Raw genomic sequence first — 55,109 nt, 5'->3', positions numbered from 1 at the left:
AATCTCCCCCTGGATCGTGATCTGATCCGGCTGAACCTGAAAGCCGCTGTAGTCGGTTCCGTCATATGCGACGACGCATTTGAGCCGCCTCATGTACGCCACCACCCTACCGCAAGAATCAGCAATACCGCAGCCACCGCGATCATGCTGTCACGCCAGGAAAAACGCAGCTTGTTCAGACGCGTTCTGCCTACCCCGCCACGGTATCCCCGCGCCTCCATCGCCAATGCGAGTTCCTCGGCACGCCGAAACGCGCTGACAAACAGCGGAATCGCGATCGGTATCAGATTTTTCGCTCTGCGCACCAGATTCCCGCTGGTAAAATCGGCACCTCTTGCTGTCTGAGCCTTGATGATCTTGTCCGTCTCCTCCATCAGCGTCGGGATGAAGCGCAAGGCGATTGACATCATCAATGCGATCTCATGGACAGGAACACCGATGCGGCCAAAAGGTCCGAGCAAACGCTCCAGGCCTTCTGTCAAATCCATCGGCGAGGTCGTCAACGTCAGCAAAGAGCTAAAAAGAATAAGAAGACCGAGACGTATGGAGATAAAGATGGCTTGCCGTAACCCTTGCTCCTCAATGGTGAAGCTGCCTAGCTGATAGTAGACGGTTCCGCCTTTGGTTATGAAAATATGGAGTACGACGGTAAAGAGGATCAAGAACCAGACCGGCTTCAGGCTTTTCAGGATATAGGTAAGAGAGAGCCGGGAAAGGAGAATGGAAAAAGTCGTAAAAACAATGAGGATCGAATACGTAATCGTATTGTTCGCCAAAAATACCAACGTGGCAAATACGATGATAAAAAGCAGTTTGCTCCGCGGATCTGCACGATGGAGAAACGATTGTCCCGGCACATATTGACCGATAGCGATATTCTGCAGCATGCCCTAGCACTCCTTCGGCACGGACAGTCGTTTCAACACATGAGCGATCAGCTCCTCTTCCCGATACAGGGTAGCGGGGAGGCGAGCTGTGTCCGGCAGCAATTGATTGATCCGAGAGATGAAGGAAACGGTTTGCGGCACGTCGAGAGACAATTGCCGGAGCCTGTCGGCCTGCTGGAAAACTTCCTCGGGCCTGCCTTGCATAACCACTTCTCCCCCTGCCAGTACAAGCATGAGATCCGCATAACGCGCTGCTTCCTCCATACTATGGGTTACCAGCAAGGTCGTCAGGTTCTGTTCTCGGTGAATCCGGTGAATCCCTTCGAGAATTGCCTTGCGCCCCGCGGGATCGAGACCCGCCGTAGGCTCATCCAAGACAAGCACTTTGGGTTGCATCGCCAGTACGCCTGCGATCGCAACGCGCCGCATCTGCCCGCCGCTCAGTTGAAAAGGAGATCTGTCCTTGATCCCCTCGTAGTCCAATCCGACGAGCTCCAACGCTTCTCGCGCCCGAGACTCCGCCATGCTTTGCGGCAGCTCGAAGTTGAGGGGACCAAAGCATACATCTTTGGCGACTGTCTCCTCAAACAGTTGATGCTCTGGATACTGGAATACGAGCCCGATATCCTTTCGTTTGGCAGGGGGAATGCGTTTCGTCGGAGTGATGACAACATCTCCAATCGTGATCTCTCCAGAGGTCGGAGAGAGCAGCCCATTGAGATGCTGGATCAACGTAGACTTCCCCGAACCGGTTTGGCCGATAATCCCAACGAAAGCACCAGAAGGTATTTCCAGCGATATATTTTTCAAAGCAAGCCGTTCAAATGGCGTTCCTTTGCCATACAAATGGCTTACCTGGTCAAAAGTAATCTGCATAGGTGCTCCACCAGCTCCTCTTGATGCAGTCCAAACGGGAGATCATACCCTTTCGCCACCAGTTCATGGTGCACACGTACCGCAAAAGGCACATCCAAGCCGACCTCCTGCAGCCGCTCTACCTGTGAAAAAACTTCGCCAGGCTGCCCGTCCATGAGCACCTCTCCGCGATTCATCACGATCACTCTGTCTGAATCAACCGCTTCTTCAGGAAAATGCGTGATATTGACGATGGTAATGCCTTCTTCCCGATTCAGTCTTTTCGCCAAGTGCATGACTTCCTGACGGCCCTGAGGGTCTAGCATGGCCGTAGCTTCGTCCAATATGATGACGGAAGGGCGCATCGCCATGATGCCGGCAATCGCTACACGCTGCTTTTGTCCGCCTGACAATCGATAGGGCTGGGCCAGCGCATAGTTTTCCATTCCGACAGAGTGCAGTGCCTCATCAATGCGCTTGCGCATCTCTTGAGGATCTACCCCCATATTTTCAAGGCCAAAGGCAACGTCATCCTCAACAGTTGCCCCGACTATCTGATTGTCCGGGTTTTGGAAAACCATCCCTACATGGCGGCGAATCTCCCAAATCATTTCTCCGTTCCTGGTATCTGCACCACTGACCAGAATCGTGCCGTTTTCGGGGAGAAGCAACGCGTTCATCAACTTTGCGAGAGTCGACTTTCCAGAACCGTTATGCCCTACAATAGATACAAACGATCCCTTGGAAATCGTCAAATCGACTCCCTTCAATACCTCTACCCGTTGACCTTCCTCTCCATCATAGGAAAAAGTGACATTGCGAATCGTCAGCAGGTTCTCGTTCATGGGTCAGTCACATCCCTCAACCTCATCAATCCTGGCAAGAAAGAAAAAAGAGTTGAAGCAGAGTCCAGCCTATGACCAGATCTGCCCCCACCCTTTTCGCGGTAGTTTACCAGGTCAGAGATAGAATCCCGTGCCCTTGGTCAAACGACCAGTTTACCATCTATTACACCAGCTCGATGAATGCCATAGGAGCTGCATCCCCACGACGAGGACCGGTTTTCAGGATACGAGTGTATCCACCGTTGCGCTCTTTGAAACGAGGCGCGATTTCATCAAACAGTTTTTGTACAGCATCGCGACCTTCAGCGTTCGCTACTTCTTTGCGTACAAAAGCAGCTACTTGACGACGAGCATGCAGATCTCCACGCTTCGCCAGCGTAATCATTTGCTCAGCGATTGGGCGCAGTTCTTTTGCCTTCATCTCGGTCGTTTCAATGCGCTCGTGAATGATCAGGTCCGTTACCAAGTCGCGGAACAACGCTTTACGCGCCGCACTGCGACGACCCAATTTACGGTATGCCATGTTCTTAACCTCCCTTATCACGCTGACTATGCCACGCAGATACATTGAAGCATCCACGCAGGCAAAACCAGATCTGTAGTTCCCTTAAAGGGCCCGAAGAACAAATGGTGGCCTTGGGTTCGACTCCCTAGTCGTCGCTGCGCAAAGACAAACCGAGCTCAGCCAGTTTTTCTTGCACTTCTTCCAGGGATTTGCGACCCAGATTGCGCACTTTCATCATATCTTCTTCGGTTTTCTGCGTCAGCTCTTGCACGGTGTTAATCCCTGCACGCTTCAGGCAGTTGTAGGAACGAACGGAAAGATCCAGCTCTTCGATGGTCATCTCCAAGACTTTTTCTTTCTTGTCCTCTTCCTTCTCAACCATGATTTCAGCATCTTTCGCTTCATCTGTCAGACCGACAAACAAGTTCAGATGCTCTGTCATGATTTTGGCGCCAAGACTTACGGCTTCTTCCGGACTGATGCTGCCGTTTGCCCATACCTCAAGCGTCAACTTATCATAGTTCGTCATTTGCCCGACACGGGTATTTTCGACTTGATAGTTCACACGTTTGATTGGCGTGTAGATGGAATCAATCGGAATCACGCCAATAGGCAAATCCTCCGACTTGTTTCCATCTGCTTGAACATATCCACGACCACGGCCTGCTGTCATACGAATGTGTAGTCGTCCGCCATTCGCCAACGTAGCAATATGAAGATCAGGGTTCAAGATCTCCACATCGCTGTCAGCACGGATATCTCCCGCCTTGACGATGCCCTCGCCTTCCGCATCGATTTCGATGATTTTTTCTTCATCGGAATGGATCTTCAGAGCGAGGCCTTTGATATTCAGGATGATCTCGGTCACATCTTCAACGACGCCTTCAACAGTCGAGAATTCGTGCAGAACACCATCAATTTGCACGGTACGAACTGCCGCACCTGGCAACGAAGAGAGGAGAATCCGTCTCAGAGAGTTGCCAAGAGTAGTTCCATAACCGCGCTCAAGAGGTTCCACTACGAATTTTCCGTACGAGTTGTCGTCGCTTACTTCCACAACCTCGATTTTTGGTTTTTCTATTTCTATCATTAAACAAACCCTCCTTCAAAACGTCGAAATTCTTGGGTGGGCCGCATACGTGCCCACTCAGGAATTTCCCCGGCGGTTTACCGTTTGCGTGCATGACGAGCAAATAAATCAGAATTTACCATTCTAGTATGGACATGTTCTGAACGATATAAACCAGTTACACGCGGCGACGTTTTGGTGGACGGCAACCGTTGTGCGGAATCGGTGTCACGTCTTTGATCATATTCACTTCGAGACCGGCAGCTTGCAGGGAACGGATCGCTGCTTCACGACCAGCACCTGGGCCTTTTACCGATACTTCCAGAGAGCGCATGCCATGCTCCATCGCTACGCGTGCTGCCGCTTCAGCAGCCATTTGCGCTGCAAATGGAGTGCTTTTGCGAGAGCCTTTGAAGCCGAGGGAACCAGCGCTGGACCAAGAGATTGCGTTACCATGTGGGTCAGTGATCGTAACGATGGTGTTGTTGAAAGTAGAGCGGATATGCGCTACGCCAACTTCAACATTTTTACGGTCGCGACGACGGGTACGTGTAGCTGCTTGTTTTCTTTTCGCCATGTCAGTTTACCCTCCTTTACTTCTTCTTGTTCGCTACTGTACGACGAGGACCTTTGCGCGTACGAGCATTGGTTTTGGAACGTTGGCCGCGAACAGGGAGTCCACGACGGTGACGGATACCACGGAAGCAACCGATTTCCATCAAACGTTTGATGTTCAGGGAGATCTCACGACGGAGATCGCCTTCCACCTTCACGGTTTTATCGATGTACTCACGCAGTTTGGCTACCTCGTCTTCTGTCAGATCACGGACGCGAGTGTTTACATCTACGCCAGTGGCAGCCAGAATTTTTTGAGACGTGGGGCGGCCAATACCAAAGATGTAGGTAAGAGCGACTTCCACGCGTTTTTCGCGGGGCAAGTCAACGCCAGCAATACGTGCCATGTGTAAAAAGCACCTCCTTGTTTACCCTTGTTTTTGCTTATGCTTAGGATTTTCACAAATAACCATAACGTTGCCTTTACGACGGATAACCTTGCATTTCTCGCAGATCGGTTTAACCGAAGGTCTCACTTTCATGGTTCTTGCCTCCCTTTTCTAGGGGTTTCACTTATTATTTATAGCGGTACGTAATACGTCCGCGGGTTAAGTCGTACGGCGACAGTTCAACAGTTACCTTATCCCCAGGCAGGATACGAATAAAGTGCATGCGAATCTTGCCAGAGACATGAGCAAGGATCTTGTGTCCATTCTCTAATTCTACCCGAAACATTGCGTTGGGCAAAGGTTCAATAACTGTTCCTTCCACCTCAATAACATCGTCTTTTGCCATAGTAAACTCTCCTTTCTTCTGCGCTTCAGTCGGACCATGAGTTTTGCGAAATGATCACACAACGAACTTATCGTCGACACGTTGGACGACAATCTCGGAGAAAACCGAAACCCTCGTTTACGTTCGTGTAAAAATCTCATAGCCATCTTCCGTAATCGCGATGGTGTGTTCAAAATGAGCACATGTTTTCCGATCCACTGTTACTACCGTCCAATTGTCCTCCAATGTGCGGACATAACGTTCGCCGGCATTTACCATTGGCTCAATTGCCAACACCATGCCTGGTTTCAACTGTGGACCCCGATTAGGAGGGCCGTAGTTGGGAACCTGCGGATCCTCGTGCAAGTTTTGCCCAATCCCATGCCCCACATACTCGCGAACGAGTGTGAAGCCGGCAGCTTCTGCATGAATCTGAATGGCATGTGAGATATCGGAGAGTCTGCCTCCTGGCTTCGCTTGCTCAAGTCCCTTGAACAACGATTCCTCCGTTACTCGCAGCAACTTCTGATTCTCTGAGGAAATCGTGCCGACCGGATACGTCCAAGCGGAGTCTCCATGAAAGCCTTGAAATTGGGCACCAATATCGAGGCTGATGATGTCTCCCTCTTGTAACGTCCGATTTCCTGGGATTCCGTGTACGAGTTCTTCATTGACTGAAGTACAGATACTTCCTGGAAAGCCACCGTAGCCTTTAAACGAGGGTATTGCTCCCATGCTTCTGATAAAGGTCTCGGCTATTTCGTCCAGTTGCTTCGTCGTGACACCAGGCTTGATTGCCTTGGCCAGTTCTTGATGGGTGAGTGCTACGATCCGACCAGCTTCGCGCATAACCTCAAGTTCTGCTTTCGACTTTAGGATGATCATTCGATTACCCTCGCAACAAAGACTTGATCTGTGCAAACACGACCTGGATATCTTGTTCTCCATCGATATTTCTCAGGAGTTCCTGTTTGGTGTAGTAGTCGATAAGCGGCTGAGTTTGAGCGATGTTGACGTCGAGTCGTTGTGCAACCACTTCCGGCTTGTCGTCATCACGCTGGTACAGCTTGCCGCCATCCTTGTCACACACGCCTGCCTCTTTTGGAGGATTGAACAGTGTGTGGTAGCTAGCACCACATACAGGGCAGATCCAGCGACCTGTCAAACGTTCAATCAGGGATTCCCGACGAACATTGATGTTGATCACGTGATCGATTTCGCGTCCCAACTCCCCGAGGGTAGCGGTCAGCGCTTCAGCCTGAGGAACGGTGCGCGGGAATCCATCCAATAGAAAGCCCTTTTTGCAGTCGTCCATCGAGACTCTTTCCCGCACGATCCCGATTACGACTTCATCGGGAACCAGCAGCCCTTTATCCATATAAGACTTGGCCTCGAGTCCGAGCGGCGTCTCATTTTTGACCGCAGCTCGGAACATGTCGCCAGTCGAAATGTGCGGGATGTCAAACTCTTTAACGATACGTTCTGCCTGTGTCCCTTTACCGGCACCAGGCAGCCCCATCAGAATTATATTCACGTCCATTCCCTCCGTCCCATAAAGAAAAGCTTACAGAGGCTTTTCCGAAAAAAACCAAGACATTACTTGATGAACCCTTGATAGTGGCGCTTGATCATTTGGCTTTCAATCTGCTTCATCGTATCGAGAGAAACCCCGATTACGATCAAGAGAGAAGTTCCGCCAATATAGATCGACGTCGGCAAATTGGCCAACTTGCTAAAGAAAAACGGCAAGATGGCGATCGCCATCAGGAACAATGCGCCAGCCAGAGTCAGACGGTTCAACGTACGTGTAATGTACACCTCGGTGTTTTTACCAGGACGAATACCAGGGATGTAACCGCCATTCTTCCTCATATTTTCCGCCATTTGCACAGGGTTGATCTGTACAAAGGTGTAAAAATACGTGAAACCGATGATCAGGATAGCGTACAACGCCATTCCGATTGGTTCATTCACTTGGAAGTTATGGTAGATCCAGTTGGCAAAGCCAGTACCGGAGGCATCTACCCAGAACTGAGCGATTGTCGATGGGAACATCACGAGCGAAACAGCGAAGATGACTGGAATAACACCAGCAGAGTTGATTTTCAATGGAATATGCGTGGATTGACCACCGTACATTTTCCGACCAACAACACGCTTGGCATATTGCACAGGAATCTTACGAACACCTTGCTGCATGAAGATAACCCCGACAATAAGGGCGAGAATCACCAAGACGATGATTACGACCTTTACGATACTGAAGAAAAGATTTTGAGACGGATCTGCGAATTGTGTTGCATAGATCGTACCCATTCCGGTTGGAATATGAGCCACGATACCAGCCACGATCAGGATCGAAATCCCGTTCCCAATCCCTTTCTCGGTTATCTGTTCTCCCATCCACATCATGAATGCCGTACCAGCAGTCAAGGTCAATGCAATGAGTGCATAGCTGCCAACCGATGTATCATTAAGCAATCCAGGAGCCATATTGTTGAAGCCGATTGTCATCCCGACGGATTGAATCAGCCCCAAAATAATGGTGGAGTAGCGTGTCACCGTAGCGATTTTGCGACGGCCCACTTCTCCTTCGCGCGCCCATTGCGTAAGCTTGGGCACTACGTCCATAGAAAGAAGCTGCATGATAATGGATGCTGTGATGTAAGGCATAATCCCCATTGCAAAAATCGAGAAGTTTTGCAAAGCCCCACCAGAGAAGGTGTTCAACAATCCCAACAGTTGGTTGGTGTTTTGCTGAAACAACTCGACGTTTACATTAGGAACAGGGATAAAGGTCCCGATCCGAAAGACTACCAGCATCATAAGTGTAAACAGGATCTTACGACGCAGGTCGCCAATTTTAAAAATGTTAGTCAAGGACGCTAACATTAGATCACCTCGGTTGTTCCACCGACTTGAGCGATCTTCTCAGCAGCTGCGCCAGAGAACTTGTGAGCTTTTACGGTCAGCTTCACAGTCAGTTCGCCGTTAGCAAGAACCTTCACACCATCGCGGAGTGCGCTGATAACACCTGTTGCCAGCAACAGTTCTGGTGTTACTACAGTGCCTTCCTCAAAACGGTTCAGCGCATCCAAGCTTACAATCGAGAACTCTTTACGATTGATGTTGTTGAAACCGCGCTTAGGCAGACGACGGAACAAAGGGTTTTGTCCACCCTCAAAACCGAGGCGAACGCCGCCACCGGAACGGGAATTTTGACCTTTGTGACCTTTACCAGCAGTTTTACCAGTACCGCTACCGATACCGCGACCGACGCGTTTGCGAGTGTGACGAGATCCTTCTGCAGGTTGCAGTTCGTGCAATTTCATACGTTGCACCTCCTAACTGATTGAAATGCTTTTTACGCTTCTACTTCTTTCACTTCAACCAAGTGCTTCACTTTGAAAACCATACCGCGGATCGCAGCGTTATCTTCTTTCACCACGGACGAATTGATTTTGCGAAGACCCAGTGCTTTAACCGTATCTTTTTGATCGACAGTGCGACCGATCAGGCTGCGTTTGAGGGTGATTTGCAATTTTGCCATGTTCATTCCCTCCTTATTAACCCAACAACTCGTCAACAGTCTTACCGCGCAGTTTCGCGACATCTTCCGCTGTTTTCAGACGGCCGAGGCCTTCCAGCGTAGCGTTGACCATGTTGATAGGATTGTTGGAACCAAGAGACTTACTCAGGATATCACCTACACCAGCCAGTTCGAGAACCGCACGAACAGGGCCGCCCGCGATAACACCAGTACCTGGTGCCGCAGGTTTCAGGAGTACCTTACCGGAACCGAAACGGCAGAGAACTTCGTGAGGAAGAGTTGTTCCTCTCATCGGTACGCGGATCAATTTTTTCTTCGCGTCGTCAATCGCTTTGCGAATCGCGTCTGGTACTTCTTGAGCTTTCCCCATACCGGCACCAACGTGTCCGTTACGGTCACCCACAACAACCAGGGCGCTGAAGCTCATGCGACGTCCACCTTTAACCGTCTTAGCTACGCGGTTAACGGCGACTACTTTTTCTTCGAGCTCTAATTTGCTAGGGTCGATACGCATTCCTTACCCTCCTTGTTGTTAGAATTGCAGACCAGCTTCACGAGCTGCTTCTGCCAGTGCTTTAATACGTCCATGATAGATGTAACCACCACGGTCAAAAATCACTTCAGTCGCACCTTTTTCTTGTGCACGCTTAGCGATCAGTGTGCCAACAGCCGTAGCAGCTTCCACATTAGCCCCGTTTTTCAGGCCAAGCTCTTTATCCAAAGAAGATGCAGATGCCAAAGTTACGCCAGTTGCATCGTCAATCAGTTGAGCATAGATGTGTTTCGAAGAACGGAATACGTTCAGACGAGGGCGGATAGCAGAACCAATTACCCGTTTGCGAATACGCAGGTGACGTTTTTTCCGTGCTTTGTTTTTATCAGCTTTCGTAAACATTAAGCGGCCTCCTTTCTCATGAAACTACGCGGCTTACTTACCTTTTTTACCTTCTTTACGACGAACCACTTCATCGCTGTACTTGATCCCTTTGCCTTTGTATGGCTCAGGTTTGCGAAGTGCGCGGATTTCAGCGGCGATTTGTCCAACGCGCTCTTTATTGATCCCTTTAACCACCAGTGTGGTTTGGTTAGGAACATCGATCTCAATACCTGCTTCAGGTGTCACTTCTACTGGATGGGAGAATCCGAGAGAAAGTGTGATGCCATTGCCGCTTTTCGCAGCACGGTAACCTACACCAACCAATTCCAAGGTACGAGTGAAGCCTTCCGAAACGCCTGTTACCATGTTGGCAACCAGCGCACGAGTTGTACCGTGCAGGGAGCGGTGAAGTTTGTTGTCGCTAGGACGCTCAACGATTACTTCGTTTTCAGCAATGTTGATTTTGATATCTGGGTGAAAGCTACGAACGAGTTGACCCTTAGGGCCCTTTACCGTCAGCTCAGTTCCGTTCAGAGTGAGGGTAACGCCTGCAGGTACCACGATCGGTTTTCTACCGACACGAGACATGTGGTGCACCTCCTGTGCTTTTACAATCTATGAATTACCAAACGTATGCGAGTACTTCTCCGCCAACGTGTGCTTGACGAGCTTGCTTGTCAGTCATAACGCCAGTGGAAGTAGAGATGATCGCGCAACCAAGTCCGCCCAGAACCTTAGGCACTTCTGTGTTCTTTGCATATACACGAAGGCCAGGCTTGGAGATGCGTTTCAGACCTGTGATGACGCGCTCGTTGTTTTGACCGTACTTCAGGAAAACGCGGATAATCCCTTGCTTGTTGTCTTCGACAAACTCAGCATCGCGGATGAAGCCTTCTTCTTTCAGAATGCGCGCGATTTCCTTCTTGATTTGAGACGCCGGGATCTCCACTTTCTCGTGGCGAACCATGTTGGCGTTACGAATGCGTGTCAACATATCTGCAATTGGATCAGTCATTACCATGAGAGAAAACCTCCTTCCCGTTTCAAATTACCAGCTTGCTTTTTTCACGCCTGGAATTTGACCTTTATAAGCAAGTTCACGGAAGCAAATACGGCAGAGTTTGAATTTGCGCAATACGGAGTGAGGACGTCCGCAACGCTCGCAACGAGTGTACGCGCGAACAGCAAACTTCGGCTGACGCTGTTGCTTGATGATCATTGATTTCTTTGCCACATTCTTCCCTCCTTACGAGTGGGTTTATTTACGGAATGGCATACCCATTTGAGTCAAAAGCTCACGAGCTTCCTCATCCGTTTTTGCGGAAGTGACAATTACGATGTCCATACCGCGTACTTTATCAATTTTATCGTACTCGATCTCAGGGAAGATCAGTTGTTCCTTCAGACCAAGTGTGTAGTTACCGCGACCATCGAACGCCTTGGAAGAAATTCCGCGGAAGTCACGAACACGCGGCAGAGAAACGTTCATCAACTTGTCGAGGAAGTGGTACATACGCTCGCCGCGCAGGGTTACCTTTGCACCGATCGGCATACCTTCACGCAATTTGAAACCAGCGATGGATTTCTTTGCGCGAGTTACTACAGGTTTTTGACCAGAGATAATGGACAGGTCTTCCACTGCAGTATCCAAGGCTTTAGCGTTAGCAACAGCTTCGCCAACACCCATGTTGATGATGATTTTCTCTACTTTTGGTACTTGCATGATGGAAGTGTAGTTAAACTTGCTCATCAGAGCAGGTACGATTTCCTTCGCATACTTTTCTTTCAATCTTACTGCCATCTAGAACGTCCTCCTTTCCGACCTGACTACTTGTCGATTACTTCGCCAGATTTTTTCGCATACCGAACTTTCTTGCCGTTATCCAATACTTTGTAACCGATGCGAGTTGCTGTGCCGGACTTCGGATCGATCAAAGATACGTTGGAAACGTGAATCGGTGCTTCTTGAGTAACAATGCCGCCTTGCGGATTTGCTTGAGACGGACGGCTGTGTTTTTTCACGAGGTTGATACCTTCAACCAGAACGCGATCTTTCTTAGGAAAGGCAGCGAGAACGCGACCTTTTTTCCCTTTGTCCTTGCCCGCATTTACGATAACAGTGTCGCCTTTTTTAACGTGCATCGCTTGGTGCACCTCCTATCGAACAAACTACCTGGTTATAAACGTTCAATTAGATAACCTCTGGAGCAAGAGAGATGATCTTCATGAAATCCTTGTCGCGGAGCTCACGAGCCACAGGTCCAAAGATACGGGTACCACGAGGGGATTGATCTTCTTTGATGACAACTGCTGCATTTTCATCAAAACGGATGTAAGAACCGTCTGGACGGCGAACGCCACTCACTGTACGTACTACAACCGCTTTAACTACTTGACCTTTCTTGACAACGCCGCCGGGTGTAGCGGATTTAACGGAGCATACAATAACATCACCGATGTTCGCCGTTTTGCGACCGGAACCACCCAGTACCTTGATGCACATGAGTTCCTTTGCACCGGAGTTGTCAGCAACAGCCAATCTCGTCTGAGTTTGGATCATTTACTGTTCCTCCTTTCGGAATTGATATCCGAAAATCTAACTTATACGATTACTGCCTCTTCGACGATACGTACCAAGCGGAAACGCTTGTCTTTGGACAATGGACGGGTTTCCATCAATTCCACGATGTCGCCCACTTTTGCCGTGTTGTTTTCGTCGTGAGCCTTGAACTTTTTGGAGTATTTCACACGCTTGCCGTACAAAGTATGCTTCTTGTAAGTTTCAACAAGAACCACGATGGTTTTATCCATTTTGTCGGAAACGACGCGACCTACAACGGAACGACGCATATTGCGATCTGCGGTCATCGTTCAAACCTCCTTCCTCAAATTAGCCGATTCCCAATTCTCTCTGGCGCAGGATGGTTTTCGCACGTGCAATATCCTTGCGCACTTGTTTGATGCGAGACGTGGTTTCGAGTTGACCCGTAGCCAACTGGAAACGAAGGTTGAACAACTCTTCTTTCAAAGAAGCGACGTTTTGTTCGATCTCGGCAGTGGTCAAATTACGGAACTCATTAGCCTTCATGTGCGTCACCACCCACTTCTTCACGCTTCACGAATTTGCACTTGATTGGCAGTTTGTGCATAGCCAGGCGCATAGCTTCGCGAGCGACTTCTTCAGGTACGCCAGCAAGTTCAAACATGATCTTGCCTGGTTTCACTACCGCTACCCATTTCTCAGGAGAACCTTTACCGGAACCCATCCGTACTTCGAGCGGTTTTTGTGTTACTGGTTTATCTGGGAAGATTTTGATCCATACTTTACCGCCACGCTTGATATAACGTGTCATCGCGATACGGGCAGCCTCGATTTGACGGTTGGTTACCCAGGATGGTTCTACTGCTTGCAATCCGTATTCACCGAACGCAATTGTGGTACCACCTTTTGCGTTACCGGCCATTTTTCCACGGTGTTGTTTACGGTGTTTCACGCGTCTTGGCGTCAACATGATTACTTGCCTCCTTCCTCAGTAGCGACGTTCTTTCTCGCTGGAAGGACTTCTCCACGGTAGATCCACACTTTTACACCGATGCGACCATAAGTGGTATGTGCTTCTGCAGTACCGTAGTCGATGTCAGCGCGCAATGTGTGAAGCGGAACAGTACCTTCACTGTAGCCTTCAGAACGAGCGATGTCAGCTCCGCCCAGACGACCGCTTACCAAGGTTTTGATACCTTTCGCACCAGCGCGCAGCGTACGAGTGATCGATTGCTTTTGCGCACGACGGAAAGAAATGCGGTTTTCCAATTGGCGTGCGATATTTTCAGCTACCAGAGTAGCATCCAGGTCAGGACGTTTTACTTCGTTGATATTGATATGAACGCGTTTGCCGGTCAGATCAGTCAAGGATTTGCGCAGAACTTCGACCTCTGCCCCACCTTTACCAATTACCATTCCAGGCTTAGCGGTGTGAATCGTTACGTTCACGCGATTTGCAGCGCGTTCGATTTCGATCGTGGATACAGCAGCATCTTTCAGACGCCCTTTTACAAACTTGCGGATTTTCAAGTCTTCGTGCAACAGGGTTGCGAAGTCCTTGTCAGCGTACCATTTGGACTCCCAGTCGCGAATGACACCGATCCGAAGACCTACCGGGCTTACCTTTTGACCCACACGTAATCCCTCCTTATTTCTCGTTTAGTACCACTGTGATGTGGCTTGTGCGTTTATGGATGCGGCTAGCGCGACCCATAGCGCGCGGACGGAAACGCTTCAACGTAGGACCTTGGTCTACGAAGATTTTGCTCACTACCAGGCTGTTTGGATCCAGCTCGTAGTTGTGCTCAGCGTTTGCAATAGCCGACTTCAAGAGCTTTTCTACAACAGGAGATGCAGCCTTTGGCGTGTGCTTCAGGATCGCCAACGCTTCACCTACTTGCTTGCCTCTGATCAAGTCAACCACCAGGCGGACTTTACGAGACGCGATGCGAATATTGCGAGCAACTGCTTTTGCTTCCATCTTTGTACCTCCTCTCTGTCAAGAGAAAATTAGCGCTTCTTGGACTTCTTGTCGTTGTCGACGTGACCTTTGAAGGTACGAGTTGGTGCGAATTCACCCAATTTATGGCCAACCATGTCTTCCGTTACATAAACAGGTACGTGTTTGCGGCCGTCGTAAACAGCAAACGTGTGTCCTACGAAATCAGGGAAGATGGTGGATCGACGAGACCAGGTTTTGATCACGCGTTTCTCGTTCTTTTCATTTTGCTCGACAACTTTTTTCATCAAATGGTCATCCACGAAAGGACCCTTTTTCAAGCTTCGTCCCATTAGTGAACCTCCCTTCGCCAAAGGCGTTCGGTTATTGTATCAGCCTACCTTACTTCTTGCGGCGGCGGATGATGTACTGATTCGATTTGTTTTTCTTCTTGCGAGTTTTGAGACCCAATGTTGGTTTACCCCAAGGAGTAACTGGAGCTTTACGTCCGATTGGAGCGCGGCCTTCACCACCACCGTGTGGGTGATCGTTCGGGTTCATTACGCTACCGCGAACAGTTGGGCGAACACCCAGCCAGCGGGAACGTCCAGCTTTACCGATATTGAGCAGCTCATGGTCGATGTTACCTACTTGACCGATGGTTGCGCGGCATACATTGTGGATGCGGCGTGTTTCACCAGAAGAAAGACGTACGATGACGAACTCTCCGTCACGACCCAGCAATTGAGCGGAAGTACCAGCAGCGCGTACCAATTGGCCGCCTTTGCCTGGTTTCAACTCGATGTTGTGGATTGTAGTACCTACTGGAATTTTCTCCAAAGGCAGAGCGTTACCAGTTTTGATGTCGGCATCTGCACCGGAAACGATCTCGTCGCCCACTTTCAAACCGTGTGGAGCGATGATATAACGCTTTTCACCGTCGAGGTAATTGATCAAAGCAATGTTAGCAGAACGGTTTGGATCGTATTCGATCGTAGCTACGCGACCTACGATGCCGTCCTTGTTGCGTTTGAAGTCAATGATGCGGTATTTGCGTTTATGCCCGCCACCATGATGACGTACTGTAATTCTACCTTGGTTGTTGCGACCAGCTTTTTTGCTCAGAGGCGCCAACAAGGATTTCTCAGGAGTCGAAGTTGTGATCTCCTCAAATGTAGAAACAGTCATTTGGCGACGAGAAGGAGAAGTCGGTTTAAACTTTTTAATACCCATGTTAATACCCTCCTTTTCGGGAATCGTCGGGATTATACGCCCTCGTAGAAGGTCAGGTCTTTGCTGTCATCAGTCAGCTTAACGATCGCTTTCTTCCACTCAGAAGTATAACCGGAGTATTTTCCATAGCGTTTTGGTTTTGCAGGAACACGGGAAGTGTTTACTGCTTCTACTTTTACGCCGAAAACTTTTTCAACAGCTTGCTTGATTTCTGTCTTGTTGGCTTTGAGAGGAACTTCGAATACGTATTTCTTCTCAGCCATCATGTCAGTGGTGCGCTCCGTAATGATAGGGCGCTTGAGGACATCGTAAAGGCTCTTCATTAGGCGAGCACCTCCTCTACTTTCGCAACCGCGTCTTTCGTCACGATTACTTTGTCATGCGCTACCAGATCCAGAACGTTAATGCCTGCAGCATCTACGAACTTAGCACCTGGGATGTTGCGGGAAGAGAGCGCGATGTTTTGATCATACTCGGAAGTAACGATCAGAACTTTGCGATCTACTTTCAAGCTGTTCAGAACAGCTGTCATTTCTTTGGTTTTTGGAGCGTTGAAGTTCAAAGCATCCAGAACCAGCAGTTCGTTGTTTTGTACTTTTGTCGAGAGTGCGGATTTCAGAGCCAAACGGCGAACTTTACGATTCAGTTTGTAACCGTATTTGCGCGGAGTTGGTCCGAATACAACACCGCCACCTTTCCATTGCGGAGAGCGAATGGAACCTTGGCGTGCACGACCTGTACCTTTTTGGCGCCATGGCTTGCGGCCACCACCACGTACTTCAGAACGGTTCTTTACATCGTGTGTACCTTGGCGTTGGGACGCTTGTTGCATCACGATCGCATCGAACAGAACGGCGTTATTAGGTTCGATCCCAAATACGCTTTCTGCCAATTCGATTTCGCCAACTTGGGAACCGGTTTGGTTATAGAGAGCTACTTTCGGCATGTCAGTTCCTCCTTTCCTTACTAGTTCTTCTTGACTGCCGTCGATACCAGTACGCAGCTGTTTTTCGGTCCAGGTACAGAACCTTTTACGAGAATCAGGTTGCGTTCTGCGATGACTTTCACTACTTCCAGGTTTTGAACGGTTACGTTGTCGCCGCCCATTTGTCCTGGCAGGGTTTGACCTTTAAATACGCGGTTAGGAGCTACAGCACCCATAGAACCAGGGCCGCGATGGTAGCGCGAACCGTGAGCCATAGGACCGCGGGATTGGTTGTGACGTTTGATTGCACCTTGGAAACCTTTTCCTTTGGATACACCGGCAACGTCTACAATGTCTCCCTCAGCAAAAATATCAGCTTTCAACTCTTGACCTACCTCGAAATCACCGAGGTTTACACCGCGAATTTCACGAACGAAGCGCTTAGGTGCAGTGTTAGCTTTCGCTGCATGGCCTTTTTCCGGTTTGTTAGCGCGATGCTCTTTTTTGTCTTCAAAACCGATTTGAATTGCTTCGTAACCATCGTTCTCCAGATCTTTCTTTTGGAGAACCACGTTAGAACCAGCTTCGATGACTGTTACTGGAATCGCTGTTCCGTTTGGGCCGAAAACTTGAGTCATTCCAAGTTTTTTACCTAAGATTCCTTTGGTCATTTGTGCCACCTCCTGTACATATTTCACAAAAACAGTATTGTTGTATCAAGTCCCTACCGATGCGCAGGGGTGCCATTTCAAGGGTTTGTTGCTTGTTGTAACACGCTCATCAAGACAACGGCTGCGCGTGTATCGCGTTTGGGACTTTACAGTTTGATCTCGATATCTACACCGGATGGCAGATCCAGACGCATCAAAGCATCTACTGTTTGTGGTGTAGGGTTCAAGATGTCGATCAAACGTTTGTGTGTACGCATCTCGAATTGCTCGCGAGAATCTTTGTACTTGTGCACCGCACGCAGGATTGTGTAAACTGCTTTTTCCGTAGGAAGCGGAATTGGACCGGAAACATTTGCACCGGAACGTTTTGCAGTGTCTACAATTTTCTCTGCAGACTGATCGAGGATTTTGTGATCATACGCCTTCAAACGAATACGAATCTTTTGCTTTGCCATTTGAGTCCCTCCTTTTTCGCCCATTTTCTAAACAGACATTTCTCCGTGGAAATATCCTGCACCCCGGTCATGGCAAAGGGGCCGGGTGTGTCAGCAACCTCCCACATCATCGCAAGTCCATGACCAACATTACATATTGTACTAAAATCCTTTGGGCAACGCAAGTTATTTCTGTGTTTCCGCAGAATTCTTGTACAAGCAAATCTCGTAACGAGACTCACCTTGCCTATCTTACCGATTCTGCTGCAGAAAGGCAAGCGGGATTCCCTGCCAACTCCTGCTCTTCCCTTTCTATAATAGAAGGAACCCGCTATACTTAGGAGAAGATACGAGCGCGAAGGAGGCCTTTTCACCATGCTTGAAGGCAATACTTATTATGAAATGATCGGCGGAGCGGATACTCTGGCCCGCCTTGTAGATACATTTTACGACTTAGTCATCCAACATCCGGATCTTTCCCCCTTGTTTCCCGACGACTTGTCTGATGTAAAAGAGAGACAATACCAGTTCCTCACTCAATTCTTGGGAGGCCCTGCCCTGTACACCGAGAAACACGGGCATCCGATGCTGCGGGCTCGCCATATGCGGTTTCCGATCGGGCCGACACAAGCCGAAGCTTGGCTCGCATGCATGAGCGAGGCTATGGATCGCACAGGCTTCCCGGAAGAGCCTCGCCAGCAGATTTTCGAGCGTCTTCGCTTGACGGCCTACCATATGGTCAACCAATGGGAGCAAGCGGAATAATAGTACAAAAGAAGCGTAGGGAGTCATTTCCCTACGCTTTTGTTGTCGCCTCGACTGCTGATTTCGCCGCTGGCTGGGGGAGCTTTTTGGACCCCAGATAGACTCCCGTCACAATCATGCATAAGGCGAGTACATGAATCAATTGCAGCCTTTCACCTAAAAATAACGCCGCAAACACAAGACTTGCCAAGGGCATTCCATTCAGAAAGACAGATGTACGACTCGCTCCCAGCTGACGGATGCCGTAATTCCAGCCCACTGTGCCCAACGCTGAAGAAAAAACGGCGGATGCCAGAATGACCAGCCACTGAAAATGACTGATTTCGAGGTTCATATAATACGTAACGGGCTTGTCGATCAAGGCAACTGTCCCAAGGAAGATCATGCCGAACACTTGTGCCAAAGCCGTGATCAAAAGCACAGGTACTCCCCGCATCACCAGCTTGCGTATGAGCAGTCCCCCGGTTACGTACATCAGCATGGAGAAAAACATAATGGCATCTCCCCATCCGCTGACCTCTAAGCCACCCTGTTGAGAAAGAACCACTACCAGGACACCCGAAAAACCAATTCCAATTCCGAGCGCTTTTCGCCAAGACATTGGTTCACCTAAAAAAAGCATCGCCAACAGTCCGGTAGCCAACGGATTCAATCCCAAAATGAGTGAGCCATTGCCCGCGGTTGTGTACTGAACTCCAATAGCCATTGTGATCTGATGCAAAGCGATCGAGGTCGCCCCAATCCCCGCCAGGAGCAGCCAATCCATTTTGGCCATTCGCAGACGCTTTCGGTACGCCCAGATGATTGGGATGAAACATACAGCAGCCAATGCCATGCGTAGCGACGAAACAAATAACGGAGGAAATGTGGTCAGGTATTTCACCATCACGACGTTTAGTCCCCATATGGAGACTACCCCCGCCAACATGAGGAATAGCAGCCCTTCTCTGTTTTTCATTGCCTTGTCTCCCATCCGTACGTTCCAAATCATGCTGGTATTGTAGCACATCCTCCTTGTCATCTGCTGTAGAAGGATTTAGATTACCCTTATTGGAAAAATCGATTAAAAAAAGGGCAAAAAGACCTGACAACCATTCTGGTTGTCAGGTCTTTGACTATGGCAATAATTAAGCTTCGATGGAAGCAACTACGCCAGCGCCTACTGTACGGCCACCTTCGCGGATCGCGAAGCGAGTACCTTGTTCCATCGCTACTGGAGCGATCAGTTCAACGGTGAACTCAGTGTTGTCGCCAGGCATTACCATCTCAACGCCTTCTGGCAGTTGGATGATACCTGTAACGTCAGTTGTACGGAAGTAGAATTGTGGACGGTAGTTAGCAAAGAAAGGAGTGTGACGTCCGCCCTCTTCTTTGGACAGAACGTAAACTTCTGCTTTGAACTTGGTGTAAGGCTTAACGGAACCTGGTTTCGCCAAGCATTGTCCACGCTCGATGTCTTTACGGTCTACACCGCGCAGCAGAGCACCGATGTTGTCACCAGCTTCAGCTTGATCCAGCAATTTGCGGAACATCTCAACACCAGTAACTGTGGAAGCTTTTGTTTCCTCAGCCAGACCGATGATTTCTACTGGGTCACCAACTTTAACGATACCGCGCTCTACGCGACCGGTAGCAACTGTACCACGACCAGTAATGGTGAATACGTCCTCTACAGGCATCAAGAAAGGCTTGTCAGTTGCGCGCTCAGGAGTTGGGATGTAGGAGTCTACAGCTTCCATCAGCTCAACAACTTTTTTCGCCCACTCGCCAGTTGGGTTATCCAAAGCTTCTTTAGCAGAACCTTTGATTACTGGAGTGTCGTCACCTGGGAACTCATATTGAGACAGCAGGTCACGGATTTCCATTTCAACCAGTTCGAGCAACTCTTCATCGTCTACCATGTCGCATTTGTTCATGAATACTACGATGTAAGGTACGCCTACTTGTTTGGAGAGCAGGATGTGCTCACGAGTTTGTGGCATTGGACCATCAGCTGCGGAAACAACCAGGATCGCGCCGTCCATTTGAGCAGCACCGGTAATCATGTTTTTCACATAGTCCGCGTGACCAGGGCAGTCAACGTGTGCATAGTGACGGTTTTCAGTTTCATACTCAACGTGGGAAGTGTTGATTGTGATACCGCGCTCTTTTTCTTCTGGAGCAGCGTCAATTGCAGCGTAGTTCATAGCTTTTGCTTTACCTTGTTGTGCCAATACAGTAGTGATGGCAGCAGTCAGGGTAGTTTTACCGTGGTCAACGTGACCGATGGTACCAATGTTAACGTGCGGTTTAGAACGCTCAAATTTTTCTTTTGCCATGAGAGCTAAAGCCTCCTTAAATGATAAGGGTTTTATAGTGTGAAGAAAGGTTTACCTTACCTTGGTTGCCCACACATATTGTAAACCTTTCTCGTTTCCAAATAAAGTCGTACGCGGAAATTATTCGCCTTTGGATTTCTTGATGATCTCTTCGGAGATGAATTTTGGCACCTCTTCGTAGTGATCGATCTCCATGGAGTAGGTTCCGCGGCCTTGTGTACGGGAGCGAAGAACTGTGGAGTAGCCGAACATCTCGGAGAGCGGCACCATTGCACGGATGGCTTGTGCGTTTGCACGAGCTTCCATACCTTCGATGCGGCCACGGCGGGAGTTCAGGTCACCCATTACGTCACCCATGTACTCTTCAGGCATAACTACTTCTACTTTCATGATTGGCTCCAGGAGTACAGCGCCACATTTTTTCGCAGCTTCTTTCAGAGCGAGAGAACCTGCTACTTTAAATGCCATCTCGGAGGAGTCGACGTCATGGTAGCTACCGTCTACGATGGTAGCTTTGATGTCAACCAGCGGGAAGCCGGCGATAACACCATTTTTCATCGCTTCTTCGATACCTGCTTGAACAGCAGGGATGTACTCTCTCGGTACCACACCACCGACGATCTTGTTTTCAAACTGGAAGCCTTGACCTGGTTCGAGCGGAGCAAATTCCACCCAAACGTGACCGTATTGACCACGACCACCGGACTGACGAACGAATTTACCTTCCACTTTCGCTGCATTACGGAATGTTTCACGGTAAGCAACTTGTGGAGCACCTACGTTCGCTTCCACTTTGAATTCACGTTTCATACGGTCAACGATGATCTCCAGGTGAAGCTCACCCATACCGGAAATGATGGTTTGACCGGTTTCTTCATCCGTGCGGGTTCTGAACGTAGGATCCTCTTCAGCCAGCTTGGACAGGGCGATACCCATCTTGTCTTGGTCTGCTTTGGATTTTGGTTCGATCGCAACGGAGATAACTGGTTCTGGGAATACCATGGACTCCAGGATTACTGGGGCCTTTTCATCACACAGAGTGTCACCAGTTGTCGTATCTTTCAAACCTACTGCAGCAGCGATATCCCCGGAGTAAACCGTTTGGATTTCTTCGCGGTGGTTTGCGTGCATTTGCAGAATGCGGCCTACACGCTCACGCTTGCCTTTAGTAGAGTTCAGTACGTAAGAACCGGAGTTCATTACACCAGAGTATACGCGGAAGAAAGTCAGACGGCCAACATACGGGTCGGTCATGATCTTGAACGCAAGAGCGGAGAACGGACCGTTGTCGTCAGCTGGACGAGTCACTTCTTCTTCGGAATCTGGCAATGTACCTTTGATTGCTGGAATGTCGATTGGAGAAGGCAGGTAAGCAACTACGTTGTCCAGCATAGGCTGTACGCCTTTGTTGCGGTAGGAAGAACCGCACATTACTGGAACGAGTTTTACCTCGATGGTACCTTTGCGCAGTGCTGCACGAATTTCATCGTTAGTCAGCTCTTCGCCTTCCAGGTACTTCATCATCAGTTCTTCATCTTGCTCTGCAGCCGCTTCAACCAATTTCAGACGGAGCTCTTCGCACTTGTCTTTCAGGTCATCAGGGATATCTACAGCATCAGATGTTTTGCCCAGGTCATCAGTGTAAATGATCGCTTTCATCTCGATCAAGTCTACCATGCCCTTGAACTGATCCTCTGCACCGATTGGATATTGGATCGCTACCGGGTTAGCACCCAGACGTGTGCGGATTTGCTCCAAGCACATGTCGAAGTTCGCCCCGATGATGTCCATTTTGTTGATGTAGCAAAGGCGCGGAACGCCGTATTTGTCAGCTTGACGCCATACGGTTTCAGTCTGAGGCTCTACACCGCCTTTTGCGTCAAAAACGGTTACAGCTCCGTCAAGAACGCGCAAGGAGCGCTCAACTTCAACAGTGAAGTCTACGTGTCCAGGCGTATCGATGATGTTGATTCGATGACCTTTCCACTGAGCGGTAGTAGCAGCAGATGTGATGGTGATACCGCGCTCTTGTTCTTGTTCCATCCAGTCCATGGTGGCGGCACCTTCGTGCGTTTCACCAATTTTATGAACGCGACCGGTATAGAACAGAATACGCTCTGTCGTAGTCGTCTTACCAGCATCAATGTGAGCCATGATACCGATATTACGCGTATTCGCTAAAGAGAACTCGCGAGCCATTAGGTGTGCTCCTTCCATACTCGAGTGTAAAAAGATAAGGGTGTCCAAAACAGACACCCGTTTTGGATCCTACCAACGATAGTGTGCGAACGCTTTGTTTGCTTCTGCCATTTTGTGCGTGTCTTCACGCTTTTTCACGGCAGCACCAGTGTTGTTCGCTGCATCCATGATTTCATTAGCCAGACGTTGTTCCATGGTTTTCTCTCCGCGGTTGCGGGAGTAGTTAACCATCCAACGAAGACCGAGAGTAGTGCGGCGCTCAGGCTTCACTTCGATCGGTACTTGGTAGTTAGCACCACCTACACGGCGAGCTTTTACTTCCAGTACTGGCATTACGTTTTTCAGTGCTTCTTCAAACACTTCCATCGGATTGCGACCTGTGCGCTCCTGGATGATGTTAAATGCGTTGTAGAGGATGTTTTGAGCTACACCGCGCTTACCATCCAACATCAAACGGTTAATCAGACGAGTAACCAGCTTGCTGTTGTAAATAGGATCAGGCAGCACGTCACGACGGGCTACAGGACCTTTACGAGGCATCGTATTCCCTCCTTCTTATCGATATCAAATTACGCCACTTCACAGGCGCTTTTCTTATTTTTTAGCTGCTGCTTGACCTGGCTTCGGACGCTTAGTACCGTATTTGGAACGACCTTGTTTACGGTTGTTCACACCAGCAGTGTCAAGAGCACCACGAACGATATGGTAGCGTACCCCTGGCAAGTCTTTTACACGACCGCCGCGCACAAGCACGACGCTATGCTCTTGCAGGTTGTGGCCGATACCACCGATGTAAGCTGTTACCTCGATTCCGTTTGTCAAACGCACACGAGCATATTTACGCAACGCGGAGTTCGGTTTTTTCGGAGTCATGGTACCTACACGAGTGCAAACACCACGTTTTTGAGGAGAGCTTTGGTTGGTTTGGCTTTTCTTGAAGCTGTTGTACCCTTTTTGCAGAGCTGGGGACTTCGACTTCACAACCTTATCCTCGCGACCTTTACGCACCAATTGGTTAATTGTAGGCATGATGTTACCTCCCTTCTTAATACCCAATCTCAAGACCACAGATCCAGGTGAGTCATTTTGAGGTCAAATAGAAAGTTCTTGTCCAGCATGACGCAGCGCGAAACACCAAACAAAAACATCGTTAACCACTTTTTTTAATCGCGGCCGTTGCCGCTCCCACTTCGATTCCGCACACCTTGCCTAATCGGCGCATGGAATCCACATGGATGACTGGCACACCCTTCTCTTTGCAAAGGAGCTCGACCTTTTGGGTCAAACGCCGATCGGCATCATCTGCGATATAGACCGTTTCTACTTGTCCGTTTTCCACGGCTTTCATCGTTTGCTTGATTCCGATGGTTAACTCCTTGGCCCGCTCTACTTTTTCATAAGACATGATGATCATATCCTCCAAAGTACAGATGTCAGGCACACTAGAACATAATAGCAGGTAGGCTATTAGATGTCAATGCCCGTTTCTCATATTTTTTAAGTGGAGAAAACGCCCGCCAAGCGACGGGCGTTTCACCTTATTTACTCGACAGAAACGGCTTCCTGCTGCTCTTTTTCCGCAGCTTCTGCTTCGTAATCGGCCACACTGGCCACATTGATATTGCGATAACGGGACATTCCTGTACCTGCTGGAACCAGTTTTCCGATAATCACGTTCTCTTTCAGACCCAAGAGACGGTCTACCTTGCCTTTGATAGCGGCATCGGTGAGTACGCGAGTCGTTTCCTGGAAGGATGCCGCAGACAAGAAGGAGTCTGTCTCGAGGGATGCTTTGGTGATCCCCAAAAGAACTGGACGTCCAACTGCCGGGTTTTTGCCTTCCAGCAATACTTTGGCGTTCGCTTGCTCGAATTCCGGTACCTCGACATACGAGCCTGGCAACAGATCGGTATCTCCACTGTCAATGACGCGCAGCTTGCGAAGCATTTGACGAATCATAACTTCGACGTGCTTGTCGTTAATTTCTACACCCTGCATGCGGTACACTTTTTGAACCTCTTGCAAAATGTAGTTGGATACACCGCGCATGCCGCGAACTTTCAACATTTCTTTCGGGTCTACGGAACCCTCAGTGAGCTCATCCCCGGCATTCAGCTTAGTACCAACCGATACCTTGATGCGTGCGCCGTACGGAGCGGAGTACACTTTGTTTTCCGCTTCGCCTTGTACTTCGATCTCGCGGCGGTCTTTTACCTCGCGAATATCGACGACTTCCCCGTCGATCTCGGAAATAACCGCCTGCCCTTTCGGATTGCGCGCTTCAAACAACTCCTGAATACGCGGCAAACCTTGGGTAATATCGTCTCCGGCAACCCCACCGGTATGGAACGTACGCATCGTCAACTGCGTACCAGGCTCCCCGATGGATTGAGCCGCGATAATACCAACCGCTTCGCCCACTTCCACTTCTGCTCCTGTCGCCAGGTTGCGGCCGTAGCACAGTTTGCAGACACCGTGACTGGTGCGGCAAGCAAGTACGTTGCGGATATAGACTTCGGTAATCCCGACTTTCTCGATATAGTCGGCAACCTCTTCGGAGATTTCTTCGTTGCGGCGGACGATGATTTCTTTCGTCTCGGGATGGCGCAGCGTCTCGAAGCAGGTGCGACCCACAAGTCGGTCGGAAAGTTTTTCGATCTCTTCCTTGCCATCCTTGATCGCTGTAACGCGGATTCCTTTATCGGTACCGCAGTCTTTTTCGCGGACGATCACGTCTTGGGCTACGTCTACCAGACGGCGGGTCAGATAACCCGAGTCCGCTGTACGCAGCGCCGTATCGGCGAGACCTTTCCGCGCACCGTGCGTGGAGATAAAGTACTCCAATACGGTCAGACCTTCACGGAAGTTGGATTTGATCGGCAACTCGATGATTCGTCCGGACGGGTTGGCCATCAGACCGCGCATACCAGCCAGCTGTGTGATCTGGGATACGTTACCGCGGGCTCCGGAGTTCGCCATCATAAAGATCGCATTGAACTTATCCATGGACTTCATCAGGACGTCGGTTACTTCATCCTTGGCCTTGGACCAGATCGAGATCACGCGGTCGTAACGCTCGTCTTCGGTAATCAAACCGCGACGGAACTGCGTCATGACGGTTGCGACCTTTTGATCGGCTTCGTCGAGAATTTCTTTTTTCTTCTCTGGTACTGCGATGTCCGCGACGGCAATCGTAATACCTGCTTTCGTGGAGTACGTAAAGCCCAGTTCCTTGATTCTGTCGAGAATCATGGAGGTTTTCATCGTGCCGAAGCGACGGAAGCACTCGGAGATGATCGTACCCAGGAAGCCTTTTTTCACAGCGCCGCTGTCCGGGAGCTTCTGGATGAACTCCTTCACGTTGACGCCTTTATCAAAAATGAAGTACTGGTCAGGCACCATGTTTTGCAGGTTGTTCTTGGTTGGCTCATTGATAAATGGCAGCTCTGGCGGGAAGATTTCGTTGAAGATGACTTTCCCTGCCGTTGTGACCAGCAATGCTTGTTCCTGTTTTTCGGTAAAGCTTGTTTTGTTCAGGCGCTTCGCAGGCACCGCAATGCGCGTATGCAAGCTGATGTAGCCTTGTTGGTATGCAGCGATCACATCATGCGGATCGCGGTATACGGTCCCTTCCCCTTTGTCGCCTTCACGCTCCAGGGTCAGGTAGTACGATCCGAGTACCATGTCCTGGGATGGCGTTACGACTGGCTTACCGTCTTTCGGGTTGAGGATGTTTTGCGCCGCCAGCATGAGAATGCGGGCTTCTGCCTGCGCCTCAGCAGACAACGGAACGTGAACGGCCATCTGGTCACCGTCGAAGTCGGCGTTGTATGCCGTACATACGAGCGGGTGAAGACGAATCGCACGACCCTCTACCAGTACCGGTTCAAATGCCTGGATACCCAGACGGTGCAAAGTGGGGGCGCGGTTCAACAGTACCGGATGCTCGCGAATTACGTCCTCGAGTACGTCCCACACTTCAGGCTGAACGCGCTCTACCTTGCGCTTGGCGCTCTTGATGTTGTGAGCGAGGCCTTTGGCCACCAGCTCTTTCATCACGAACGGCTTGAACAGCTCCAAAGCCATCTCTTTCGGCAGACCGCACTGATACATTTTCAGGTTTGGTCCGACTACGATAACAGAACGGCCGGAGTAGTCTACACGTTTACCCAAGAGGTTTTGACGGAAGCGCCCTTGTTTTCCTTTCAGCATGTGGCTGAGGGATTTCAGCGGACGGTTCCCCGGTCCAGTCACCGGACGACCGCGGCGGCCGTTATCGATCAACGCATCGACTGCTTCCTGCAGCATGCGTTTTTCGTTTTGAACGATGATGTCAGGAGCACCCAATTCCAAAAGGCGCTTGAGACGGTTGTTCCGGTTGATTACGCGACGGTACAGGTCGTTCAGGTCAGAGGTCGCAAAGCGTCCCCCATCCAGTTGAACCATCGGGCGCAGCTCCGGCGGAATGACAGGCAGTACATCCAGCACCATCCAGTCCGGGTGGTTGCCGGAGTTGCGGAATGCCTCCAGCACTTCCAGGCGCTTGATCGCACGATTGCGACGTTGTCCTTGTGCTGTTTTCAGGTCTTCCTTCAACGCCTCTACGTCTTTGTCCAAATCGATTTCAGCAAGCAGGCGCTTGATCGCCTCTGCTCCCATCATCGCTTGGAAGGAGTGTCCGTATTTTTCGCGATAATTGCGGTACTCTTTTTCAGAGAGCAATTGCTTCTTATCGAGAGGGGTGTCACCTGGGTCTGTGACCACATAGGATGCGAAATAAATCACTTCCTCCAGGGAACGCGGGGACATGTCGAGCACCAAACCCATACGGCTCGGAATCCCTTTGAAATACCAGATGTGAGAAACTGGGGCAGCCAGTTCAATATGCCCCATCCGCTCACGGCGTACCTTGGCGCGAGTCACTTCCACGCCACAACGATCGCACACGACACCTTTATAACGAACGCGCTTGTATTTTCCGCAATGGCACTCCCAGTCCTTGGTCGGTCCGAAGATGCGTTCGCAGAACAAGCCATCTTTTTCCGGCTTCAATGTACGGTAGTTGATCGTCTCCGGCTTTTTCACTTCCCCGAAAGACCACGAACGGATCTTATCGGGGGAAGCCAAGCCGATCTTCATATATTCGAAGTTGTTCACGTCTATCACAGGGCGTTACCTCCCTTTGTACCGGAATCTTACTCTGCTTCTTCCGAGCTTCCACCTTCAAGCACGAGGTTCAGCTTTTCACTGTTGCCCTCATCCTCGTCTTCCATTTCACGCATTTCAATCTCCTGCTCGTCACCGGACAGGATTTTCACGTCCATACCCAAGCTTTGCAGTTCCTTGATCAATACCTTGAACGACTCAGGAACACCTGGCTCCGGCACGTTTTCTCCCTTGACGATCGCTTCGTAGGTTTTCACACGACCGACCACATCGTCCGACTTGACGGTGAGGATCTCCTGCAAGGTGTAGGCTGCACCGTAAGCTTCCAATGCCCATACCTCCATCTCCCCGAAACGCTGGCCGCCGAATTGAGCTTTACCGCCCAACGGCTGCTGGGTAACGAGAGAGTATGGTCCGGTAGAACGGGCGTGAATCTTGTCGTCTACCAAGTGAGCCAGTTTCAGCATATATACGCAACCGACTGTTACACGACGATCGAATGGTTCTCCTGTACGGCCATCGTACAGAATGGTTTTACCGTCGCGATCCAATCCAGCCTCTTCCAATGTTTCAAAGACTTCGTGCTGACGCGCTCCGTCGAATACCGGCGTAGCGACGTGGATACCCAGGAGCTTAGCCGCCATACCGAGGTGAGTCTCCAATACCTGACCGATGTTCATACGAGATGGTACGCCCAATGGGTTGAGTACGATCTCTACTGGAGAACCATCAGGTAGGAATGGCATATCTTCTTCAGGCATGATACGGGCAATAACCCCTTTGTTACCGTGGCGTCCCGCCATTTTGTCACCCACGGAAATTTTCCGTTTTTGGGCGATGTAGACGCGGACGAGTTGGTTGACGCCTGGAGGCAGCTCATCGCCGTTTTCACGGGTGAACACCTTCACGTCTACGACGATACCGGAACCGCCATGCGGCACACGCAGGGAGGTGTCGCGAACTTCGCGCGCCTTTTCCCCGAAAATCGCATGCAGGAGACGTTCTTCCGCAGTCAGTTCAGTCACACCTTTTGGCGTAACTTTTCCTACGAGAATGTCGCCATCCTGAATTTCGGCACCTACGCGCACAATTCCGCGTTCGTCCAGATTTTTCAACGCATCTTCCCCTACGTTCGGGATGTCGCGCGTGATTTCTTCCGGACCGAGCTTGGTATCGCGAGCTTCGGATTCGTACTCTTCGATATGGATAGACGTATAGACGTCGTCTTTCACCAGTTTTTCACTCAGCAAAATCGCATCTTCATAGTTGTATCCTTCGTAGGTCATAAACGCGACGATCACGTTGCGACCGAGGGCCAATTCCCCTTTTTCAGTGGACGGGCCGTCACCAATGATGTCACCTTTTTCAATCCAGTCGCCGCGTTTTACGATCGGGCGCTGGTTGACGCAGGTACCTTGGTTGGAACGGATAAACTTGTGCAATTTGTACTTGTCGAGATCGCCGGCTACTTGTTTACCATCGATCTCCTTGTAACGGCGAACCCAGATTTCACGAGCAGTCACTCGTTCTACCTGGCCCGGATGCTTCGCAACGATGGCAACACCGGAGTCTTGCGCCGCTTTGTGCTCCATACCGGTACCGACAAACGGAGCCTGTGGAATCAAAAGCGGAACAGCTTGCCGCTGCATGTTGGAACCCATCAGGGCGCGGTTCGCGTCATCGTTCTCAAGGAACGGAATCAAAGCGGTCGCCACAGACACAACCTGCTTCGGCGATACGTCCATGAAATCGACCTTGTCGCGCGGCACGCTCAGGATCTCGCCTTTGCGTCGGCAAATGACCATGTCGTTGATAAAGTGACCTTCATCGTCGAGCGGCTGGTTTGCCTGCGCCACGTTAAAGACATCCTCTTCGTCAGCAGTCAGATAGCTGATTTCCGAGAGCACGCGTCCTGTTTCTGGATCTACCTTGCGTCGCGGCGTCTCGATAAAGCCGTAGTCGTTGATCCGCGCAAAGGAAGACAGCGAGTTGATCAAGCCGATGTTCGGTCCCTCTGGCGTCTCAATTGGACACATGCGTCCGTAGTGGGAATGGTGAACGTCGCGCACTTCAAAGCCGGCGCGCTCACGCGTCAAACCACCAGGACCCAGTGCGGAGAGACGGCGTTTATGCGTCAGCTCGGCCAACGGGTTGGTCTGATCCATAAACTGGGACAGCTGCGAGCTTCCAAAGAACTCCTTCAGGGATGCAATCACCGGACGGATGTTGATCAGAGCTTGCGGCGTAATCTGATTCTGGTCCTGGATGGACATGCGCTCGCGCACAACGCGCTCCATACGGGAAAGTCCGATACGGAACTGGTTTTGCAAGAGCTCACCTACAGAACGCAGACGACGGTTGCCCAAATGGTCGATGTCATCGGTCGTTCCGACACCATGCAGCAGATTCATGAAGTAGTTGATTGCTGCCACGATATCTGCCGGCGTGATGTGCTTGATGGTCTTGTCAATATTACCGTTGCCGATAATTTTGATGACTTTTCCATCCTCATTCGGGGAGAATATATTAATCGATTGCAGGTGAATGGTATCTTCTTCGAGAACTCCACCATGCGTGCGCACATCAATGAAACCAACGTTCGTTTCCAGATGGTCAACGATGCGATCCAGCAAGCGGCGGTCAATCATTTGGCCAGCATCAGCCAGGATCTCGCCCGTCTCTGCATTAACCAGCGTTTCAGCCAAGCGCTGATTGTAGAGACGATTTTTCAAATGAAGCTTTTTGTTCATTTTGTAGCGGCCGACAGAAGCCAAATCGTAACGCTTCGGATCGAAGAAGCGCGATACCAAAAGGCTTTTCGCATTTTCTACAGTCGGCGGCTCGCCCGGACGCAGGCGTTCGTAAATTTCGATCAACGCCTTCTCCGTGGAGTCAGTGTTGTCTTTTTCCAGCGTGTTCTTGATGTACTCATCCTCGCCCAGCAGGTTGAGGATTTCAATATCAGAGCCAAAGCCCAGTGCACGCAAAAGAACCGTTACCGGGATTTTGCGCGTACGGTCGATGCGGACATAAATCACGTCTTTCGCATCTGTCTCCAACTCCAGCCACGCACCCCTGTTCGGAATGACAGTAGCGGTAAACGTCTGCTTACCGTTTTTGTCCACTTTTGTGTTGTAATATACACTGGGGGAACGAACAAGCTGGCTGACAATAACGCGCTCAGCCCCATTAATAATGAAGGTTCCCGTTTCGGTCATGAGCGGGAAATCCCCCATGAAGACTTCTTGTTCCTTCACTTCTCCCGTCTCTTTGTTCAACAAACGTACCTTCACACGCAGAGGCGCCGCATAGGTGACGTCACGTTCTTTCGACTCGTCAACGTCATACTTCGGCTCTCCCAAGCTGTAGTCGATAAACTCCAGCACGAGATTGCCCGTGAAGTCCTGGATCGGCGAAATGTCCTGGAACATCTCACGCAGTCCCTCGTCAAGGAACCATTGGTAGGACTTCTGCTGAATCTCGATGAGATTTGGAAGGCCCAGCACTTCGTTAATACGTGAATACGTACGACGCTGGCGATGTCGGCCACTTTGAATCACTTTACCTGCCAACTTATTCACCCCTCAGGTTGTGTTTTCACACATAGAAACTTGGCATTCGGCAACCCTTACAAGCAGACGAATACCTCAAATAAAAATGGGTTAAAGCAGTAATACCATTTTTAACCCAGAGAAACTCTATTTTAATAGAATTCCCAAGTTTTCACTCGTGCATTCCTTCTTTTAACAAAAGAAGAAAAAGCACTTGACAGAAAGGGAATTGCACAAAAATAGACATTTATCCCATATTGACATTTTATAATGCTATCACATCAGGATATTCCCGTCAAGAAAACTTTTCAAAAGTCAATCCTTGACTATTTCACTGCGCGGAAAATGGAGTACCCTTTTTCCCGATCCACTTCTTCTACGTGCGCATAAAGCTCTTGCAGCTTCTTCAAAGCTGAAGGAGCTCCTTGCTTTTTCTGAATGACCACCCACATCTCGCCGCCCTCTGTGAGCAGCTCATGTCCTTCTGCAAAGATCCGGTGGACGATTTCCTTGCCTGCGCGAATCGGCGGATTGGTCAGGATCACGTCATAGCATTCTCCCTGCACGGCACTGTAGACATCGCTGACTCGCACCTCTACATTATGAATGCCATTGCGCTCTGCATTGCGTCTCGCCAGATCCGCTGCGCGCTCATTGACGTCGATCATCGTGACTGTCCCCTCACTCGCGAGCTTGGCTGCTGTCAACCCGATCGGACCATAGCCACACCCCACATCCAGCACACGCGCTTGACGCGGAATCTGCATGTTCTCGATGAGCAGCAGACTGCCAAAATCAACACGATCGCGCGAAAAAACTCCCGCATCTGTGGTGAAATGCAACTCATGCCCTCGCAATGTAAACGCCATTTGTCGCTCGTCATGCGCAGCACCTGGTTTGTTGGTGTAGTAATGATCTGCCACGTGTATATACCACCCTTTGTCTCGTCGTTTCTTCGATGGGGTTATCCTTTGCCTTTTCCTACAGAAAAACCCCCTGCCAAGGCAAGGGGATTTCCATATGGGAAGCTAACTTACTTCACTTCTACAGATGCGCCAGCTTCTTCGAGTTTTGCTTTGAGAGCTTCTGCTTCTTCTTTGGAAACGCCCTCTTTGAGTGTTTTTGGTGCGTTGTCTACCAGGTCTTTTGCTTCTTTCAGACCCAAGCCAGTCAGTTCACGAACCACTTTAATTACGTTGATTTTGGAAGCGCCGCCGCTTACCAGAGTTACGTTGAACTCAGTTTGCTCAGCAGCAGCTTCAGCAGCGCCACCAGCTACAACAGCTACAGGAGCAGCTGCAGTTACGCCGAATTCTTCTTCGATTGCTTTTACCAGGTCGTTCAGTTCGAGAACGGACATGCCTTTGATGGCTTCCAAGATTTGCTCTTTGCTCATTTGAAAATCCTCCATTCAAGGAATAATGTTTAGATTTGGTGTTACCCGATCAGGCGATTACGCGCCTTGACCTTCTTTTTGCTCGGCCACTGCTTTGACTGCCAGCGCAACGTTGCGCATTGGAGCTTGCAGGACGGAGAGCAGCATGGACAAGAGACCTTCGCGGGAAGGGAGAGCTGCCAATGCTTTGATTTGATCAGCATCAACTACTTTACCTTCGATCACGCCGCCCTTGATTTCCAGCTTGTCGTTTTTCTTCGCGAATTCAGCAATGATCTTCGCTGGAGCGATAACATCTTCCTTGGAGAACGCCAGAGCGTTTGGTCCAGTCAGATATTGGTCCAGTTCAGTCAGGCTTTCTTTCTCTGTAGCCAGACGAGTCAGGGAGTTTTTCAACACCTGGAACTCAACACCCGCTTCACGCAGTTGTTTGCGAAGCTCAGTAACTTGAGCTACAGTCAGACCGCGGTAGTCAGCCACCACTGTAGTTTGGCTTTCACGCAATTTGGTTGCGATTTCGTTGATCGCCTGTACTTTCTCTTCACGAATAACGGTTGGACGAATTTCTGCCATTGTTTACACCTCCCGTGCTCTATCTCGAAAAAAGGAAAATGCCCTCGCAGACTCACGAGGGCATAATGCTCTATCGTCAAAGGAAAGGAACCTTTCCTCTTTCGTACATTACACGCCTCGGAGGGATATTAAGCGACGCTCTTGCAAGCGCAGCACCTTCTGTCTACGGCATATTCATTTCATCAACAGGCACTATCTTAACAACTCCCACGAAGGAAGTCAAGCGTCATTATTTTACAGCAACGCGTACACCAGGACCCATAGTGGAGCTGATGGAAACGTTTTTCATGTAGATACCTTTTGCAGCAGCTGGCTTCGCGCGGTTCAGCGCTTCAGTCAGAGCAGCCAGGTTTTCAACCAGCTTCTCAGCATCGAAGGATACTTTTCCGATCGGAGCGTGGATGTTACCTGCTTTGTCTACACGGTACTCAATTTTACCGGCTTTGATTTCGTTAACCGCTTTGGTTACATCAAAGGTAACTGTACCGGTTTTTGGGTTTGGCATCAGGCCTTTTGGACCGAGTACACGACCCAATTTCCCTACTTCACCCATCATGTCAGGAGTCGCTACTACGACGTCAAATTCGAACCAGCCACCCTGAATTTTTGCGATCATGTCTGCATCGCCTACGTAGTCTGCGCCTGCTGCTTCCGCATCTTTCGCTTTTTCGCCTTTTGCGAAAACGAGAACGCGTTGTACTTTACCAGTACCGTGCGGCAGAACAACAGCACCACGGATTTGTTGGTCAGCACGCTTCGGGTCTACACCCAGACGGAATGCTGCTTCAACAGTTTCATCGAATTTGGCGGAAGCTGCTTTTTTAACCAGCTCTACACCTTCAGCTACTTCGTATACTTTGTTTTTATCAATCAGCTTGGTAGCCTCTTGATATTTCTTTCCATGTTTTGCCATGTTTGAAATCTCCCTTCAATGTGGTCGTAGCGGTTAATCCTCCCACAGACAAGGGGCACAACGTCTGTGCCCCTTTGCACCAAGACAATTAGTCTTCGATTACGATACCCATGGAACGAGCAGTACCTTCCACCATGCGCATAGCCGCTTCCACGGTTGCTGCATTCAGGTCAGGACGCTTCAGTTCCGCGATTTCACGAACTTTGTCACGTTTCAGCGTAGCAACTTTTGTTTTGTTTGGTACGCCGGAACCGGACTCGATACCAGCAGCTTTCTTCAACAGAACAGCAGCTGGAGGAGTTTTGGTGATGAAAGTGAAAGAACGGTCTTCAAACACGGTGATTTCCACCGGAATGATCATACCTGCTTCGCTCTCTGTACGAGCGTTGAATTCTTTACAGAAACCCATGATGTTCACACCAGCTTGACCGAGAGCCGGACCTACTGGAGGTGCAGGATTCGCTTTACCTGCTGGGATTTGTAATTTAATTACGCGGATAACCTTCTTAGCCACGTAAGACACCTCCTTACTTCACATGTGGTAATTACGGGGGAATGCCCCCTCCCACCGTTTGGTGAAAGCTTCGTTTATGTAACGAAAACTTCCGATCTATAGTGAGAGTGCAAGAAACCCCAAATATTGTTGTGGGATTGTGAAAACAACATGAAATGTATCACATCACGTCATTCTTTTCAAGTTGATTCCTAATCCAATTTTTGAACCTGAGTAAAGTCTAGCTCCACCGGCGTTTCACGCCCGAAAATGTCCACCAATACGCGAACCTTCTGTCTGTCCGGGTGAATCTCGATAATCTCCCCGGTGCGATTGGAAAATGGACCGTCTGTGACGCGCACCATATCGCGGAGAGCAAAATCGACTTTGATCTTGGGAATCTCGATTCCCATTTGTTTGAGAATCGTGTCGGCCTCTTCAGGACGCAGCGCTGTCGGCTTGGAGCCGGCGCCCGTGGATCCAACAAAGCCGGTAACCCCAGGAGTGTTGCGCACGACATACCATGAGTCGTCCGTCATCACCATTTCAACAAGAACGTATCCAGGAAACACTTTTTTCGTAACGGTGCGCTTTTTTCCATCCTTGGTCTCTACCTCTTCTTCGATAGGGACAAGTACGCGAAAGATCTTGTCTTCCATGCCCATCGATTCGACGCGCTTCTCCAGATTCGTTTTCACCTTGTTTTCGTAACCTGAGTACGTGTGAACGACATACCATGCTTTTTCCATATCCAACAGGACGTTAACCGTCCGTCCCTCCTAAGACTTGCAAAATTACTTTCCTAAAATCAAATCGATCAAGCGAGAGATACCCAAATCAACGACAAAGAAGAACACTGCAAGCAGTACAACCGTGATGATAACGACTAACGTATACGTTGTCAATTCCTTCCGGTTGGGCCAGCGAACTTTCTTCAATTCGGACATAACGTCGCCAAAAAAACTACCTGTACGGCGGAAACTAGCTCCAATACGTGCTAAGAAACCCATATTGCCACCCCCAGACTTGGTCGCTCAAGCATTACTTCGTCTCGCGATGAAGGGTTTGCTTCTTGTCACGGGAGCAATACTTTTTCAGTTCAACACGTTCAGTAGTAGTGCGCTTGTTCTTGGTGGAGATATAGTTACGCTCGCCACACTCGGTGCACGCCAACGTGATGTTTACTCGCATTTATTGCCACCTCCATCTCATTTCAAACCTGCTATTGTTTACGTTAAACCCGATGATCAATAGTACGGGAAAACCGCTACTTTTTCCTGACCATTTCACCTGAAAGTAACCATAGAAAAAGAGAGATAAGAGTCTATGGCTACCTAAACAAATTTATCACACCGAAAATCTCATGTCAACAAAACGTCTTGACAAAGGGAATGCATTTTGTTCCATCCTTCGCCTACTGGAAAACTTCTCTACTAGAGTAAAAAAGAGATTCTCTGTAATTACAGATGAATCTCTCTACCTTCCAGATAGCGTTCCAGTTTTCGTTTTACACGCTGCAGGGCATTGTCAATGGATTTGACATGACGCTTTAGCTCGACGGCAATCTGTTGATAGGATCGCCCATCCAGGTAAAGCATCAGCACTTGCCGCTCCAAATCGCTCAGAATCTCGCTCATCTTGCCTTCGATGTCGTCAAACTCTTCGCGATTGATGAACAACTCCTCCGGATCCGTCACCTTCGTGCCGCAGATCACGTCGAGCAGCGTACGGTCCGAGTCCTCATCGTAGATGGGCTTGTCCAGAGACACGTAGGAATTGAGCGGAATATGCTTCTGCCTCGTCGCCGTTTTGATCGCCGTGATGATCTGACGCGTAATGCAAAGCTCTGCAAACGCCTTGAACGAAGTGAGTTTATCCCCTCGGAAGTCGCGAATGGATTTGTACAGCCCAATCATGCCTTCCTGCACAATATCTTCGCGGTCAGCCCCAATCAGAAAATAGGATCTGGCTTTGGCACGGACGAAGTTCTTGTACTTGTTGATCAAATACTCCAATGCTTCGGTGTCGTCATCGCGAACAAGATCGACTACCTCTTCGTCGGTCAATAGCTCATATTGGGCATGCTTCAACTCCTTGAGGTCAACACTCACACTCGATCCCTCCGCCAGCCGTTCTCCATAGATGTCGTTATTATACATGATGCCGTAAAAAAGCGTCAACCGAATCCAAGTTATTCCCTTCGCCATTTTTCGAATATTTTCGCTATTTCCTCATCCAAGGCTATCCGCCTCGAGAAACGTTCGTCGCGTGTTTTTTCTACTTCCTTTTGGATCTCCTTGCCTGCGCTTTCCAAGTCATGCAACAATTCCCGCGCGGATTTGCGCAAGGCACCCTGTCCGAAAATAACCCGCTGGGAGGTATAGTCGGAGGTGGCTACATAGATTTGTCGATTTTTATTTTGATGCTGCGAGACAATCTGCTCAATTTTCTCATCAGCAGTCTCTTTTTTCTTGGTAAAGTACACTTCCACCCGATAATCCTCGATTTGCCGTCCCGGTCCCGGAACGTTGTAAGCATCGAATACGATCATCACCTTGATGCCGGTATAACTCTGGTATTCTGCCATTTTGGAAATCAACAAGTCGCGCGCTTCATCCATGCGATCCTGGTCTTTCAGCGCGCGCAAATCCGGCCAGGCACCGATGATATTGTAACCATCCACGATCAACAGTTGCTTGGCTTTCCTTTTGGCCATGTCACTTCACCCGCGTCGGGAGCGGACATCGGGAACGATACACCTCATACATCAACAGCGCAGCAGCGACAGAAGCATTCAGCGAGGTGACATTGCCCGCCATCGGGAGACTGTATAAAAAATCGCAGTTTTCTCTGACCAGACGACTGATGCCTTTTCCTTCGCTGCCGATGACGACGCCGAGCGGCATGGTGAAATCGCCTTGGCGAAAGTCTTGTTTGGCGCTGGCATCTGTGCCTGCGATCCAGACTCCCCGCTCTTTCAGCTCCTCCATGGTGCGGACGAGATTGGTCACGCGGGCAACGGGGACGTAGTTGATCGCACCTGCGGACGCCTTGGCAACAGTCGCTGTCAGGCTGACCGAGCGGCGTTTGGGAATGATGACGCCATGGGCACCCACAGCGTCGGCAGTACGCAGAATGGATCCCAGGTTATGCGGATCCTCCAGTTCGTCCAACAAGAGAATAAACGGCGGCTCTTGCTTTTCTTCCGCCCGCCGCAGAATATCCTCTACCTCTACGTAGTCATAAGCAGCCACAGACGCAATGACGCCCTGATGATTATCTGTCGATGCCAATGTATCCAGCTTTTTGCGGTTGGCAGTCGTGACGATGACGCCCTGCTCTTTTGCCAGCGCAAAGATGGGCCCCATCAAATTTTTGTTGGTCCCTTCCGCAATCCAGATTTTATTGATCGTACGCCCTGAGCGCAGCGCTTCGATCACCGGGTTCTTGCCTACAATCCACTCTTCACTCATGTTCCGTGCTCTCCTTCCACGATGGCAAATGCCTGCTGCATGATTTCCGCAATCCGCTCTTCTTTTCCGTTCAGATACAGATATCCGATCAAAGCCTCGAAAGCGGTCGCGTGGCGATAGTCGATAATATCTGCATTTTTTGCCGAGGAACCCGATTTGGCATTGCGTCCCCGCTTCACGATGCTGACCTCGTCCTCTGACAGCTCCGGCATCAGGTTCATCAGGATATTCGCCTGGGCTTTTGCCGAAACGTAACGATTGGCCGCCTTGTGGAGCTGATTTGGCTTAACCAGCCCCCTGGCGATCAGATGGTACCTGACGCAATGCGCATACGTGGCATCACCTAAAAAGGCGAGCACAAGTGGATTGGTTTGATTCGGATCCCGGGTCAACTCTTCTTTTTGCATGTTGTCTAAGCTCCTTATTTGCGGCGCCAACGCACACCCTGCGGCGTATCTTCCAGCACGATTCCTTTAGCGGCGAGAAGATCGCGAATTTCATCAGCACGGGCGAAGTTGCGTGATGCGCGAGCTTCGGTCCGCTCGACGATCAAAGCATCGATCTCACTGTCCAAAAGCTCCTGCTCCTGCTCCAAAATGATGCCCAGCACTCCAGTCAGTTCCAGCAAAAGCTCCTTGTAAGCCGTAATTTCTTCGCGCCCCACATTCTGATTCAGCATGTATTGGTTCGCTTCCTTTACGACTTCAAACAGAACTGTCAGTGCGTTGGCGGTATTCAGGTCGTCATCCATTTCTTTCACAAAACGCTCCCGCAGATCGCGAATCGTTTGCGCTTGTTGCTCAGCCTGGCCGTTAGGCTCTGCCTCCCTAGCTGTCTGCAGACGGTGGTCGAGATTATGATAGGCCGTTTTCATCCGTTCCAAACTGTTTGCCGCTTGCTCCAGTAGCTCATCACTGAAATTGATCGGATTGCGGTAGTGCCCTTGCAGCATGAAGAAGCGAATCAATTGCCCTCCGAATTGCTGGACGAGATCGCGGGTCAACAGGAAGTTGCCAAGGGATTTGGACATTTTTTCATTGTCGATGTTCAGCATGCCGTTGTGCAGCCAATAACGGGCGAACACCTTGCCAGTAAAGCACTCAGACTGGGCGATCTCGTTTTCATGGTGAGGGAAAACCAGATCGGAGCCGCCTGCGTGAATATCGATCTGCTCACCCAGAAACTTCAACGCCATCGCCGAGCATTCGATATGCCATCCCGGACGCCCTTCGCCCCACGGACTGCCCCAGCTCACTTCCTTGTCCTTGGCCGCCTTCCAGAGGGCAAAATCAAGCGGATGCTCTTTCTTTTCATTGATGTCCACACGCGCCCCTGCCTGCAAATCATCCAGCGGCTGGTGCGAGAGTTTTCCATACTCGTCGAAGCGGCCTGTACGGAAATAGACATCTCCTTCACTTTCATAGGCGTAGCCTTTTTCTATCAAGCCCTCGATAAATTCAATAATCTCCGGGATGGTCTGCATGACGCGCGGTTGAATATCCGGAGGCATGACGTTTAAGGATTTCAGGTCTTCGTTGTAGGCATCTGTAAAGCGGTCGGCCACTTCTTTGACCGTCGTGCCTTCCTCGTTGGCGACGCGGATCAGCTTGTCATCTACGTCCGTAATGTTTTGTACGAATGTCACGTCAAAGCCGCGATACTTCAAATAGCGGCGCAATGTATCAAACACAATCGCGGGACGGGCATTCCCGATGTGAATGTAGTTGTAAACCGTCGGACCGCACACGTACATTTTCACCTTGCCGGGCACAAGCGGCACGAAAGGTTCTTTTCGACGGGTCATCGTATTAGTGAATTGAATGCTCATTTTCCTTCTTAGCCTCCCTCAAAAGATCCAATTCCTTGCGCAAGCTCTCGATTTCTTTTTGCATCTGCCGAAGTGTATCAGCTACCGGGTCTGGCATATTCACATGATCCAGATCACATTTCACTCGTTTTCCATCCTGAATGACGATGCGCGCTTTGATTCCCACCACCGTGGAATTGGGCGGCACTTCCTGCAGGACGACTGCTCCGGCTCCGATCTTGGAATTGTCGCCGATTTTAAAGGAACCCAAGACTTTCGCTCCTGTCGCGATAATGACGTCGTTGCCAATGGTCGGGTGGCGCTTTCCTTTTTCCTTTCCGGTCCCGCCCAGTGTTACACCCTGATAAATGGTCACGTTGTCGCCGATTTCACACGTCTCTCCGATCACGACACCCATTCCATGGTCAATAAACAGGCCTTTGCCGATGCGCGCACCCGGATGGATCTCAATTCCCGTCAAAAAACGGGTAAATTGGGAAACGGCGCGCGCCAGCGTACACCAGCCCGCTTTCCAGAACCGATGCGCAATCCGGTACCCCCAGATGGCATGCAATCCGGAATAGGTCAGGACCACCTCAAAGGTACTGCGTGCTGCCGGGTCCCGCTCGAATACTGCTTGAATGTCTTCTCTCATCTGTGCAAACATAGGGATGCACCTCCAACGTGATAATCCCTCAAAAAAACCGCCCCTGCCACCTTCGACAAGAAGGGACAGAGACGGTTTTCTACCGCGGTTCCACTCTGCTTAGATCATCCATAAAAGGACAGTCTCGCTTTACACCCGGTAACGGCGGGGCGCCGATGTCGCATACTTGCACCAAAAACCCGTGCGTTCTGCTCATTGCTCACAGGGGCATTTCCAGACAGCATGCGCAGATGGCTCTCACCTATCCATCCTCTCTGTGGACGCATTCACTCCTGTACTTCTCCTGATCATCGCTTTCGTTTCCTTTATTTGTAAAATCCCTTACTCGCCGTGTGCAATGACTTTGTTCATGCGCTCCAATACCTTGTCGCGACCGAGCAAGTACAAGGTCTCCGCCAGATCGCGTCCATGCGCCTGTCCGGTAGCCGCCACACGCACAGGCATGAACAGCGCCTTGCCTTTATGGCCGGTTTCTTTTTGCACGTCTTTTAGCACTGCCTTGATGATGTCTACATTATATTCGTCTTGCGCTGACAGGTGTTTGACAAAAGATGCAAGCACCTCGGCCAGTTGCGGTTCTTTCAAGACTGCTCTGGCTTCTTCATCGTACACTACTTCATCTAGGAAGAAAAGAGCAGCCAGCGGCACAATCTGCGCGCAGTAGGACATCTGCTCCTGGTACAACGCGACGATGCTGCGTACCCAAGCGCGTTTTTCGCTGGACAGTTCTTCGTCGATGAAGCCCGCTTTCTGCAAATGCGGTACACACATTTCCGTAATGGTGTCCAGAGGTTGGCGTTTCAGGTAGTAATTGTTCATCCAGTTCATTTTGGTCGAATCAAACACAGCCGGAGACTTGTTGACGCGATCCATCGAGAAGAGCTTGATCAAATCTTCCTTCAAGAAGATCTCCTCTTCTCCGCCCGGGGACCACCCGAGCAATACCAGGAAGTTGACGATCGCTTCCGGCAAAAAGCCCAGTTCACGATACTGCTCGATAAACTGGATGATGCTCTCGTCGCGCTTGGACATCTTCTTGCCTTCTGGGTTGAGAATCAGCGCCAAGTGGGCGAAGCGAGGAGCCTCCCAGCCAAATGCTTCATAAATCATCAGCTGGCGCGGCGTGTTGGACAGATGCTCTTCCCCGCGGATGACGTGACTGATCTTCATCAGATAGTCGTCGATGACAACGGCAAAGTTATAGGTAGGGATTCCGTCCGGCCGGCAGATGACGAAGTCGCCCATCTCGCTGGAGTCAAACGTAACTTGTCCACGAATCATATCATCTACTACATACTGGCGGTTGTCCGGAACCAGGAAGTGGATCGAAGGCACGCGTCCCTCAGCCTCGAACTGTTGGCGCTGGTCTTCTGTAACATGGCGGTGCTTTTCCAGAATCCGCGGTGTCTCGCCCCGCGCAAGCTGCTCTTCGCGCTCCGCATCCAGCTCTTCCTTGGTAGCGTAGCAATAATAGGCTTTCCCTTCAGCCAGCAATTGATCGATGTATTGGCGATAGATGTCCAGACGTTCGGTTTGACGATACGGGGCGTATGGACCGCCAATATCCGTACCTTCCTCCCATTCGACGCCCAGCCACTTCAGGTTTTTCATTTGCTCTTCATCAGCATTTTCCTTGTTGCGGGTCTGGTCGGTATCTTCAATCCGAACGATAAAGGAACCACCGTGATGCTTTGCAAACAGGTAGTTGAACAGCGCGGTTCTCGCGCCGCCGATATGTAAATGCCCAGTTGGACTGGGAGCATAACGTGTGCGGATTTCTTTCGCCATGGGTAGCACCATCCTTATGAGTGTAAAAAGGTGTTAAGGGTATCAAAACGCTTCTGACGTTTTCATGTTACACCTTGTCTTACTCCTTGACAAGCAAGCAAGCAGCCTGGGAGGCGATTCCTTCTCCACGCCCCGGAAAACCAAGCTTTTCAGTCGTGGTTGCCTTGACATTGACCTGCGACAGCTCATCCGCTTCCAGAACACGAGCGATCAGAGCCTGCATCTGCGGAATATACGGAGCCATTTTTGGCGCCTGGGCAATAATCGTAGCGTCTACATTCCCCAAGCGGTATCCGCGTTCCTTGACCATCTTCCAGACATGCTCCAATAGTTTGACACTGTCTGCATCCTTGTATTCCGGGTCCGTATCCGGAAAATGGCGGCCGATGTCCCCCTCGCCCAGTGCGCCCAGAATCGCATCCGTGATCGCATGGAGCAGAACATCCGCATCCGAATGGCCCAACAGCCCTTTTTCATAGGGAATGGTGATGCCCCCGATGATGCATGGACGCCCCTCCACCAGTTGATGCACGTCAAAACCTTGTCCAATCCGCATAGACATGAATTACTCTCCCCTTCTTTTACGCAATATCTCTTCACCCAGCAGCAAGTCGTCCGGTGTCGTGATTTTGATGTTCTCATAGCTTCCTTGCATGACCGTTACCGGATGTCCCAACCATTCTACCAGCATTGCGTCGTCCGTGCCTATTCTTCCCGCACTCCATGCAGCCAGATGAGCTTCCTTCAACAAAGACATACGAAAAGCTTGTGGGGTTTGCACCGCCCACAAGCTCTCCCGCGCCGGGGTAGACTCGACAACGCCGGTCTCCCCCACCACTTTAATCGTATCCTTCACAGGCACAGCCAGGATCGTCGCTTGATCGCGCCGAACCTGACTGATGATCTGACTGATTTGTTCGGGAGTAACGAATGGACGCGCAGCATCATGGACGAGGACATGCATACAATCCCGCAAGGCTTCCAGGCCATTGCGCACGCTGTCCTGCCGTTCTGCGCCGCCCAGCACGACGGTTAGCTGAATGTTTTCCTTTTCCAGCCAAGCAAGCACTTCATCTCGATCGGTCTCACTGACCACCAGCACGATTTGCCCGATCTCCTGATGAGAGACAAACAGCCGTACCGTATGAGCCAGTATCGGCTCTCCTGCCAGCGGCAGCCACAGCTTGTTTCGCTGTCCGCCCATACGCTTTCCTGAGCCGGCTGCCACAATTACAACCCCCGTCGTCACGATTCATTCCCTCTCCCGTTTTCTCTACAACGCTTTTTCCAACAGCTTCGGCTTCGCAAAAATCATGCGTCCTGCCGAGGTCTGCAACACACTGGTCACGAGCACGTCGATCTCGTTGCCGATATAATCCCGACCGCCTTCCACGACGATCATCGTACCGTCATCCAGATACGCGACTCCTTGACCATGCTCTTTTCCGTCCTTGATCACCTGGACGTTCATTTCCTCCCCCGGCAAAACCACAGGCTTTACCGCATTGGCCAGGTCGTTGATATTCAAAACCGGAACTCCCTGCAGCTCGCAGACCTTGTTCAAGTTGAAGTCGTTGGTAACCACCTTGCCGTTGATCACCTTCGCCAGCTTGATCAGCTTGCTGTCCACCTCGGAGACTTCCTCAAAATCGCCTTCCCAGATCTGCACTTTCACTTTCATTTCTTTTTGAATCTTATTGAGAATATCCAAGCCCCGCCGCCCGCGATTGCGTTTCAATACATCGGACGAGTCGGCAATATGCTGCAGCTCCTCCAGCACGAAGCCCGGAATGATCAGGCTGCCTTCCAAAAAGCCGGTGCGGCAAATATCTGCAATGCGGCCGTCGATAATCACGCTTGTATCCAAAATCTTGTTCTCTACATTCGTGGCAGCCCCAGCGGTCTCTTTTTTCTTATCCTTGCGACCAATCGAAAAGACAGACATGATTTCGTCGCGCTTGCGGAACCCGACCTGGAATCCCAAATAGCCAAGTAATCCCGAAACAACCAGCGGCAACAAATCACCTATCACCGGAATCGATATTTTACTGATGGGCAGGAATAATAAAAAAGCAACTATAAGACCACTAATCAACCCCATCGCTCCGAACATGACATCGACAATCGGCATTTTGACGAGTGTCTCTTCTCCCCAGCGGACGACCTTCAGAATGTAATCCAACAGCCAATTCGCTAAAAAGAAAAATAAGATGGCACCGAGCACCGCACCAATGTAAGAAGTACCGCTTACTTCACCAATCTTCAATAATGGATCAAGCAAATTGTACAGGTCTGGGCCGTACTGGTATCCCAAACCACCACCAACGATCACGAAAAAGATTTTTCCTATGCGGCGTACCATGCCTTCACCTCCTTGTTATTAATATTGACAGAAGCGAACAAGTAAAACCCTCTTTCTCGAGAAACAAATCAAACAACCAAGCCTATTTCCATCACTATAGCAAAATTCTTTTTATCATGTCAAATAGCCAAAAATTCTAACACAACTACTGAAGTTTCGTCAACCTCGAACTCTTGTTTTCCTCTTTGGCAAAATTGACAGTAAGCGGAATCCCTTCTTATAATGACAGTAGTGTTGTGCTGAAAATTGCGACGATACCAACAGCCTAAAGCAGAGGTGAACCATATGGACACTCGCAACATCGATGACTTTCAAACGCAAGTATCCGAACTTTTAATCAGACATCGAAGCGTCCTGGACGTCATGTCCAAAGTGCAGGAAACAGCATCCCGCATCAACCGTTCACTGACCAAAGCCATTACAGAATGCGGCTGCGTAGAAGTGGTAGCCAAAAAACAGACGTACGACTCCAGTAAAAACCTGGAGGACCACAAGTCACAGCTTGATACCCATTTCTCCGGTCCATTATGCGAGCACTGCCGGGATGTCGTCACAGCGGAGCTGGGCAAAAATCTTTTTTACCTCACAGCCTTGTGCAACATTACGGATATTAAACTGGAGGACGTGATTGAGCAGGAACGCGAGAGGCTCAACACCTTGGGCGTTTTTAATCTCACTTGATTCCCCACTGGTAATACGAATAAACATGTAAAAAGGTTGCAAAAAAAACCCGCTTTTTCATCAGCGGGTTTTTCCTTTTTTTCGAGGAAACCTTATTCGAACGGAACGGATTCCTCTTCTTTTTTCTTGCGTTTGCCTAATTTTTTGATCAAAAAGTCAACGTTTTTTTTTATTCCGTACAAAGCGTAAACCGCCAGCGGCAGGAAGACGATCTTCGGAAACTGCTGCGGGAATTTGATCGCCACCACGACAACGATTGCGATGATGATCGGGGTAATCCAATACGCGGCTTTGGGGATCCCCACTTTTTTGAAATTGGGGTACTTGACCTTGGATACCATCAAAAACGCGAGCAACAGCATGCTTGCTGCCAGCAGGGTAGCGTTAAACACTTCATGGTACAACGCAAGAGTAGCGAGCACGCCGCCGGCAGCAGTAATCGGAAGACCGATAAAGTAGCCGGGAACTCCAGCCTGCACATTGAACCGGGCCAGTCGCAGCGCACCGCAAATCGGGAAGATCGCAGTAAGGACAATGCCGATCCAATTGAAATCCTGCAGGACCACGACGTACATGATAAACGCCGGTGCAACACCAAATGTAATCACGTCAGACAGCGAATCCAGCTCTTTCCCAAATTCGCTTTGTGCATTCAGCATCCGGGCGACGCGGCCATCCAGGCCGTCTGCCAGCATGCCGATGATGACAGTAATCGCAGCATAATCAACGTAATGATCACCTTGAAAAGCAAGAATGATGGCCAGTACTCCTAAAAACAAGTTGCTGACGGTTAGTATGTTCGGCAACGATTTCACGAACATAGACTACCTCCTGATTTCCTTCGCGCAGAAGACAGATCACTTTCATGATTGGTCTACTAGGCAAATCGATTAATACAAAACGGTTTTCTTGTGAATGGATCGAGACGATTGTCACAGAAAATAACGTGACTTAATCCTATTCTACTTCAAATATGTCTGTCAATGAACACTTGTTCCTGAATCCTTCTCAACCCATCCTTGATCGCCCGAGCCCGGACCTCGCCGATTCCATCCACTTCGTCCAGCTCCTCGATGGTTGCCATGAAGATGCGAGGCAGGTTGTGAAAATGTTCGACAAGATTCGAGACGATCGCAAAAGGCATGCGTGGGATTTTCTGCAAAATTCGATACCCACGGGGTGATACGGACTCCTCAAGCATGCTGGCGTGAGCGGTATAGCCGAGAACTCGCAGAAAGGAAGTCGGCTCCAGCATCTCCTCCGGGCTGAGCTTTTTCATCTCCAGCAAGACGTCGGCCGGCGAGGTTTCCCGATCGCGACAATAGTCCCGGATCAGCATCTGCGCCTCATCCTCGATATTGGCCACCAGCTCTTTCAGCTGCATGCTGATTAGTCTGCCCTCAGTGCCCAATTCACAGATGTATTTGGTTACCTCTTCCTTAATACGTAATACCATCTCGAATCGTTGCAAAACGAAAGCGACTTCTTCCAAGGTGACCAGTTCCTCGAATTCCAACGCGCCCAGATTCGTCAACGACTGTTCCAGCACAGACTTGTATTTTTCCAGGGTGGATACAGCCTGATTCGCCTTCGCTAAAATAACGTTGACGTCGTTGAGAACATAGCGGAACGCCCCTTTGTACAGCGTGATGACGTTGCGCCTCTGGGAGATGGCGATAACCAGGTGATTGGTATGGATCGCTGTGCGTTGTGCTGTCCGATGACGGGTTCCCGTCTCACTGGTCGCAATCGCTGCAGGAGGGAAAAGTTGGGTATTGGCAAAAAGAATTCGTTTGGCATCTTCACTGATTATGATTCCCCCATCCATTTTCGCCAATTCGTACAAATGGGAAGGAGTGAACTCACAATTGATGGAAAAGCCTCCGTCAACCATCGCCTCCATTTTCGGTCCGTACCCGATGACGATCAACCCGCCTGTTTTGGCCCGCAGGACATGCTCGAGCCCTTCACGAAGCATGGTGCCCGGAGCAACAAAGCGAAGCACATCACGAAAGTCCGTGTTTCTCTTGTTCGGTTCGTGCATGCCCGTCTACCCCCTCATGACCTCATCCAACGCTTCCGCAATATTGTTGACTCCGATCACCTCGATATCGTCTGGAGCATCCAACCCGCGAATGTTCTTTTGCGGGATGATTACGCGTTTGAAGCCCAATTTATGCGCCTCACGCACACGTTGTTCGATCCGGGAGACGCCGCGCACCTCCCCCGTCAAGCCGACTTCTCCGATTACGACGTCGTGAGGGTTGGTAGCATGGTCGCGAAAGCTGCTGGCGATGCTGACGGCTATGGCCAGATCGACAGCAGGCTCATCCAGCCGCACCCCGCCTGCTACGTTCACATAGGCATCCTGGTTTTGCAGCATCATGCCCATGCGCTTTTCCAGGACTGCCATGATCATGGCAACGCGCTGATGATCCACTCCCGTCGCCGTTCTGCGCGGTGTCACAAAGCTCGTCGGCGCGACCAAAGCCTGCAGCTCCACCAGTACCGGTCGTGTTCCCTCCATGCTGGCGACGACAGTAGAGCCGGCCACTCCGACTGGTCGTTCCGCCAAAAAAATCTCGGAAGGATTGGCGACCTCTTCCAGACCGCGATCCTTCATTTCAAAGATGCCGATTTCATTTGTCGAACCAAAGCGATTTTTGACAGCACGCAAAATGCGGAAGGTGTTGTGCCGCTCTCCTTCAAAATACAGGACGGCATCCACCATATGCTCCAGCATGCGCGGCCCTGCAATGGAGCCTTCCTTGGTGACGTGGCCGACGATAAAGGTGCCGATGCCTTTTCCCTTGGCAATGCGCATCAGCTGTGCAGTCGCCTCACGCACCTGCGCAACGCTTCCTGCAGCGGATTGAATGGCCGGATGGAATACCGTCTGAATCGAGTCGATGATCAAGACATCGGGCTCTACCTGATTGATATGCTGTTCGATCAATTCTAAATCATTTTCTGCCAATACAAACATGGGCGGTGTTTTCATGTCCAGGCGGTCAGCCCGCAGCTTGATCTGCTTGGCCGATTCCTCTCCAGACACATAAAGAACTTTACCGCCCTGATGAGCAAGAGCAAACGATGTTTGCAGCAGCAGTGTTGATTTCCCAATTCCTGGGTCCCCGCCCACAAGAATGAGCGAACCCGGAACCAAACCTCCTCCGAGTACGCGATTCAATTCCCCGATAGTGGTATCCATGCGCGGCTCTTCTTCGCTGGCGACCTGCGTCAACGGCAGCGGGGCCTGACGTTGGCCGCCGCCCAAGCCTTCGTGGCGATGGGAGGAGCCCTTTACCGCGACTTCTTCGACCAGTGTATTCCAACTGTTGCAACCGGGGCATTTTCCCATCCATTTCGGTGATTCATACCCACATTCTTGACATGCAAATTTCGTTTTATACTTTGACATCTTCGTACCTCATTATTGTTTTGAAATACCATTATCATACATGACTGTGCAGCACAAAAAAAGAATACCTCTCATAGAAAGAGGTATTCTTTCTCCTGATTATTCGACAGATTACGATTTGGCTTTTTCAAGCCGTTTGACCACCAGTTTGCCTTCTTCGGCGTCGATGTTCACGGTATCGCCCTTGCTGATGGAGCCTTTCAGAAGCTCCTCGGACAATTTGTCTTCGATATGGCGTTGAATGGCTCGACGCAGCGGACGTGCTCCGTAAGCCGGGTCGAAGCCCTCTTTGGCCAAAATCTTCTTCGCTTCCTCTGTCAGGACGAAGTCGATGCTTTGCTCTCTGAGGCGCTTGCGCAGTTCGTCTGTCATGAGCGACACGATCTGCTCGATATGCTCCTGCTCCAGGGAGTGGAAGACGATTACTTCGTCGATCCGGTTCAGGAATTCAGGACGGAAGCTCTTCTTCAGCTCATCCATGACTTTGTCCTTCATATCCTGATACTTTCTCTCGGACTCGTCGCCAGCGGTAAAGCCCAGAGTGGTGTTTTTCTTGATCAAATTCGCCCCGACGTTGGAGGTCATGATGACTACCGTGTTGCGGAAATCAACTGTCCGTCCTTTGGAGTCGGTCAGTCGTCCGTCATCGAGGACCTGCAGCAGGATGTTGAACACATCCGGGTGCGCTTTCTCAATTTCATCCAGCAGGATGACGGAGTATGGTTTGCGGCGTACTTTTTCGGTCAATTGGCCGCCTTCATCATAGCCGACATAGCCTGGAGGCGCTCCGACGAGACGGGCTGTCGAGTGTTTCTCCATGTACTCGGACATGTCTACGCGGATCATGGCATCCTCGTCGCCGAAAAGGGTTTCCGCTACTGCACGAGCCAATTCGGTTTTCCCTACCCCGGTCGGACCCAGGAAGATAAATGAACCGATTGGGCGTTTGGGGTCCTTCAGTCCGGCACGAGCCCGGCGGATCGCACGGGAGATTGACTTGACCGCCTCGTCTTGACCGATGACGCGATCGTGCAGGATTTCTTCCATTTTCAACAGACGCTCAGTCTCTTCTTCTTTCAGCTTGAGCACGGGAATTCCAGTCCAGCTGGCCACGACAGTCGCGATGTCTTCCGGAGTGACCTCCATGTTGAGCTGACCCTGGCGCTCCTTCCAGTCCTTCTTCGTCTTATCCAATTCCTCACGAAGCTTCTGTTCTTGATCGCGCAGAGCCGCAGCCTCTTCAAATTCCTGCGACTGCACGGCAGCATCCTTTTCCTTGCGCACTTCCTCGAGGCGGCCTTCCAGCTCCTTCAGATTAGGCGGTACTGTAAAAGACTGGAGACGCACCTTGGATGCAGCCTCGTCGATCAGATCAATCGCCTTGTCAGGGAGGAAGCGGTCGGTAATGTAGCGGTCAGAAAGCTTCACTGCTTGCTCGATCGCTTCGTCCGTGATTTTTACACGGTGGTGAGCCTCATAACGATCCCGCAGGCCGTGAAGGATCTTGATAGCGTCCTCTGGCACCGGCTCATCGACCTGGATAGGTTGGAAGCGGCGTTCCAGCGCTGCATCCTTCTCGATGTATTTGCGGTATTCGTCCAGGGTAGTAGCCCCTACGCACTGCAATTCACCGCGAGCCAGTGCCGGCTTGAGAATATTGGAGGCATCGATCGCGCCCTCTGCTCCGCCCGCACCGATCAATGTGTGCAGCTCGTCAATGAACAGGATGATGTTCCCTGCCTGGCGAATTTCATCCATGATTTTTTTCAGGCGATCCTCAAATTCACCGCGGTATTTGGTGCCCGCCACCACGGTACCCATATCCAGGGTCATGACGCGCTTGTCGCGAAGGGTCTCCGGAATTTCATTGTTGACGATCTTTTGCGCCAAACCTTCGGCAATGGCCGTTTTCCCTACACCAGGCTCCCCGATCAGGACCGGGTTGTTTTTGGTGCGGCGGCTTAATACCTGAATGACTCTCTCGATTTCTTTTTGGCGACCGATTACAGGATCGAGACCGCCTTCACGTGCGATTGCAGTCAGGTCACGGGCCAAACCGTCCAATGTAGGAGTGTTGGCCTGAGGATTGCCGCCAGACGGCTGGTGGGAAGCCATCATTTCCGAACTGCCCAGAAGCTGCAGCACTTGCTGACGCGCTTTGTTCAGGCTCACTCCCAGGTTGTTCATAATGCGGGCTGCGATGCCTTCTCCTTCACGGATCAGGCCCAACAGGATGTGCTCGGTGCCCACGTATGTGTGGCCCAGCTTGCGGGCTTCATCCATCGACAGCTCGATCACTTTTTTGGCTCTTGGTGTATAGTTGGGCGTGTAGTTGCTGCCGGACTGCTCGGTTCCTCTGCCGATCAGCGACTCCACTTCGCTTTGAATTTTATCGAGGCCCAGTCCCAGAGACTGCAGCGCTTTGGCTGCGATCCCTTCTCCTTCCCGAATCAGGCCCAAGAGAACATGCTCGGTTCCAATATCTTTGTGGCCCAGACGCACCGCCTCTTCCAGGGCCAGCGCCAGTACTTTTTGTGCTCGTTCCGTAAAACGTCCAAACATCATATGGTGTTACACCTCCATAGTTACCTGTTTTGTTTTATGATTTTCGTTACAAAATGCCATTATCATGGGATGGCCTGCCGGCATTGATGCGCTCACGAATCAGTCTTGCCCTTCTTTCGTCCCTTTGTTCGGGAGTCAGCTTTTGCCCTGCGTGCTGCTGCAGGAAGCCCGGCTGTGTCGTCACCAAGAGCTCATTCAAAACCAGCGGCGATACATTGGGAATCACGCCAAGATCAATGCCCAGCCGCAGATCGGACAAACGCTGAGCCGCTTCCTTGGACTCCATCGTCCGAGCATGAAGCAAAATTCCGTATGAACGGAAAATCCGGTCCTCGAGCGAGACTCGCGTGTGTTCCTGCAAATACTGCCGTGCTACTCGCTCCTGCTCGATGATCTGTCTGGCAACTCCATAGAGATTGGAGAGGATGTCCGTCTCCGACATGCCCAGAGTGACCTGGTTGGAGAGCTGGAACAGATTGCCGAGCGCCTCACTGCCTTCTCCGTAAATCCCGCGTACAACCAAACCTACTTGGTTAATGGCTTGCAGGATGCGGCTGATTTGCTGCGTCATGACCAGTGCAGGAAGGTGCAGCATGACGGAAGCGCGAATTCCTGTCCCTACGTTGGTCGGGCAGCTTGTAAGATAGCCTCTTTTTTCGTCAAAAGCATAGTTCAAGTGCTTCTCAAATATGTCATCTATTTTCGTACCCATTTCCCATGCCTCATTTAATCGGAAACCCGGCAACAAGACCTGGATACGAATATGGTCTTCTTCGTTTATCATAATGCTAACCGATTCATCCTTGCTTAACAGAACCGCCCCTTTGCGCGATTCCTCAGCCAGATGAGGACTGATGAGATGTTTTTCTACCAGAACCTTTTTTTCCAGCGGATTTACCTGGTCCATCTGGATCATTTGCAATCGGTGCCGCTTGCGCATAGCCTCTGATTCGCTTACTTCCGTCACCTTTTTGACTACTTCCTCCGCCTGGGAGTCTGTAGCCAACAACGGAAAAGGGTGCTGGCGCAAGTTACGCGCGATACGCAACCGTGTGCTGATGACGATATCAGAATCGGGACCTTCACCCTTCATCCAATTGCTCCACGGGTTTTGCATAAACTGCTGTTGAGACATGTCCAGCCTTCCTCCCCTCGCTACGATTGAGACATTTTTTGTTCCAGCATCCGAATTCGGTCACGCATTTCTGCAGCCTTTTCAAATTCTTCGCTGGCAACATAGCGCTGCAACGCACTCTTCAACTGCTCCAGCTCTTTGCGAATCTTCAACTGTCCCCCGGTCCGCTCGGGTACCTTTCCTATGTGCTGGGTGTTGCCGTGGATCCGTCTGAACAGCGGGTCCAGCTTGTCACCCAAGAACGTGTAGCAATCGCTGCAGCCGAACCGGCCGCTCTTGCTGAATTGTGCGTAGGTCAGACCACATGTCTCGCATCTTAGCGGTTTGCTTGTACTGGATTCCCGCCCATTTTTTTGCATGGGGTCAAATTTCAGCAAGCCTGACAGGAGATTGTTGATGCTGAAGTTGTGAAAGCCGGTAAAAACGTCTCCTTTTTCCTGGGCACATTGTTCACAGATATGGTATTCGGTTTTCTCGCCATTGACGATTTTGGTCAAGTGCAGAGTAGCCGGCCTTTTTCCACATTCTTCACAGTTCATCACGATCCCTCCTAACACATTCTTTACTTTAACAAGATAACTGCAATCATTTGCTTCAACATGGCGGCCCGCAATTGATCGCGCAGATTTGGCTCGATCATCAATACGTTGCGCGAGGTGGCAATTTTCATCAAAGCTGCTTCCCGCTGACTGATCAATCCGTCCTCAAGTAAACGCTCGATGATGGCATTGCCTACACTCTGCGTGATGCTCTCGCCAATCAGTTCTTCCGTGAGCAACTCCTGCAGACGGGCCTTGCTCACGATCTGCACCTTGCGAATCCGGATGTATCCGCCACCGCCACGCTTGCTCTCGACGATATACCCCTTTTGCACCGTAAAGCGCGTGTTGATCACGTAGTTGATCTGGGATGGCACACACTGAAAAAGGTCGGCTAGCTCACTACGCTGGATCTCGATCGAACCATTCGGGCTTTCGGTGATAATGTTTTTTAGATGCTGTTCAATGATGTCCGAGATATTACGCAAGTCATCGCCTCCTTTCTCATGTGTGAATGATTGACTTTGACTATCTTTGACTTTAATTATAATGGGTTTTCTTCACTCATGCAAGAGGTGAAAATACTGTTGACAACATCTATTGTGGGCAGATTGCAGCCTTTTGAATCAATGAGAAACACCTTTCCACCATAAACGGAAAAGAGCAGTCTGAGTAGGAAAACGGACCACCCAGCTGCTCTTTTATAGAACTGGCAATATGTGATGAAACAGGAAGCCTACTCACGGATAGGCGGCAGACAGGAAATAACCTCTGAAAATTGGCGGATTACTACGTTGGCGCCTTCCAATTCCCCCGGTTTGGCAAAGCCAAAATCACATCCAATGGTAAACAGATGATTGGCTAGACCCGCTTCAATGTCGGAATGGCGGTCGCCGACCATGACTGCTTGTTTGATATCGTAGTCTCGCAGCAGCTTGGCGACCAGATCCTTTTTGGTACTGGTCTGAAAGCGCCCTGCGGAATACAGGTCTGTCATAAGCGGCTTTAGCTCGTATTCCTCGCAGATCGCATCGATATACTCTTCTTGTCCATTGCTTGCAATGAAGAGAGCATACCCCTCTTCGTGAAGTCGCTGAAGAGTGTCTCGTACCCCGGGGTAGAGATCTGTAATCCTTTCTTTGATCAGCTTGATTTCATTTTCAAGCAAGAAGGCGTCTGCCGCTTTCTTGGTCGTTTCTCCGGCACCTGGCAGCAGCTTTATCCACACTTGTTCTATAGTCATCCCCAAAACGTTGATAAGTGCTTTTTCATCGGGGGTCGGCCCCTCCCACATCCCTTGCTTGCGAAGCTGCTCAAAGGTCCGTTGAAAAGCTGGTGTGGACAGTTTTTCTGTCTGCAGCAATGTTCCATCCATGTCAAATAAAATCGCATACGGTATGCTCAACATTCTTCTCTCCTCTGTTCAGGATCAACCAATTGACAATACGTCCCCAATGTTAGAGGATTTGTGTACCAGTAGCAAGTAACAACAAAAAAACCTCCCTATCCTTGTGGATAAGAAGGTTCTGCTTTATTCCTTCAAAACTGAATCTGCATGAATGCTATTGTGGATAATTTGTGGATAAGTCCTCGACCGATTAGTATTCGTCAGCTCCACGTGTTGCCACGCTTCCAC

General features: G+C 50.3%; 70 protein-coding genes and 2 other annotated features (1 of these 72 running past the window's edge). Of the genes, 2 read left to right on the top strand and 68 right to left on the bottom strand.

All coding sequences use genetic code 11. The features are described from left to right. From truA to rpsJ, 34 genes are all read right to left on the bottom strand, one after another. Positions 1–93, bottom strand: partial view of a tRNA pseudouridine(38-40) synthase TruA gene (truA, locus tag EDM58_RS10560; protein ID WP_122913298.1) — the 5' portion only. The gene continues 663 nt to the left of window position 1, outside the view; 93 of the gene's 756 nt are visible here — the first part of the coding sequence; its start codon is at positions 91–93; the stop codon falls past the left edge of the window. Further along, positions 90–887 carry an energy-coupling factor transporter transmembrane component T family protein gene (locus EDM58_RS10555; RefSeq protein WP_122913297.1) on the bottom strand — a complete coding sequence of 266 codons (798 nt, stop codon included), beginning with the start codon at positions 885–887 and terminating at the stop codon, positions 90–92. The genes truA and EDM58_RS10555 overlap by 4 nt, the downstream gene beginning before the upstream one ends. A 3-nt stretch (positions 888–890) precedes the next feature. After that, positions 891–1,763: an energy-coupling factor transporter ATPase gene (locus tag EDM58_RS10550; RefSeq protein WP_122913311.1), complete on the bottom strand. Its 873-nt coding sequence runs from the start codon at positions 1,761–1,763 to the stop codon at positions 891–893. Further along, positions 1,739–2,587 carry an energy-coupling factor transporter ATPase gene (locus tag EDM58_RS10545; RefSeq protein ID WP_122913296.1) on the bottom strand — a complete coding sequence of 283 codons (849 nt, stop codon included), beginning with the start codon at positions 2,585–2,587 and terminating at the stop codon, positions 1,739–1,741. Before EDM58_RS10545 ends, EDM58_RS10550 begins: the two co-directional genes overlap by 25 nt. Before the next feature lie 163 nt (positions 2,588–2,750). Continuing rightward, entirely contained in the window at positions 2,751–3,110 is a 360-nt protein-coding gene (gene rplQ, locus EDM58_RS10540) for a 50S ribosomal protein L17 (RefSeq protein ID WP_023558716.1), read from the bottom strand. Between the two features lie 127 nt (positions 3,111–3,237). Then, positions 3,238–4,182, bottom strand: a complete 945-nt coding sequence (locus EDM58_RS10535; RefSeq protein WP_023558717.1) for a DNA-directed RNA polymerase subunit alpha — start codon at positions 4,180–4,182, stop codon at positions 3,238–3,240. Between the two features lie 157 nt (positions 4,183–4,339). Beyond that, a complete protein-coding gene (gene rpsK / locus EDM58_RS10530) occupies positions 4,340–4,738 on the bottom strand; it encodes a 30S ribosomal protein S11 (RefSeq protein ID WP_023558718.1) in 399 nt (132 codons plus the stop codon). Between the two features lie 16 nt (positions 4,739–4,754). Continuing rightward, positions 4,755–5,123: a 30S ribosomal protein S13 gene (rpsM, locus tag EDM58_RS10525; protein ID WP_122913295.1), complete on the bottom strand. Its 369-nt coding sequence runs from the start codon at positions 5,121–5,123 to the stop codon at positions 4,755–4,757. A gap of 21 nt (positions 5,124–5,144) precedes the next feature. Continuing rightward, positions 5,145–5,258, bottom strand: a complete 114-nt coding sequence (gene rpmJ / locus EDM58_RS10520; protein WP_003333770.1) for a 50S ribosomal protein L36 — start codon at positions 5,256–5,258, stop codon at positions 5,145–5,147. Between the two features lie 34 nt (positions 5,259–5,292). After that, positions 5,293–5,511 carry a translation initiation factor IF-1 gene (gene infA, locus EDM58_RS10515; RefSeq protein ID WP_023558720.1) on the bottom strand — a complete coding sequence of 73 codons (219 nt, stop codon included), beginning with the start codon at positions 5,509–5,511 and terminating at the stop codon, positions 5,293–5,295. Between the two features lie 117 nt (positions 5,512–5,628). Beyond that, complete coding sequence (gene map / locus EDM58_RS10510) at positions 5,629–6,375, bottom strand: type I methionyl aminopeptidase (RefSeq protein ID WP_122913294.1); 747 nt, start codon at positions 6,373–6,375, stop codon at positions 5,629–5,631. A 4-nt stretch (positions 6,376–6,379) separates the two neighbouring features. Beyond that, a complete protein-coding gene (locus EDM58_RS10505) occupies positions 6,380–7,024 on the bottom strand; it encodes an adenylate kinase (RefSeq protein ID WP_122913293.1) in 645 nt (214 codons plus the stop codon). Positions 7,025–7,086: 62 nt separating this feature from the next. Further along, positions 7,087–8,382 carry a preprotein translocase subunit SecY gene (gene secY, locus EDM58_RS10500; RefSeq protein WP_122913292.1) on the bottom strand — a complete coding sequence of 432 codons (1,296 nt, stop codon included), beginning with the start codon at positions 8,380–8,382 and terminating at the stop codon, positions 7,087–7,089. Then, the gene (gene rplO, locus EDM58_RS10495) at positions 8,382–8,822 is read right to left on the bottom strand and encodes a 50S ribosomal protein L15 (protein WP_122913291.1); all 441 of its coding nucleotides are present in this window, start codon (positions 8,820–8,822) and stop codon (positions 8,382–8,384) included. Before rplO ends, secY begins: the two co-directional genes overlap by 1 nt. Before the next feature lie 32 nt (positions 8,823–8,854). Next, complete coding sequence (gene rpmD / locus EDM58_RS10490; RefSeq protein ID WP_023558725.1) at positions 8,855–9,040, bottom strand: 50S ribosomal protein L30; 186 nt, start codon at positions 9,038–9,040, stop codon at positions 8,855–8,857. A gap of 16 nt (positions 9,041–9,056) precedes the next feature. Continuing rightward, on the bottom strand, positions 9,057–9,554 hold the full coding sequence (rpsE, locus tag EDM58_RS10485; protein ID WP_023558726.1) for a 30S ribosomal protein S5: 498 nt from the start codon (positions 9,552–9,554) through the stop codon (positions 9,057–9,059). An 18-nt stretch (positions 9,555–9,572) separates the two neighbouring features. After that, positions 9,573–9,935, bottom strand: a complete 363-nt coding sequence (gene rplR / locus EDM58_RS10480; protein ID WP_023558727.1) for a 50S ribosomal protein L18 — start codon at positions 9,933–9,935, stop codon at positions 9,573–9,575. A gap of 33 nt (positions 9,936–9,968) precedes the next feature. Next, complete coding sequence (gene rplF / locus EDM58_RS10475; protein ID WP_023558728.1) at positions 9,969–10,505, bottom strand: 50S ribosomal protein L6; 537 nt, start codon at positions 10,503–10,505, stop codon at positions 9,969–9,971. 34 nt (positions 10,506–10,539) lie between these two features. Next, positions 10,540–10,938, bottom strand: a complete 399-nt coding sequence (gene rpsH, locus EDM58_RS10470; RefSeq protein WP_023558729.1) for a 30S ribosomal protein S8 — start codon at positions 10,936–10,938, stop codon at positions 10,540–10,542. Positions 10,939–10,965: 27 nt separating this feature from the next. Continuing rightward, a complete protein-coding gene (locus EDM58_RS10465) occupies positions 10,966–11,151 on the bottom strand; it encodes a type Z 30S ribosomal protein S14 (protein WP_005828830.1) in 186 nt (61 codons plus the stop codon). A gap of 24 nt (positions 11,152–11,175) precedes the next feature. Then, positions 11,176–11,718, bottom strand: a complete 543-nt coding sequence (rplE, locus tag EDM58_RS10460) for a 50S ribosomal protein L5 (RefSeq protein ID WP_122913290.1) — start codon at positions 11,716–11,718, stop codon at positions 11,176–11,178. 26 nt (positions 11,719–11,744) lie between these two features. After that, positions 11,745–12,059 carry a 50S ribosomal protein L24 gene (gene rplX, locus EDM58_RS10455; RefSeq protein WP_023558731.1) on the bottom strand — a complete coding sequence of 105 codons (315 nt, stop codon included), beginning with the start codon at positions 12,057–12,059 and terminating at the stop codon, positions 11,745–11,747. 49 nt (positions 12,060–12,108) lie between these two features. Next, positions 12,109–12,477, bottom strand: a complete 369-nt coding sequence (gene rplN / locus EDM58_RS10450) for a 50S ribosomal protein L14 (RefSeq protein ID WP_023558732.1) — start codon at positions 12,475–12,477, stop codon at positions 12,109–12,111. 41 nt (positions 12,478–12,518) lie between these two features. Beyond that, positions 12,519–12,785, bottom strand: a complete 267-nt coding sequence (rpsQ, locus tag EDM58_RS10445) for a 30S ribosomal protein S17 (protein WP_023558733.1) — start codon at positions 12,783–12,785, stop codon at positions 12,519–12,521. A gap of 22 nt (positions 12,786–12,807) precedes the next feature. Beyond that, complete coding sequence (gene rpmC, locus EDM58_RS10440; protein WP_005828838.1) at positions 12,808–13,005, bottom strand: 50S ribosomal protein L29; 198 nt, start codon at positions 13,003–13,005, stop codon at positions 12,808–12,810. After that, entirely contained in the window at positions 12,995–13,429 is a 435-nt protein-coding gene (rplP, locus tag EDM58_RS10435; RefSeq protein WP_023558734.1) for a 50S ribosomal protein L16, read from the bottom strand. Before rplP ends, rpmC begins: the two co-directional genes overlap by 11 nt. A 2-nt stretch (positions 13,430–13,431) precedes the next feature. Then, a complete protein-coding gene (rpsC, locus tag EDM58_RS10430) occupies positions 13,432–14,094 on the bottom strand; it encodes a 30S ribosomal protein S3 (RefSeq protein WP_122913289.1) in 663 nt (220 codons plus the stop codon). Between the two features lie 13 nt (positions 14,095–14,107). Beyond that, positions 14,108–14,440, bottom strand: coding sequence for a 50S ribosomal protein L22 (gene rplV, locus EDM58_RS10425; protein WP_023558735.1), 333 nt, complete (start codon positions 14,438–14,440; stop codon positions 14,108–14,110). Positions 14,441–14,469: 29 nt separating this feature from the next. Next, positions 14,470–14,751: a 30S ribosomal protein S19 gene (gene rpsS / locus EDM58_RS10420; RefSeq protein ID WP_023558736.1), complete on the bottom strand. Its 282-nt coding sequence runs from the start codon at positions 14,749–14,751 to the stop codon at positions 14,470–14,472. Between the two features lie 49 nt (positions 14,752–14,800). Next, positions 14,801–15,631 (bottom strand): 50S ribosomal protein L2, encoded by an 831-nt coding sequence (gene rplB, locus EDM58_RS10415; protein ID WP_023558737.1) that lies wholly within the window; start codon positions 15,629–15,631, stop codon positions 14,801–14,803. 32 nt (positions 15,632–15,663) lie between these two features. Then, the gene (gene rplW / locus EDM58_RS10410; protein ID WP_023558738.1) at positions 15,664–15,954 is read right to left on the bottom strand and encodes a 50S ribosomal protein L23; all 291 of its coding nucleotides are present in this window, start codon (positions 15,952–15,954) and stop codon (positions 15,664–15,666) included. Beyond that, on the bottom strand, positions 15,954–16,577 hold the full coding sequence (gene rplD / locus EDM58_RS10405) for a 50S ribosomal protein L4 (RefSeq protein WP_023558739.1): 624 nt from the start codon (positions 16,575–16,577) through the stop codon (positions 15,954–15,956). The genes rplW and rplD overlap by 1 nt, the downstream gene beginning before the upstream one ends. A gap of 20 nt (positions 16,578–16,597) precedes the next feature. Then, positions 16,598–17,227 carry a 50S ribosomal protein L3 gene (gene rplC / locus EDM58_RS10400; RefSeq protein WP_122913288.1) on the bottom strand — a complete coding sequence of 210 codons (630 nt, stop codon included), beginning with the start codon at positions 17,225–17,227 and terminating at the stop codon, positions 16,598–16,600. Between the two features lie 146 nt (positions 17,228–17,373). Continuing rightward, on the bottom strand, positions 17,374–17,682 hold the full coding sequence (rpsJ, locus tag EDM58_RS10395) for a 30S ribosomal protein S10 (RefSeq protein ID WP_005828858.1): 309 nt from the start codon (positions 17,680–17,682) through the stop codon (positions 17,374–17,376). Between the two features lie 354 nt (positions 17,683–18,036). Between rpsJ and EDM58_RS10385 the strand changes: the two genes are divergently transcribed. Next, entirely contained in the window at positions 18,037–18,426 is a 390-nt protein-coding gene (locus EDM58_RS10385; RefSeq protein ID WP_122913287.1) for a globin domain-containing protein, read from the top strand. 31 nt (positions 18,427–18,457) lie between these two features. Here the strand turns inward: EDM58_RS10385 and EDM58_RS10380 are convergent, their stop codons facing one another. The 26 genes from EDM58_RS10380 to EDM58_RS10255 form a co-directional block, all read right to left on the bottom strand. Further along, positions 18,458–19,384 (bottom strand): DMT family transporter, encoded by a 927-nt coding sequence (locus tag EDM58_RS10380; RefSeq protein ID WP_122913309.1) that lies wholly within the window; start codon positions 19,382–19,384, stop codon positions 18,458–18,460. 169 nt (positions 19,385–19,553) lie between these two features. Then, on the bottom strand, positions 19,554–20,744 hold the full coding sequence (gene tuf, locus EDM58_RS10375) for an elongation factor Tu (protein ID WP_122913286.1): 1,191 nt from the start codon (positions 20,742–20,744) through the stop codon (positions 19,554–19,556). Between the two features lie 120 nt (positions 20,745–20,864). Beyond that, positions 20,865–22,943 carry an elongation factor G gene (fusA, locus tag EDM58_RS10370; RefSeq protein ID WP_122913285.1) on the bottom strand — a complete coding sequence of 693 codons (2,079 nt, stop codon included), beginning with the start codon at positions 22,941–22,943 and terminating at the stop codon, positions 20,865–20,867. Between the two features lie 69 nt (positions 22,944–23,012). After that, positions 23,013–23,483, bottom strand: coding sequence for a 30S ribosomal protein S7 (gene rpsG / locus EDM58_RS10365; protein WP_023558745.1), 471 nt, complete (start codon positions 23,481–23,483; stop codon positions 23,013–23,015). Between the two features lie 54 nt (positions 23,484–23,537). Next, positions 23,538–23,972 carry a 30S ribosomal protein S12 gene (gene rpsL, locus EDM58_RS10360; RefSeq protein WP_012683978.1) on the bottom strand — a complete coding sequence of 145 codons (435 nt, stop codon included), beginning with the start codon at positions 23,970–23,972 and terminating at the stop codon, positions 23,538–23,540. 121 nt (positions 23,973–24,093) lie between these two features. After that, positions 24,094–24,348 (bottom strand): 50S ribosomal protein L7ae-like protein, encoded by a 255-nt coding sequence (locus tag EDM58_RS10355; RefSeq protein WP_031306169.1) that lies wholly within the window; start codon positions 24,346–24,348, stop codon positions 24,094–24,096. A 137-nt stretch (positions 24,349–24,485) separates the two neighbouring features. Further along, positions 24,486–28,109 (bottom strand): DNA-directed RNA polymerase subunit beta', encoded by a 3,624-nt coding sequence (gene rpoC, locus EDM58_RS10350; RefSeq protein WP_122913284.1) that lies wholly within the window; start codon positions 28,107–28,109, stop codon positions 24,486–24,488. Between the two features lie 29 nt (positions 28,110–28,138). Next, positions 28,139–31,681: a DNA-directed RNA polymerase subunit beta gene (rpoB, locus tag EDM58_RS10345; RefSeq protein WP_122913283.1), complete on the bottom strand. Its 3,543-nt coding sequence runs from the start codon at positions 31,679–31,681 to the stop codon at positions 28,139–28,141. A 305-nt stretch (positions 31,682–31,986) separates the two neighbouring features. Further along, positions 31,987–32,583 (bottom strand): class I SAM-dependent methyltransferase, encoded by a 597-nt coding sequence (locus EDM58_RS10340; protein WP_122913282.1) that lies wholly within the window; start codon positions 32,581–32,583, stop codon positions 31,987–31,989. A gap of 110 nt (positions 32,584–32,693) precedes the next feature. After that, entirely contained in the window at positions 32,694–33,056 is a 363-nt protein-coding gene (gene rplL, locus EDM58_RS10335; RefSeq protein ID WP_122913281.1) for a 50S ribosomal protein L7/L12, read from the bottom strand. 57 nt (positions 33,057–33,113) lie between these two features. Then, a complete protein-coding gene (gene rplJ / locus EDM58_RS10330) occupies positions 33,114–33,629 on the bottom strand; it encodes a 50S ribosomal protein L10 (RefSeq protein WP_122913280.1) in 516 nt (171 codons plus the stop codon). A gap of 24 nt (positions 33,630–33,653) precedes the next feature. Continuing rightward, positions 33,654–33,816 (bottom strand) — a sequence feature (ribosomal protein L10 leader region). Between the two features lie 42 nt (positions 33,817–33,858). Beyond that, positions 33,859–34,542, bottom strand: a complete 684-nt coding sequence (gene rplA, locus EDM58_RS10325) for a 50S ribosomal protein L1 (RefSeq protein ID WP_122913279.1) — start codon at positions 34,540–34,542, stop codon at positions 33,859–33,861. Positions 34,543–34,630: 88 nt separating this feature from the next. After that, positions 34,631–35,056, bottom strand: coding sequence for a 50S ribosomal protein L11 (gene rplK / locus EDM58_RS10320; protein WP_031932704.1), 426 nt, complete (start codon positions 35,054–35,056; stop codon positions 34,631–34,633). Positions 35,057–35,247: 191 nt separating this feature from the next. Continuing rightward, positions 35,248–35,784 carry a transcription termination/antitermination protein NusG gene (gene nusG, locus EDM58_RS10315; protein ID WP_122913278.1) on the bottom strand — a complete coding sequence of 179 codons (537 nt, stop codon included), beginning with the start codon at positions 35,782–35,784 and terminating at the stop codon, positions 35,248–35,250. Between the two features lie 45 nt (positions 35,785–35,829). After that, on the bottom strand, positions 35,830–36,045 hold the full coding sequence (gene secE / locus EDM58_RS10310; RefSeq protein ID WP_122913277.1) for a preprotein translocase subunit SecE: 216 nt from the start codon (positions 36,043–36,045) through the stop codon (positions 35,830–35,832). A 31-nt stretch (positions 36,046–36,076) separates the two neighbouring features. Further along, positions 36,077–36,226, bottom strand: a complete 150-nt coding sequence (gene rpmG, locus EDM58_RS10305; protein ID WP_003392018.1) for a 50S ribosomal protein L33 — start codon at positions 36,224–36,226, stop codon at positions 36,077–36,079. A gap of 269 nt (positions 36,227–36,495) precedes the next feature. After that, positions 36,496–37,146 (bottom strand): RNA polymerase sporulation sigma factor SigH, encoded by a 651-nt coding sequence (gene sigH / locus EDM58_RS10300; protein WP_031306170.1) that lies wholly within the window; start codon positions 37,144–37,146, stop codon positions 36,496–36,498. A gap of 80 nt (positions 37,147–37,226) precedes the next feature. After that, a complete protein-coding gene (locus tag EDM58_RS10295) occupies positions 37,227–37,751 on the bottom strand; it encodes an NYN domain-containing protein (RefSeq protein WP_122913276.1) in 525 nt (174 codons plus the stop codon). Position 37,752: 1 nt separating this feature from the next. Beyond that, on the bottom strand, positions 37,753–38,508 hold the full coding sequence (rlmB, locus tag EDM58_RS10290) for a 23S rRNA (guanosine(2251)-2'-O)-methyltransferase RlmB (protein ID WP_122913275.1): 756 nt from the start codon (positions 38,506–38,508) through the stop codon (positions 37,753–37,755). Next, positions 38,505–38,915: a Mini-ribonuclease 3 gene (locus EDM58_RS10285; RefSeq protein ID WP_023558765.1), complete on the bottom strand. Its 411-nt coding sequence runs from the start codon at positions 38,913–38,915 to the stop codon at positions 38,505–38,507. Before EDM58_RS10285 ends, rlmB begins: the two co-directional genes overlap by 4 nt. A 14-nt stretch (positions 38,916–38,929) precedes the next feature. Continuing rightward, positions 38,930–40,336, bottom strand: coding sequence for a cysteine--tRNA ligase (gene cysS, locus EDM58_RS10280; protein ID WP_023558767.1), 1,407 nt, complete (start codon positions 40,334–40,336; stop codon positions 38,930–38,932). Continuing rightward, positions 40,317–40,982, bottom strand: a complete 666-nt coding sequence (cysE, locus tag EDM58_RS10275) for a serine O-acetyltransferase (RefSeq protein WP_023558769.1) — start codon at positions 40,980–40,982, stop codon at positions 40,317–40,319. The genes cysS and cysE overlap by 20 nt, the downstream gene beginning before the upstream one ends. Positions 40,983–41,046: 64 nt before the next feature. Beyond that, positions 41,047–41,282 (bottom strand) — a binding site (T-box leader). 21 nt (positions 41,283–41,303) lie between these two features. Further along, positions 41,304–42,770, bottom strand: coding sequence for a glutamate--tRNA ligase (gene gltX, locus EDM58_RS10270; RefSeq protein WP_122913274.1), 1,467 nt, complete (start codon positions 42,768–42,770; stop codon positions 41,304–41,306). Positions 42,771–42,849: 79 nt separating this feature from the next. After that, on the bottom strand, positions 42,850–43,326 hold the full coding sequence (gene ispF, locus EDM58_RS10265) for a 2-C-methyl-D-erythritol 2,4-cyclodiphosphate synthase (RefSeq protein WP_122913308.1): 477 nt from the start codon (positions 43,324–43,326) through the stop codon (positions 42,850–42,852). Between the two features lie 9 nt (positions 43,327–43,335). Further along, positions 43,336–44,019, bottom strand: a complete 684-nt coding sequence (ispD, locus tag EDM58_RS10260; RefSeq protein ID WP_122913273.1) for a 2-C-methyl-D-erythritol 4-phosphate cytidylyltransferase — start codon at positions 44,017–44,019, stop codon at positions 43,336–43,338. A 24-nt stretch (positions 44,020–44,043) separates the two neighbouring features. Continuing rightward, positions 44,044–45,132, bottom strand: coding sequence for a PIN/TRAM domain-containing protein (locus tag EDM58_RS10255; protein WP_122913272.1), 1,089 nt, complete (start codon positions 45,130–45,132; stop codon positions 44,044–44,046). 285 nt (positions 45,133–45,417) lie between these two features. Here EDM58_RS10255 and EDM58_RS10250 point away from each other — a divergent pair, with 285 nt between their 5' ends. Beyond that, positions 45,418–45,813 (top strand): nucleoside triphosphate pyrophosphohydrolase family protein, encoded by a 396-nt coding sequence (locus EDM58_RS10250; protein WP_122913271.1) that lies wholly within the window; start codon positions 45,418–45,420, stop codon positions 45,811–45,813. Positions 45,814–45,905: 92 nt separating this feature from the next. On the opposite strand, the gene pssA is transcribed toward EDM58_RS10250, so the two are convergent. The 8 genes from pssA to EDM58_RS10210 form a co-directional block, all read right to left on the bottom strand. After that, positions 45,906–46,634, bottom strand: a complete 729-nt coding sequence (gene pssA, locus EDM58_RS10245; RefSeq protein WP_122913270.1) for a CDP-diacylglycerol--serine O-phosphatidyltransferase — start codon at positions 46,632–46,634, stop codon at positions 45,906–45,908. 146 nt (positions 46,635–46,780) lie between these two features. Beyond that, complete coding sequence (gene disA, locus EDM58_RS10240) at positions 46,781–47,857, bottom strand: DNA integrity scanning diadenylate cyclase DisA (protein WP_122913269.1); 1,077 nt, start codon at positions 47,855–47,857, stop codon at positions 46,781–46,783. Positions 47,858–47,863: 6 nt separating this feature from the next. Then, positions 47,864–49,234, bottom strand: a complete 1,371-nt coding sequence (gene radA, locus EDM58_RS10235) for a DNA repair protein RadA (RefSeq protein ID WP_122913268.1) — start codon at positions 49,232–49,234, stop codon at positions 47,864–47,866. Positions 49,235–49,345: 111 nt separating this feature from the next. Further along, a complete protein-coding gene (locus tag EDM58_RS10230) occupies positions 49,346–51,799 on the bottom strand; it encodes an ATP-dependent Clp protease ATP-binding subunit (RefSeq protein ID WP_122913267.1) in 2,454 nt (817 codons plus the stop codon). Between the two features lie 46 nt (positions 51,800–51,845). After that, the gene (gene mcsB, locus EDM58_RS10225; RefSeq protein WP_122913266.1) at positions 51,846–52,934 is read right to left on the bottom strand and encodes a protein-arginine kinase McsB; all 1,089 of its coding nucleotides are present in this window, start codon (positions 52,932–52,934) and stop codon (positions 51,846–51,848) included. Positions 52,935–52,954: 20 nt separating this feature from the next. Continuing rightward, positions 52,955–53,473 carry a protein-arginine kinase activator protein McsA gene (gene mcsA / locus EDM58_RS10220; RefSeq protein WP_122913265.1) on the bottom strand — a complete coding sequence of 173 codons (519 nt, stop codon included), beginning with the start codon at positions 53,471–53,473 and terminating at the stop codon, positions 52,955–52,957. 23 nt (positions 53,474–53,496) lie between these two features. Then, positions 53,497–53,961, bottom strand: coding sequence for a CtsR family transcriptional regulator (locus EDM58_RS10215; RefSeq protein WP_122913264.1), 465 nt, complete (start codon positions 53,959–53,961; stop codon positions 53,497–53,499). Between the two features lie 248 nt (positions 53,962–54,209). Beyond that, on the bottom strand, positions 54,210–54,878 hold the full coding sequence (locus tag EDM58_RS10210) for an HAD-IA family hydrolase (RefSeq protein WP_122913307.1): 669 nt from the start codon (positions 54,876–54,878) through the stop codon (positions 54,210–54,212). Positions 54,879–55,109: the final 231 nt, after the last annotated feature.

The sequence above is a fragment of the Brevibacillus panacihumi genome, from assembly GCF_003710985.1.
Lineage (GTDB): Bacteria > Bacillota > Bacilli > Brevibacillales > Brevibacillaceae > Brevibacillus > Brevibacillus panacihumi.
Note: the sequence above shows the minus strand (reverse complement) of the source record. Positions and strands in the feature narration are given on the sequence as shown.

Coding starts and splice junctions, on each gene's coding strand:
- EDM58_RS10295 (WP_122913276.1), bottom strand. CDS start 37,751: ATGGCCAAAAGGAAAGCCAAGCAACTGTTGATCGTGGATGGTTACAAT.
- rpmD (WP_023558725.1), bottom strand. CDS start 9,040: ATGGCAAAATTGCAAATCACCCTCAAACGCAGCCTGATCGGTCGCACT.
- rlmB (WP_122913275.1), bottom strand. CDS start 38,508: ATGAGTGAAGAGTGGATTGTAGGCAAGAACCCGGTGATCGAAGCGCTG.
- nusG (WP_122913278.1), bottom strand. CDS start 35,784: ATGGAAAAAGCATGGTATGTCGTTCACACGTACTCAGGTTACGAAAAC.
- rpmG (WP_003392018.1), bottom strand. CDS start 36,226: ATGCGAGTAAACATCACGTTGGCGTGCACCGAGTGTGGCGAGCGTAAC.
- fusA (WP_122913285.1), bottom strand. CDS start 22,943: ATGGCTCGCGAGTTCTCTTTAGCGAATACGCGTAATATCGGTATCATG.
- rpmJ (WP_003333770.1), bottom strand. CDS start 5,258: ATGAAAGTGAGACCTTCGGTTAAACCGATCTGCGAGAAATGCAAGGTT.
- EDM58_RS10230 (WP_122913267.1), bottom strand. CDS start 51,799: ATGATGTTTGGACGTTTTACGGAACGAGCACAAAAAGTACTGGCGCTG.
- EDM58_RS10355 (WP_031306169.1), bottom strand. CDS start 24,348: ATGTCTTATGAAAAAGTAGAGCGGGCCAAGGAGTTAACCATCGGAATC.
- EDM58_RS10380 (WP_122913309.1), bottom strand. CDS start 19,384: ATGAAAAACAGAGAAGGGCTGCTATTCCTCATGTTGGCGGGGGTAGTC.
- rplJ (WP_122913280.1), bottom strand. CDS start 33,629: ATGGCAGAAATTCGTCCAACCGTTATTCGTGAAGAGAAAGTACAGGCG.
- rpsJ (WP_005828858.1), bottom strand. CDS start 17,682: ATGGCAAAGCAAAAGATTCGTATTCGTTTGAAGGCGTATGATCACAAA.
- mcsB (WP_122913266.1), bottom strand. CDS start 52,934: ATGTCTCAACAGCAGTTTATGCAAAACCCGTGGAGCAATTGGATGAAG.
- EDM58_RS10550 (WP_122913311.1), bottom strand. CDS start 1,763: ATGCAGATTACTTTTGACCAGGTAAGCCATTTGTATGGCAAAGGAACG.
- EDM58_RS10545 (WP_122913296.1), bottom strand. CDS start 2,587: ATGAACGAGAACCTGCTGACGATTCGCAATGTCACTTTTTCCTATGAT.
- rplO (WP_122913291.1), bottom strand. CDS start 8,822: ATGAAATTGCACGAACTGCAACCTGCAGAAGGATCTCGTCACACTCGC.
- rplB (WP_023558737.1), bottom strand. CDS start 15,631: ATGGGTATTAAAAAGTTTAAACCGACTTCTCCTTCTCGTCGCCAAATG.
- cysS (WP_023558767.1), bottom strand. CDS start 40,336: ATGAGCATTCAATTCACTAATACGATGACCCGTCGAAAAGAACCTTTC.
- gltX (WP_122913274.1), bottom strand. CDS start 42,770: ATGGCGAAAGAAATCCGCACACGTTATGCTCCCAGTCCAACTGGGCAT.
- pssA (WP_122913270.1), bottom strand. CDS start 46,634: ATGTTCGTGAAATCGTTGCCGAACATACTAACCGTCAGCAACTTGTTT.
- EDM58_RS10285 (WP_023558765.1), bottom strand. CDS start 38,915: ATGCAAAAAGAAGAGTTGACCCGGGATCCGAATCAAACCAATCCACTT.
- rpsE (WP_023558726.1), bottom strand. CDS start 9,554: ATGCGTATCGACCCTAGCAAATTAGAGCTCGAAGAAAAAGTAGTCGCC.
- rplD (WP_023558739.1), bottom strand. CDS start 16,577: ATGCCGAAAGTAGCTCTCTATAACCAAACCGGTTCCCAAGTTGGCGAA.
- radA (WP_122913268.1), bottom strand. CDS start 49,234: ATGTCAAAGTATAAAACGAAATTTGCATGTCAAGAATGTGGGTATGAA.
- rplW (WP_023558738.1), bottom strand. CDS start 15,954: ATGAAGAGCCTTTACGATGTCCTCAAGCGCCCTATCATTACGGAGCGC.
- mcsA (WP_122913265.1), bottom strand. CDS start 53,473: ATGAACTGTGAAGAATGTGGAAAAAGGCCGGCTACTCTGCACTTGACC.
- rplE (WP_122913290.1), bottom strand. CDS start 11,718: ATGGCAGTAAGATTGAAAGAAAAGTATGCGAAGGAAATCGTACCTGCT.
- rplX (WP_023558731.1), bottom strand. CDS start 12,059: ATGCACGTTAAAAAAGGCGACACTGTTATCGTAAATGCGGGCAAGGAC.
- EDM58_RS10250 (WP_122913271.1), top strand. CDS start 45,418: ATGGACACTCGCAACATCGATGACTTTCAAACGCAAGTATCCGAACTT.
- rpsK (WP_023558718.1), bottom strand. CDS start 4,738: ATGGCGAAAAGAAAACAAGCAGCTACACGTACCCGTCGTCGCGACCGT.
- rpsS (WP_023558736.1), bottom strand. CDS start 14,751: ATGGGACGAAGCTTGAAAAAGGGTCCTTTCGTGGATGACCATTTGATG.
- EDM58_RS10255 (WP_122913272.1), bottom strand. CDS start 45,132: ATGGTACGCCGCATAGGAAAAATCTTTTTCGTGATCGTTGGTGGTGGT.
- rplF (WP_023558728.1), bottom strand. CDS start 10,505: ATGTCTCGTGTCGGTAGAAAACCGATCGTGGTACCTGCAGGCGTTACC.
- rplN (WP_023558732.1), bottom strand. CDS start 12,477: ATGATCCAAACTCAGACGAGATTGGCTGTTGCTGACAACTCCGGTGCA.
- map (WP_122913294.1), bottom strand. CDS start 6,375: ATGATCATCCTAAAGTCGAAAGCAGAACTTGAGGTTATGCGCGAAGCT.
- ispF (WP_122913308.1), bottom strand. CDS start 43,326: ATGCGGATTGGACAAGGTTTTGACGTGCATCAACTGGTGGAGGGGCGT.
- EDM58_RS10535 (WP_023558717.1), bottom strand. CDS start 4,182: ATGATAGAAATAGAAAAACCAAAAATCGAGGTTGTGGAAGTAAGCGAC.
- rpsH (WP_023558729.1), bottom strand. CDS start 10,938: ATGGTAATGACTGATCCAATTGCAGATATGTTGACACGCATTCGTAAC.
- rpmC (WP_005828838.1), bottom strand. CDS start 13,005: ATGAAGGCTAATGAGTTCCGTAATTTGACCACTGCCGAGATCGAACAA.
- secY (WP_122913292.1), bottom strand. CDS start 8,382: ATGTTAGCGTCCTTGACTAACATTTTTAAAATTGGCGACCTGCGTCGT.
- cysE (WP_023558769.1), bottom strand. CDS start 40,982: ATGTTTGCACAGATGAGAGAAGACATTCAAGCAGTATTCGAGCGGGAC.
- disA (WP_122913269.1), bottom strand. CDS start 47,857: ATGCACGAACCGAACAAGAGAAACACGGACTTTCGTGATGTGCTTCGC.
- EDM58_RS10385 (WP_122913287.1), top strand. CDS start 18,037: ATGCTTGAAGGCAATACTTATTATGAAATGATCGGCGGAGCGGATACT.
- rpsG (WP_023558745.1), bottom strand. CDS start 23,483: ATGCCTCGTAAAGGTCCTGTAGCCCGTCGTGACGTGCTGCCTGATCCT.
- rpsM (WP_122913295.1), bottom strand. CDS start 5,123: ATGGCACGTATTGCTGGCGTTGACTTGCCCCGCGAAAAACGCGTGGAA.
- rpsL (WP_012683978.1), bottom strand. CDS start 23,972: ATGCCTACAATTAACCAATTGGTGCGTAAAGGTCGCGAGGATAAGGTT.
- secE (WP_122913277.1), bottom strand. CDS start 36,045: ATGGGTTTCTTAGCACGTATTGGAGCTAGTTTCCGCCGTACAGGTAGT.
- rplL (WP_122913281.1), bottom strand. CDS start 33,056: ATGAGCAAAGAGCAAATCTTGGAAGCCATCAAAGGCATGTCCGTTCTC.
- rpsQ (WP_023558733.1), bottom strand. CDS start 12,785: ATGACCGCAGATCGCAATATGCGTCGTTCCGTTGTAGGTCGCGTCGTT.
- rplA (WP_122913279.1), bottom strand. CDS start 34,542: ATGGCAAAACATGGAAAGAAATATCAAGAGGCTACCAAGCTGATTGAT.
- rplP (WP_023558734.1), bottom strand. CDS start 13,429: ATGTTGACGCCAAGACGCGTGAAACACCGTAAACAACACCGTGGAAAA.
- rplC (WP_122913288.1), bottom strand. CDS start 17,227: ATGACCAAAGGAATCTTAGGTAAAAAACTTGGAATGACTCAAGTTTTC.
- infA (WP_023558720.1), bottom strand. CDS start 5,511: ATGGCAAAAGACGATGTTATTGAGGTGGAAGGAACAGTTATTGAACCT.
- EDM58_RS10555 (WP_122913297.1), bottom strand. CDS start 887: ATGCTGCAGAATATCGCTATCGGTCAATATGTGCCGGGACAATCGTTT.
- rplR (WP_023558727.1), bottom strand. CDS start 9,935: ATGTTTACGAAAGCTGATAAAAACAAAGCACGGAAAAAACGTCACCTG.
- rplV (WP_023558735.1), bottom strand. CDS start 14,440: ATGGAAGCAAAAGCAGTTGCTCGCAATATTCGCATCGCGTCTCGTAAA.
- rplQ (WP_023558716.1), bottom strand. CDS start 3,110: ATGGCATACCGTAAATTGGGTCGTCGCAGTGCGGCGCGTAAAGCGTTG.
- tuf (WP_122913286.1), bottom strand. CDS start 20,744: ATGGCAAAAGAAAAATTTGAGCGTTCTAAACCGCACGTTAACATTGGT.